The organism is Gilliamella sp. Gris3-2, from assembly GCF_001690345.1.
Classification (GTDB): domain Bacteria; phylum Pseudomonadota; class Gammaproteobacteria; order Enterobacterales; family Orbaceae; genus Gilliamella; species Gilliamella bombi.
Window position 1 is genome coordinate 1 of record NZ_LZHB01000058.1, and the last position, 43,767, is coordinate 43,767.

Annotated in this window: 37 protein-coding genes, 2 tRNA genes, 2 rRNA genes and 3 pseudogenes; 20 read left to right on the plus strand and 24 right to left on the minus strand. The window is 35.5% G+C overall.

All coding sequences use genetic code 11. The features are described 5' to 3' along the window. Window positions 1–159 precede the first annotated feature (159 nt). Window positions 160–453 (minus strand): annotated as a pseudogene (locus A9G32_RS12610) (transposase); the annotation flags it as partial. 87 nt (window positions 454–540) lie between these two features. After that, window positions 541–870, minus strand: a complete 330-nt coding sequence (locus A9G32_RS13645; protein WP_065590763.1) for a hypothetical protein — start codon at window positions 868–870, stop codon at window positions 541–543. Between the two features lie 324 nt (window positions 871–1,194). Here A9G32_RS13645 and A9G32_RS13650 point away from each other — a divergent pair, with 324 nt between their 5' ends. Continuing rightward, window positions 1,195–1,365, plus strand: a complete 171-nt coding sequence (locus tag A9G32_RS13650) for a DNA polymerase beta superfamily protein (protein WP_442902874.1) — start codon at window positions 1,195–1,197, stop codon at window positions 1,363–1,365. 65 nt (window positions 1,366–1,430) lie between these two features. On the opposite strand, the gene treC is transcribed toward A9G32_RS13650, so the two are convergent. The 3 genes from treC to treR all read right to left on the minus strand — a co-directional run bounded on the left by treC (window position 1,431) and on the right by treR (window position 5,756). Beyond that, window positions 1,431–3,104 carry an alpha,alpha-phosphotrehalase gene (gene treC, locus A9G32_RS07810; RefSeq protein WP_065590764.1) on the minus strand — a complete coding sequence of 558 codons (1,674 nt, stop codon included), beginning with the start codon at window positions 3,102–3,104 and terminating at the stop codon, window positions 1,431–1,433. Between the two features lie 83 nt (window positions 3,105–3,187). Continuing rightward, window positions 3,188–4,615, minus strand: coding sequence for a PTS trehalose transporter subunit IIBC (gene treB / locus A9G32_RS07815; protein WP_065590765.1), 1,428 nt, complete (start codon window positions 4,613–4,615; stop codon window positions 3,188–3,190). Window positions 4,616–4,793: 178 nt separating this feature from the next. Beyond that, the gene (gene treR / locus A9G32_RS07820) at window positions 4,794–5,756 is read right to left on the minus strand and encodes a trehalose operon repressor TreR (RefSeq protein ID WP_065590766.1); all 963 of its coding nucleotides are present in this window, start codon (window positions 5,754–5,756) and stop codon (window positions 4,794–4,796) included. 261 nt (window positions 5,757–6,017) lie between these two features. On the opposite strand from treR, the gene A9G32_RS07825 reads away from it, so the two are divergent. Next, window positions 6,018–6,545 (plus strand): hypothetical protein, encoded by a 528-nt coding sequence (locus A9G32_RS07825; protein ID WP_065590767.1) that lies wholly within the window; start codon window positions 6,018–6,020, stop codon window positions 6,543–6,545. On the opposite strand, the gene A9G32_RS07830 is transcribed toward A9G32_RS07825, so the two are convergent. After that, on the minus strand, window positions 6,542–6,907 hold the full coding sequence (locus tag A9G32_RS07830; protein ID WP_065590768.1) for a winged helix-turn-helix transcriptional regulator: 366 nt from the start codon (window positions 6,905–6,907) through the stop codon (window positions 6,542–6,544). The genes A9G32_RS07825 and A9G32_RS07830 overlap by 4 nt on opposite strands. 140 nt (window positions 6,908–7,047) lie before the next feature. Here A9G32_RS07830 and A9G32_RS07835 point away from each other — a divergent pair, with 140 nt between their 5' ends. Beyond that, a complete protein-coding gene (locus tag A9G32_RS07835; protein WP_065590769.1) occupies window positions 7,048–7,683 on the plus strand; it encodes an NAD(P)-dependent oxidoreductase in 636 nt (211 codons plus the stop codon). Window positions 7,684–8,020: 337 nt separating this feature from the next. Here A9G32_RS07835 and A9G32_RS07840 read toward each other — a convergent pair whose 3' ends face one another. The 13 genes and pseudogenes from A9G32_RS07840 to miaB form a co-directional block, all read right to left on the minus strand. After that, window positions 8,021–8,509: an NADAR family protein gene (locus A9G32_RS07840; protein WP_065590770.1), complete on the minus strand. Its 489-nt coding sequence runs from the start codon at window positions 8,507–8,509 to the stop codon at window positions 8,021–8,023. A 459-nt stretch (window positions 8,510–8,968) separates the two neighbouring features. Then, window positions 8,969–9,051 (minus strand): annotated as a pseudogene (locus A9G32_RS13655) (IS5/IS1182 family transposase); the annotation flags it as partial. A gap of 431 nt (window positions 9,052–9,482) precedes the next feature. Beyond that, the gene (locus A9G32_RS07850) at window positions 9,483–10,379 is read right to left on the minus strand and encodes a hypothetical protein (RefSeq protein WP_141672772.1); all 897 of its coding nucleotides are present in this window, start codon (window positions 10,377–10,379) and stop codon (window positions 9,483–9,485) included. Between the two features lie 480 nt (window positions 10,380–10,859). Next, window positions 10,860–11,417, minus strand: a complete 558-nt coding sequence (gene frr, locus A9G32_RS07860) for a ribosome recycling factor (protein WP_065560532.1) — start codon at window positions 11,415–11,417, stop codon at window positions 10,860–10,862. A gap of 29 nt (window positions 11,418–11,446) precedes the next feature. Further along, window positions 11,447–12,181 (minus strand): UMP kinase, encoded by a 735-nt coding sequence (gene pyrH / locus A9G32_RS07865; RefSeq protein ID WP_034911998.1) that lies wholly within the window; start codon window positions 12,179–12,181, stop codon window positions 11,447–11,449. Window positions 12,182–12,299: 118 nt separating this feature from the next. Beyond that, window positions 12,300–13,157 carry a translation elongation factor Ts gene (gene tsf, locus A9G32_RS07870; protein ID WP_065590774.1) on the minus strand — a complete coding sequence of 286 codons (858 nt, stop codon included), beginning with the start codon at window positions 13,155–13,157 and terminating at the stop codon, window positions 12,300–12,302. Between the two features lie 84 nt (window positions 13,158–13,241). Then, complete coding sequence (gene rpsB / locus A9G32_RS07875) at window positions 13,242–13,979, minus strand: 30S ribosomal protein S2 (RefSeq protein WP_034947534.1); 738 nt, start codon at window positions 13,977–13,979, stop codon at window positions 13,242–13,244. 468 nt (window positions 13,980–14,447) lie between these two features. Further along, window positions 14,448–15,629 (minus strand): serine hydrolase, encoded by a 1,182-nt coding sequence (locus tag A9G32_RS07880; RefSeq protein WP_065590775.1) that lies wholly within the window; start codon window positions 15,627–15,629, stop codon window positions 14,448–14,450. A 14-nt stretch (window positions 15,630–15,643) separates the two neighbouring features. Continuing rightward, window positions 15,644–16,750 carry a peptidoglycan glycosyltransferase MrdB gene (gene mrdB / locus A9G32_RS07885; RefSeq protein ID WP_065590776.1) on the minus strand — a complete coding sequence of 369 codons (1,107 nt, stop codon included), beginning with the start codon at window positions 16,748–16,750 and terminating at the stop codon, window positions 15,644–15,646. A 2-nt stretch (window positions 16,751–16,752) separates the two neighbouring features. After that, the gene (mrdA, locus tag A9G32_RS07890; RefSeq protein ID WP_065590777.1) at window positions 16,753–18,690 is read right to left on the minus strand and encodes a penicillin-binding protein 2; all 1,938 of its coding nucleotides are present in this window, start codon (window positions 18,688–18,690) and stop codon (window positions 16,753–16,755) included. Window positions 18,691–18,708: 18 nt separating this feature from the next. Further along, the gene (locus A9G32_RS07895; protein ID WP_065590778.1) at window positions 18,709–19,743 is read right to left on the minus strand and encodes a PhoH family protein; all 1,035 of its coding nucleotides are present in this window, start codon (window positions 19,741–19,743) and stop codon (window positions 18,709–18,711) included. Between the two features lie 25 nt (window positions 19,744–19,768). Then, window positions 19,769–20,248 carry a hypothetical protein gene (locus A9G32_RS07900; RefSeq protein WP_034911954.1) on the minus strand — a complete coding sequence of 160 codons (480 nt, stop codon included), beginning with the start codon at window positions 20,246–20,248 and terminating at the stop codon, window positions 19,769–19,771. Window positions 20,249–20,327: 79 nt separating this feature from the next. Continuing rightward, window positions 20,328–21,755: a tRNA (N6-isopentenyl adenosine(37)-C2)-methylthiotransferase MiaB gene (gene miaB, locus A9G32_RS07905; protein WP_065590779.1), complete on the minus strand. Its 1,428-nt coding sequence runs from the start codon at window positions 21,753–21,755 to the stop codon at window positions 20,328–20,330. 301 nt (window positions 21,756–22,056) lie between these two features. Between miaB and A9G32_RS07910 the strand changes: the two genes are divergently transcribed. Continuing rightward, entirely contained in the window at window positions 22,057–23,292 is a 1,236-nt protein-coding gene (locus A9G32_RS07910; RefSeq protein ID WP_065590780.1) for an N-acetylmuramoyl-L-alanine amidase, read from the plus strand. Window positions 23,293–23,335: 43 nt separating this feature from the next. Here the strand turns inward: A9G32_RS07910 and rsmG are convergent, their stop codons facing one another. Together rsmG and mnmG are read right to left on the minus strand one after the other, a co-directional pair. Continuing rightward, window positions 23,336–23,935 carry a 16S rRNA (guanine(527)-N(7))-methyltransferase RsmG gene (gene rsmG, locus A9G32_RS07915; protein ID WP_065590781.1) on the minus strand — a complete coding sequence of 200 codons (600 nt, stop codon included), beginning with the start codon at window positions 23,933–23,935 and terminating at the stop codon, window positions 23,336–23,338. Continuing rightward, a complete protein-coding gene (mnmG, locus tag A9G32_RS07920; RefSeq protein WP_065590782.1) occupies window positions 23,913–25,805 on the minus strand; it encodes a tRNA uridine-5-carboxymethylaminomethyl(34) synthesis enzyme MnmG in 1,893 nt (630 codons plus the stop codon). Before mnmG ends, rsmG begins: the two co-directional genes overlap by 23 nt. A 574-nt stretch (window positions 25,806–26,379) precedes the next feature. Between mnmG and hda the strand changes: the two genes are divergently transcribed. Both hda and A9G32_RS07930 read left to right on the plus strand, forming a co-directional pair. Continuing rightward, window positions 26,380–27,063 (plus strand): DnaA inactivator Hda, encoded by a 684-nt coding sequence (gene hda / locus A9G32_RS07925; RefSeq protein WP_080702332.1) that lies wholly within the window; start codon window positions 26,380–26,382, stop codon window positions 27,061–27,063. A 1-nt stretch (window position 27,064) separates the two neighbouring features. Further along, entirely contained in the window at window positions 27,065–27,844 is a 780-nt protein-coding gene (locus A9G32_RS07930) for a Cof-type HAD-IIB family hydrolase (RefSeq protein ID WP_065590783.1), read from the plus strand. Between the two features lie 23 nt (window positions 27,845–27,867). On the opposite strand, the gene A9G32_RS07935 is transcribed toward A9G32_RS07930, so the two are convergent. The 3 genes from A9G32_RS07935 to tusB all read right to left on the minus strand — a co-directional run bounded on the left by A9G32_RS07935 (window position 27,868) and on the right by tusB (window position 29,942). Beyond that, window positions 27,868–28,974, minus strand: coding sequence for an anhydro-N-acetylmuramic acid kinase (locus tag A9G32_RS07935; RefSeq protein WP_065590784.1), 1,107 nt, complete (start codon window positions 28,972–28,974; stop codon window positions 27,868–27,870). A 4-nt stretch (window positions 28,975–28,978) separates the two neighbouring features. Beyond that, entirely contained in the window at window positions 28,979–29,542 is a 564-nt protein-coding gene (locus tag A9G32_RS07940; protein WP_065590796.1) for a Sua5/YciO/YrdC/YwlC family protein, read from the minus strand. Between the two features lie 118 nt (window positions 29,543–29,660). Further along, window positions 29,661–29,942 (minus strand): sulfurtransferase complex subunit TusB, encoded by a 282-nt coding sequence (gene tusB / locus A9G32_RS07945; RefSeq protein ID WP_065590785.1) that lies wholly within the window; start codon window positions 29,940–29,942, stop codon window positions 29,661–29,663. Window positions 29,943–30,069: 127 nt separating this feature from the next. Here tusB and tsaE point away from each other — a divergent pair, with 127 nt between their 5' ends. From tsaE to A9G32_RS08015, 14 genes and pseudogenes are all read left to right on the plus strand, one after another. Next, window positions 30,070–30,543, plus strand: coding sequence for a tRNA (adenosine(37)-N6)-threonylcarbamoyltransferase complex ATPase subunit type 1 TsaE (tsaE, locus tag A9G32_RS07950; RefSeq protein WP_065590797.1), 474 nt, complete (start codon window positions 30,070–30,072; stop codon window positions 30,541–30,543). 65 nt (window positions 30,544–30,608) lie between these two features. Then, window positions 30,609–31,313, plus strand: a pseudogene (locus tag A9G32_RS07955) (N-acetylmuramoyl-L-alanine amidase); the annotation flags it as partial. A gap of 20 nt (window positions 31,314–31,333) precedes the next feature. Continuing rightward, entirely contained in the window at window positions 31,334–33,190 is a 1,857-nt protein-coding gene (mutL, locus tag A9G32_RS07960) for a DNA mismatch repair endonuclease MutL (RefSeq protein ID WP_065590787.1), read from the plus strand. Then, a complete protein-coding gene (gene miaA, locus A9G32_RS07965) occupies window positions 33,183–34,094 on the plus strand; it encodes a tRNA (adenosine(37)-N6)-dimethylallyltransferase MiaA (RefSeq protein WP_065590788.1) in 912 nt (303 codons plus the stop codon). The genes mutL and miaA overlap by 8 nt, the downstream gene beginning before the upstream one ends. Window positions 34,095–34,380: 286 nt before the next feature. Then, entirely contained in the window at window positions 34,381–34,626 is a 246-nt protein-coding gene (gene hfq, locus A9G32_RS07970) for an RNA chaperone Hfq (protein WP_065590789.1), read from the plus strand. Window positions 34,627–34,645: 19 nt separating this feature from the next. Continuing rightward, on the plus strand, window positions 34,646–35,941 hold the full coding sequence (gene hflX, locus A9G32_RS07975; RefSeq protein WP_065590790.1) for a ribosome rescue GTPase HflX: 1,296 nt from the start codon (window positions 34,646–34,648) through the stop codon (window positions 35,939–35,941). A gap of 23 nt (window positions 35,942–35,964) precedes the next feature. Next, window positions 35,965–37,194, plus strand: coding sequence for an FtsH protease activity modulator HflK (hflK, locus tag A9G32_RS07980; protein ID WP_065590791.1), 1,230 nt, complete (start codon window positions 35,965–35,967; stop codon window positions 37,192–37,194). A gap of 10 nt (window positions 37,195–37,204) precedes the next feature. Further along, window positions 37,205–38,164, plus strand: coding sequence for a protease modulator HflC (hflC, locus tag A9G32_RS07985; protein ID WP_065590792.1), 960 nt, complete (start codon window positions 37,205–37,207; stop codon window positions 38,162–38,164). A 19-nt stretch (window positions 38,165–38,183) separates the two neighbouring features. Next, on the plus strand, window positions 38,184–39,482 hold the full coding sequence (locus A9G32_RS07990) for an adenylosuccinate synthase (RefSeq protein WP_065590793.1): 1,299 nt from the start codon (window positions 38,184–38,186) through the stop codon (window positions 39,480–39,482). A gap of 78 nt (window positions 39,483–39,560) precedes the next feature. Next, on the plus strand, window positions 39,561–40,742 hold the full coding sequence (gene purT / locus A9G32_RS07995; RefSeq protein ID WP_065590794.1) for a formate-dependent phosphoribosylglycinamide formyltransferase: 1,182 nt from the start codon (window positions 39,561–39,563) through the stop codon (window positions 40,740–40,742). Between the two features lie 299 nt (window positions 40,743–41,041). Beyond that, window positions 41,042–42,579: ribosomal RNA gene (locus A9G32_RS08000) — 16S ribosomal RNA — on the plus strand. Between the two features lie 58 nt (window positions 42,580–42,637). After that, window positions 42,638–42,714 (plus strand) — tRNA-Ile (locus A9G32_RS08005). 56 nt (window positions 42,715–42,770) lie between these two features. Next, window positions 42,771–42,846 (plus strand) — tRNA-Ala (locus A9G32_RS08010). A 251-nt stretch (window positions 42,847–43,097) separates the two neighbouring features. Then, window positions 43,098–43,767 (plus strand): 23S ribosomal RNA (locus tag A9G32_RS08015); the annotation flags it as partial.

Here is a 43,767-nt window from a genome sequence, read left to right on the forward strand (position 1 = left end):
AATCATTTACTTTATTTATTAAATAATCATAAATAATAAAACAAGTGTAAAAATTCTTCGTATGTACAATTAATTTACCTTCATGGTCTCTAGTTATAATTGTTTTTTCCATTTTCTATTGTAAATACCCCAAACTTAGTACACAACTCACGTAGAAAATCATGCTGCTTGTTTTAGTGTTTTATACTCAATCGGTGTCATGTTATTTAATGCCTCATGTGGTCTTTCGGTATTATAAATCGTTAACCATTCTTCGGTTATTCTCCTTGCTTGTGCTAAGTTGTTAAAAAGATATAAATCGAGTACTTCAGTACGATAGGTACGATTAAATCGTTCAATATAGCCATTTTGATAAGGGCTACCGGGCTGGATATAATCAATGGTTATATCATGTGATTTGGCCCAGTTTATAAAGGTTTTTCCTGTAAATTCTGGCCCATTATCGACCCGTATTTTTAATTGTTGGCTTAAGCCTTTGTGCTTACTATTATCAACCTAAGTTACAGGATGATTCAGTGATTGTTTCGGTATTAAATTCTATCACTGACCGGCATTTACGCTGGGGCTTTCAAATGTTTTAATCTCATCAGAAAGCTGGGATATCAATGGAACCATAAGCGTGTTTATCGGGTGTATTGTGAGTTGAAACTTAATATTAGGACTAAACGTAAAAAACGCATTTTTATACGACCCAAGCGCAATTAGTTCAATATACAGAATATAACCGGCTTGATTCATACCAATGATCCAAAGATGTTCCTTTTCTTGGTCGATTTTGTTTTCACGCAATAACACACGCTGCATAATACTGTATACGTCGTCCGTACTTTCAATATAGCGTTTGTCATGTTTGGTTAGTTTAATATCCATCTTATCGCCTTGTAAAATCACACAAAAAATAATATAGCATATTCTGTTTATGCAGGGCAGTGGTTAATCAAATAATTCCATCCGTTCAGTTTTTAGGTTATATTTTTTGTAAAAAATATTCAGGAGTCTATACCGTTTCAATCATAACTCATTATGCTCAATCATTTTTTAATGGTAATAGGCAAAGGGCTTTAAAAGCGTTAAAAATTCAGATATAAAGTAAAATAAATAACCTAAAGGAATAGTTGCAATGCAAAACAGCATAAAACAAAAATTAGCAGAATTAGCACAGCAACATAATATCCGTATACTTTATGCCTGAGAATCAGGCAATCATGGGAGGGGCCATCACCGAATAGTGATTATGATGTGCGTTTTATTTATGTGCATTGGTTTTATAAATACTTAGTGATTAACAATCCTACCTCACATTTAACTTTTCCTATTGACGATGAGCTAGATTTGCATCGTTGGGATTTAAAAAAGACTTTTTAATTAAATCGATCAACTGGTTGGCATTAAAATGGACAACCTTTTTATAGATTGCCCATATCGCTTGCTTAATCCGCCTGTTGCAACCAATATGTGGCTTCATAAGGTCTTAATCTTATTTCAGAGCCTAGCCGATGGTTATCTTGATAATTGCTAAATAATCGTTGCCAATTCAAGAGTTGTAACGAATTAGGTAATGACCATGTCAGTGTTTTATCGGTCAGATTTGCTATCACTAGTAATTTTTGATTATGCCACCGCCTGATATAGCACCAATAATCAGCAATATCTGGCGTTAAATCTTGATAATCACCAAAAATAAAAATCGGGTACGTTTTGCGTAATTTAATTAAGGTTTGATAGCAATAAAATACCGAATCAGGATCATCGAGTGCCGCTTTGACATTAATTTGTGGATAATTATTAGCAACCTCAATCCAAGGCTTACCTTTAGTAAAGCCAGCATTGGCTGAATTATCCCATTGCATTGGCGTTCGGCTGTTGTCTCTGGATTTGTTAGCAAGGATAGCTAAAATTTCTGCTTTAGGCATACCATCTGCTATTTTTTCTTGATAAATGTTAAGACTTTCCACATCTTTATATTGTGAAATATCAGTAAAATGTGGATTGGTCATACCGATTTCTTCACCTTGATAAAGATAAGGTGTGCCTTGTAAACCATACAGTAGCATGGCTAACATTTTGGCAGATTGTTTGTGATATTGGTTTTCATTACCAAGGCGTGAGACGATACGAGGTTGATCATGATTACACCAAAAAATTGCATTCCAAGCCTTATCTTGCATGCCTGTTTGCCAATAGCCAAGGATTTTTTTAAGTTCAAGTAAATCAGGTTTAGCCAGCGTCCATTTATTACCGTTTGGATAATCGATTTTTAGATGATGAAAATTAAACGTCATGGTCAATTCTTTACCATCTAAGCTAGCATATTTTTGGCAGTTTTCTAATGTGGTGGATGACATTTCGCCAACCGTTTTAAGTTGGTTGGGTTGAAACACATCACGACTGATCTCTTGTAAAAATTCATGAATTTTTGGACCATCGGTATAAAATCGACGACCATCACCATTTTCATCATCCAGAAAATCTTGCTGTTTTGAAACTAAATTAATCACATCAAGCCTTAATGCATCGACGCCTTTATCTGCCCAAAATTGACATACTTTTTTAATTTCTTGACGAACAGTTGGGTTTTCCCAATTAAGATCGGCTTGCTGTTTCGCAAATAAGTGCAAATAGTACTGTTTTGATTGTTCATGCCATTGCCATGCTTTACCGCCAAATTTTGAACGCCAATTGTTAGGCTCTGAGCCATCGGCTTTAGCGTCTTTCCAAATATAAAATGAGCGATAAGGAGTTGACTTATCTAAGGCTGATTTAAACCATGGGTGCTGTGTTGAAGTATGATTAAACACCATATCCATCATAATGCGAATACCACGCTCGTGCGCTTGTTTAACCAATAGTTCGAAATCAGCCATTGAACCATAGCTCGGATCTATATCATAATAATCCGACACATCATAACCGTTATCAATTTGTGGGGATGGATAAATCGGCGTTAACCAAATAGCACTAACCCCTAAATTTTCAAGATAGTCTAATCGGCTAATAATACCTAATAAATCACCCGTCGAACCAGCGCCACTAGCTTGGAAACTTTTTGGATAGATCTGGTAAATAGTACCATTTTGCCACCAAGGGATATCGATTTTATTCATTGCTTGCTCTTTATTATTTATTATTTATTTTTCATAAATTAACCGCTCAATGATAAGAACGGTTAATGGTTATTAGCTCGTGTTTAACGAATATCTAACGTACCTTTTTTAAGTTTAATTTTATAAATGATCGAAGTTAAAACAATCGGAACCACAATTGCCACAATCATCGCCAAAGCATAAATCGACCAATATATCGGCTTTATCGATAAAATACCCGGCAAACCGCCAACCCCAATACCATTTGATAACACACCAAACAAACCACAAATTAACCCAGCTAAAGCTGAACCAACCATAGCGCACAGCATCGGGAATTTATAGCGCAAATTAATACCGTACATGGCCGGCTCGGTGACGCCTAAATAAGCCGATATAGCAGCAGGAACCGACACTTCACGTTCATTATGTTTTTTACTAACTAAAATAATACCCACAACAGCCGAAGCTTGCGCAATATTAGATAAAGCAATAATTGGCCAAATCGGCGTACCGCCCATACTTTCAGTCATTTGTAAATCAATCGCAAGGGTTGTATGGTGAATACCTGTAATTACCAATGGCGAATAAAAGAAACCAAAAATAGCAGCGCCAATAAAGGCATAATCCCCCGTCATTAAATATTTAACAATAAAAGCAATACCATTACCTAACATTCTTCCAATTGGACCCAATAAAAAATGAGCTAAAAAGACGGATAGTAACAAGGCTACAATCGGCACTATCACCAAATTTAGGTAATCTGGCACGATTTTGCGTAATCGTGTTTCGATCCAACCCAACGCTAAACCTGCAAAAATAGACGGAATGACCTGCGCTTGATAGCCGACTTTTTCGATACTAAACCAACCAAAATCCCAAACATCAGGGATTTTACTGCCAAGATCATACGCATTCATTAACTGAGGGGAAACTAACGTAATACCAAGTACAATACCAAGTACGGGTGAGCCACCCATTTTTTTCACGGTAGACCAACAAATGGCGACCGGTAAAAAGTGGAAAATCGCCTCGCAAGGTAGCCAAAGTATACTGTAAATTGGCGCTAGCCAATGATAGGTTTGTATCAGCGGTTTATCATCAATGGTTGGCATTTCGCCAATAATATTACGCACACCTAATAACAAACCACCAGCAATTAGCGCCGGTAACAATGGCACAAAAATTTCGGCTAAATTAGAAATTAGTCTTTCAAAAAAGGACATATTTTGTTTTGCAGCTATTTTAGTTTGCTCTTTGCTTGCTTCATCTAAATTTAATTGCTGGATCAATGCTTTGTAATAACTATCAACATTGGTACCAATGATAACTTGAAATTGTCCAGTATTATTAAAACAACCTTTCACAAAAGGCAGTTCTTCTATAGCTTGGACATCAGCTAGATTAGGATCAACTAAGGCAAACCTCAATCTTGTTAGACAATGGGTCACACTGGCAATATTTTTTTTCCCACCAATCAACTCGATTAATTGCATTATCGATTGGCTAGTTAATTGGGAATTTTTAGCCATAAAAGGTCTCCTTTAAATTAGAATTAGCCTTTTTATTTCACTAATAATTTGGCTATTTTGAATATAGATTAAGCATAGATTGAATTGATAAATTAATAAATGGGAACGTTCCCTTTTTTGTGATTAATATCACAAATTAGAGCAAAATAAGCACAAATTAAATAAAAATAACTACTGGTTAGCTTATTAAATGGCAAGGAATAGTGATACTTTTCAGCTCAAACTGATTTTGTAACATATTAAGTAACTCTTGAGCCGCACAACTACCTGCTTGATCAAAACCGAGTTCAACTGCACAAGTCTTAGGAAAAAGAAAACTCAGTAGCTCACTATTACCAATGCTAGCTACGGTAATATGTTCAAGCTGTTTTTCGTGTAAATACTTATTTAATCCTAATGCAATACCATCAGTTGCACAAACGATAGCCGATGGATTTTTAGTTAACACCGACTGGGCAAGATCATAACCTGAACGATAACTTAATTGACCTAAAACCGCATTGGGGCTAAGTTGATATTGCTGGCAAAAATCCAAATAGGCTTGATAACGCAATGCGCCAGTAGTTTGGTCTTGTTGCTCAATACCGATATAACCAATATTTTGATGTTGTTGCGATTGATATAAATGAGCAAGCAATAATCTAACTGCACCAATATCATCATAACAAATACAAGTATGATCTTGGAATTTTCTTGCGATTACTACACTACTATTTTGCCAGGTGGATAATAATGACTGCTCTAGTCCAGTAAATGCAAAGATAACTACGCCATCAGCTTGTTTACCTTTAAGCATGGATAAATATTCTTTGACTTTGGCTGTACTAAATTGGCTTTCCATAATGATAGGATCATAACCATGCCGATAAAAAATAGGCAACATACTTTGAACAGCTTGATTTTCAGAAAGAGAATCAAGGCGAGTTACAATAATCCCAATCACTTTATTCCCATAACCACGCATAGCTCTTGCCGATTTAGACGGCGTAAAGTGATACTGTTCAATGATTGCCAAAACTTTATTACGCGTAGCTTCTTTAACCATAGGATCATGATTAATCACTCGAGAAACGGTAGATTTACTTACCGAACAAAGCTTTGCAATATCTTTAATGGTTAAGTTGTTTGAAGATATACTCATAATAATTTAGCCAACAAAAATCAATAAAATCATACTAATCTATTTTATAAAAAATAGCGATTTGAGATTATTTATACCAGTTGGTAAATAAGTTTTGTTAACTAATAGCTATATTAAGATTTAATATAAAATTGACCATTTACCCATTGATATTAAAATAACTTTATTTAACTAAATTTTGATAAGCGCTATTCGATAAAATCATTTTTTGCAATAATATAAAATAATTGAAATGATGATTTTAAAAGGAAAAAAATAAAGGTGGCATACAAATTTTTATGCAGTTCACTGCTCATTTTGGGTTTCTCAGGATATGCATTAGCGACCGAAACAAATAATACAATTGAAGCACAATTTAAAGCGGCTTTATTATGCAAGGTTGCTCCAATTGATGGTCGTGATGCAAAAGTGGTTAAACAACTTAACCAACAAAACATTACCATAAAAAACTTAGAAGATGATGGGCTGATTAATTTAGAGTATAACTTTGCCAAACCGCTGGAAATAATGAATACGACTGTATCGCAAATTAAATACCAGGGCGATAGCGGTTCATATTTTTATGCTGTTGCCAAAGGTGATATAGATACATTTGCCAAAGCAATGGGGGCAATCCCAATCCCTGCCCATTTAAAAGAAGAAATGTCTTGGGGTGATATAGGACAATATTATCAATATACAGCCCCAATCACAGAAGAAAATCATTTTCCTAGTATCATTCTTATCGGTCGTGACAAAAATGCCAACTCAGATGAGTTTTATTTTGGCTGCGAAGAATTTGATAGTTAATTATGATTGATTGACGGATGAGGAAAAGATGACTCATCCGCTTTTAATTTGTAAGCCTTTCCCCACTCTAACATGGCATCATGCACCTGTTTTAGACTTTGTCCAACCTCGGTTAATGTATATTCAACTCTGGGGGGAACCTCGGCATACACTTTGCGGGTTAATAACCCATTTTTTTCCATAGCTCGCAGGTGCTGAGTTAAAACTTTTTGTGATATACCAGTCAGCGATTTTTTTAGTTCACCAAAGCGCTTGGTTCCCGTAAGCAGGTCTCTCACAATTAAGACTTTCCACTTATCACCCATTAACATTAATGTTATTTCAACAGGGCAAATAGGCAAATCATTATTTAATTTAATCATTTATGCTTAAAATTCAATAATAGTTTCAAAAAAGTTACTATAGCACTATTTAGTACCTACTTTACAGTAGAAACGTTAAAGACTAATCTAAAACCATTCTTATATCATGTTAATCCTTAAACGATTAAAAGGAGTAAAGTATGAAAATAGCAGTCATTGGTGCGAGTGGTAAAACAGGGCAACTTTTAGTCAAAGAGGCGATTTCACGAGGGCATGATGTTACCGCAATAGTGCGCAAAGCGAGTCAACCGCTCGATCCCAAAGCAAATGTGCTAATTAAAGATCTGTTCGAATTAACCTATACTGATTTAAAACCCTTTGATGTGATTATCGATGCATTTGGTACTTGGGCACTGGAATCACTGCCATTGCATCAAACCAGTTTAAAGCATTTAACGGATATATTAAGCGGTAAAACAAATCGCCTATTAGTGGTTGGGGGAGCAGGCAGTTTATATGTTAATCCACAGCATTCACTACGTTTGGTTGATTCACCTGATTTTCCTGAGGCATTTAAACCATTAGCCACCAATATGGCCAAAGCACTTGATGCGCTTAGAACGTGCGATGATGTGCAATGGACTTATTTAAGCCCAGCCATTGAGTTTAATGCTGATGGGGAAAGAACTGGGCATTATATCTTGGGCGGTGAAGAGGTGTTATTTAACAGCCAAGGAAAAAGCCAAATCAGTTATGCCGATTATGCCATTGCCATGATTGATGAAGCAGAAAAAGCCAAGCATATTAAGCAACGTTTTACTGTTGCAACTGAATAAGGTTGCTAAAGTTTTGTAACCAAGCTTGATTGGACAGAATAAGCACCGATTTTCCATAATAACGAATACAATATCCCGACATATTTTTCAACACGCTTCAAGACTTATTATTTTAGGAACGAGTTGGATTTGACTTGGGATATTTTTGAATTTTAGTGAAAAAATGAATTTAACGGCAACGTATTAACCAAAAGAGGGTGAGTAGCCAAAGTCAAAAATCTTGTCAAAAAGTTTCAGGTAACTATACGTTTAAGTATAAAAACTGTTTTTTAGGCAAAAAATAGACCTAAAAAAGCAAATATTCATCATCTTTTTTAATGAATAAATTTAGTTTAAATTACGTTTTTAGAGCCTCTCTCACTTGCATCAAAACTTCACCAAGTAAATTTTTGCCTCGCCATTTAGCCATATTAAATCTCATTTCGTCATCAATACTTAAACCAATTCCCCAAATCTTGTCATAAGGGCTTGCTTCTGCTAATACTTTATCTTTGGTTGATAATAGATATTTTTTAAGCTCATCATTTTGAGAAAATTTTGCATAATTACCCTCAAAAACAATCTCTTTTTTATGCTTATTCCATATATTTTCATCAAAATTACGCACAGTTTGCCCCAGCTTTTTTTGCATTTTAGATGACGGAATAGATAGAATAGCATTGGCACTCTCTATATCTTTAAATAACAACGCTTTAGAATACATCATCCATTGTTCTGCACTAGTAAATGCTATTTCATTAATAACAAAATGACAAGGATACCACTGAGATAGATAATGATCAGGACTAAAAAAGAAAATCATTTTCTTCTTTCCGACTTGTTTCATCTATTTAAATTGCTCCTTTTGTAGAATAAATAAACTTACAGCTAAGAAACCTCTGGATTGTTTACACTTCATAATTAAAATAACTCTTTAAAAATTCATAATGCGTTTTAACCATATTATAAAAGTTAATAAATCGCCTAAAATTTTATTCTCTATATGGTGAATCTGCAAATATTTGCTGATTCAGAATATATCCCTTTATAAATCCATACTAAATTTGTATATTTGCCCATTAAAGGTGATAATTAATCTTGTCACAAAATTTTATAATAAACCGACTCATTGTATTTTTCTAGTTTTTGGCATAGTCCATTTTTCTAAAGCTTGTTGTATTGCTAACTAAATATTTTTTTAACTGAATTATTAAGGCAGTTGACTTTTTGTGTTTATATATTAATCAACAATACATTGGTAGCCACATAAGTATAAATACCAGCAATAACATAATGTTATCCTTGCGAAACAAATCGGTAGACCACCACTATCAACAGCAAAGTGGATTTTAGCTGAGTTGCCCCATAGCTTTTTCCTATCTGATGTGAATGCTAAGTTGCTAAATCTGAGCTACGTTGTTGATGCGCTCGCACATTTGGTCGAGTTTTTTATGTGTTTGATTATCGGTTTTATGTTGAATTCTAATAATTGAGTCATCACATAAAATGATTGGTTATAAATCTTTAAAAAAAGTCCTTCTCTAAAAAAATGTATCGAATTGTCACTTAATGCTAATTTTTGTTTAATTTCCATTGCATGACTCCTCTTTATTTATTTATTTATTTGCTTGTCCTTGTGCCCCCGCCAGCCACGCTTTCAGCGTCGGTGGCGGGCGGTGCGATTGTGGCTTTGCCACAACTGCGCAACCCTAAGGGGTTTGCCCCAAACTTATACTGGGGCTTTATTCTTTTTTATATTGTTCTTTCAGACACCATAACCACCTTCCGCGCCATAAGGATTAAGAACTAAACGCTAAAAGCTAAGGTGCGGTGCAAAGGCCATAGCGGGAGACGCTGGCACTGCCGCGGAAGACGTCGCCGTAGTACGAGTTGACAAAGAACTGGGTGCTACCTGAGGCGTCGCTCGTCCAGTAGTCGAATTTGACTAAGCCCGCATCAGTGTAGTCGTCCGTGTCGCCCCACTCCGTGAAAAAGCCAGCGCCTATGTGACGCATGTAATAATCACCTGATGAACTAGGTGCTGCGCCTGAAATAGGAGGACTAGCTTTTCTGACCGCATTGGTTAAATCTCTTACCCGTGGCATTCGATAACCCAAACTATTACACCATGTGGTTTGATTAGAATGGTTATCTATCCTACCTCCCCGATTGACGAACCACTGTCTCAACACAAATCCATATTTTACTACCTCACCGCCATATATATCTCTACCCACTAACTCAAACGTCTGTGGTAACCTTGGCTTAGCTATTTGACTAGGATTCGGATTGAAGCGTTGATATATTGCCTCTGGACCTGTTAGCTTAACGCGGGCGACAACTTGTCCCCTATCTTCTTTAGGAATCCACAAATCATTAGCTACAACATTTGTCACTGTTGCAGTGATTCCCCCCAAAGTAACGGGTTCCCATGTTAATTCATTTATATCTACTCCACTTATGAGTAAATCAAAATATAAATTATGCGCACCCGTGGTCGGGAAATTTAGGTTGTATGATTCAGGATTGGTTGATTGAACTAAGAAGCCCTTCTTAGGATTCCATATGTCAGCTGGACCTGCATATGAGCCGTCACCCACAATTAGATTCGACCTTACATAATTGATAACAGCCGACCGTATTATTATTGCATCACTACGATTACCCGCTCGAGCTATTTTACCATTCAATGCCTGTAAATTCGATGAAGATGACAATAATAACAATGCTAATACTAGCAAAACTGTTTTAGGTGATTTGAGCGATAATTTCGAAGATATAAATAAGTTTTGTGTAAAAACTCGTCGAATAGGATTATTTGATAAATTTAAGACATAGGTTTGCCAGTGCCTTGTGCCTAAAATGATAATGCATTACGTTCCTCGTGTCAAGTAATACTTTGTTTTATTTGAATTTTTATAATTATTCGCTTATTTAATAAGCTTGTTTTCCTACAGCGATAAAAGTATAACCATTTATAAAATAGTTGGCTAGTTTTTTGTTAATTTATTGTAAATAATTGTTCGTGGTGGGGTAACGGCGGGTGTTGGGGATGGTGGGATTTTTTTGGTAAAAATTGGATTCAAAAAACATAAATAAAATCAATATATTTATTGACCGATTTTTAAAATCAAGGAAAAACACTCTGCTTTATAAAACAGAGCGTTTGGAAGAAAAGAGGAAAAAGAAGATAAAAATTAGAATTCCATTAGTTCTTTTTCTTTATCGGCAAGCACTGTATCTAATTTTTTAATTGCGGCGTCTGTCGCTTTTTGGATTAAATCTTGTGCTTTACGTTCATCATCTTCAGATATTTCTTTATCTTTTAGTAATGCTTTGATTTGGTCGTTGGCATCACGGCGAATATTACGGATCGATACTCGACCTTGTTCTGCTTCGTTACGGACAATTTTGGTTAAGTCTCGACGGCGTTCTTCGGTTAGTGGCGGTAATGGAACGCGAATAACGGTACCTGCTGATGCTGGGTTAAGTCCTAAATCTGATGTTAAGATTGCTTTTTCAATTAGTGGTGTAAGTGATTTGTCAAATACAGTAATCGCTAGCGTTCTTGCATCTTCAGCAACGATGTTAGCTAGTTGGCGTAATGGCGTTGGACTACCATAATATTCAACCATAATACCATCTAATAAGCTTGGTGATGCGCGACCCGTTCTTACTTTAGAAATATGATTTTGAAACGCATCAATACTTTTTTCCATGCGCGTTTGCGCTTCTTTTTGAATCTCGTTTAACATAATAAAAGCCTTATTTAAAATAAAGATAATTAACTGGTTACTGTTGCTTTGTTATTAATTAATGTCCCTTCTTGTTCACCTAATATAACACGACGCAACGCTCCAGGTTTATTCATATTAAAGACACAAATTGGTAAATTATGATCCCTTGCTAATGTGAATGCCGCTAAATCCATTACTTTAAGCTCATCTGTAAGCACTTTTTCATAGCTTAGTGTTTTATAAAGTGTTGCTGTTGGATCTTTAACAGGATCGGCAGAGTAAACACCATCTACTTTGGTCGCTTTTAAGACAACATCTGCACCAATTTCAATACCCCGTAAGCATGCTGCTGAATCGGTTGTGAAAAAAGGATTACCAGTTCCAGCAGAAAGGATAACGACTTTACCATGACGAAGCAAGCTAATTGCTTCAGTCCAACGATAGTCATCGCACACGCCATTTAATGGAATGGCTGACATTAGGCGAGCGTTTACTTCTATTCGGTGCAATGCATCTCGCATCGCAAGTCCATTCATGACAGTTGCAAGCATGCCCATGTGATCACCAACTACTCGGTTCATTCCCGCTTTAGCAAGCCCTGCGCCACGAAATAGATTACCACCCCCAATAACAACAGCAACTTCAACATTCATTTCAATAAGCTCTTTTATTTCTTGAGCCATACGATCAAGAACGGTTGCATCAATACCAAAACCTTCGTCACCTTGTAGTGCTTCACCACTGAGTTTAAGAAGAATACGTTTATAAAAAGGGGTTACCATATGATGTCTCACTGTTTCGTTATTTAATAAAATAAGGAGCTAGGGCTCCTATCTAGCAGTAATTTTAAAATATTTTGTAGATAAACAAAACCGCCTTAACGGCGGTTTTATAAAACAATTAAGATTGTTTTGATATTGCTGCAACTTCTGCTGCGAAGTCAACTTCGACTTTTTCAATACCTTCACCCACTTCAAAACGAATGAATGAAGTAACTGCTGCGCTCTTTTCTTTTAATAAGTCGCCAACAGTTTTTGAAGGTTCCATTACAAATGGTTGACCAGTTAGTGATACTTCACCAGTGAATTTACGCATACGGCCTTCAACCATTTTTTCAGCGATTTCACGTGGTTTACCTGATTGCATTGCGATATCAATTTGAATGTTACGTTCATGTTCAACTACATCAGCAGGTACGTCACTTGGATCAACGTACTCTGGTTTGCTTGCAGCAATGTGCATTGCGATGTGTTTAACTAATTCATCGTCAGCACCGTTTGCAGCAACTAATACACCAATACGAGCACCGTGTTGGTAACTACCTACTACGTCACCAGCAATTTCAGCAACACGACGAATACCGATATTTTCACCAATTTTAGCAACTAAAGCTGTGCGCTCTTCTTCAAATTTAGCTTGTAGTGCAGCAATATCGCTAATGCGTTCTGTTAATGCCGCCTCTGCAACTTTATCACTAAATGCTAAGAATCCTGCATCTTTAGCAACAAAGTCTGTTTCGCAGTTTACTTCTAATATTACGCCAAATTTTTTATCCGCAGAGATTTTAGAAATAATAACACCTTCAGCCGCAACACGACCTGCTTTTTTAGCTGCTTTTGCTTGACCTGATTTACGCATGTTGTCAATTGCAAGTTCGATATCACCGTTTGCTTCAACTAATGCTTTTTTACATTCCATCATACCTGCGCCAGTTCTTTCGCGCAGTTCTTTTACCATAGAAGCGGTAACTTCAGCCATTTTTTAATCCTCTATTTAACCATTGTGATGATTTTCATTAGAATGGGTCGATATTATTATCGACCCTGAAAATATTTGAGTTTATTACTCTGCTGCTGGCGCTTCTTCTACGAAGCTTTCTTCAGATACTGGAGATTGGTTTTGTTCACGACCAGAACGTACTGCTTCAGCAACTGCATTTGCATATAATTGAATTGCACGAATCGCATCATCATTACCTGGAACAACGTAATCAATACCATCAGGATCTGAGTTAGTATCAACAATAGCAATGACTGGAATACCTAAGTTGTTAGCTTCTTTGATAGCGATATGTTCGTGGTCTGCACCAATAACAAAGATCACGTCAGGTAAGCCACCCATATTTTTAATTCCACCCAAGCTATTTTCTAATTTAGCCATTTCACGAGCACGCATTAGTGCTTCTTTTTTGGTTAATTTATCGAATGTACCATCACTAGCTTGTGTTTCTAAATCTTTTAGACGTTTGATTGATTGACGTACTGTTTTCCAGTTAGTCAACATACCACCTAACCAACGGTGATTAACGTAGTATTGTCCACAGCTTTCAGCAGCTTGTTTAATTGCTTCGCTAGCTGCACGTTTTGTACCAACAAATAAAATTTTACCTTTACGAGCGGCAATCTTGTTTAATTCAGCTAATGCTTCGTTAAACAGTGGTACTGTTTTTTCAAGATTGATAATATGAACTTTATTGCGTGCACCAAAAATAAATGGTTTCATTTTTGGGTTCCAATAACGAGTTTGGTGTCCAAAGTGTACACCCGCTTGTAACATATCGCGCATTGATACTGTAGTCATGATTTCCTCATTTTGACGTTGGGGTTATGCCTCCACATATCCGCTCTATCCGACCTATACATAAAGTAAAAGGCACCCCGGAAAAGTGTAATGATATGTGTGTGTTATAACGTTAATTAATCATTAAATTTAATGCTTTTATCCATCATTACTTTTGCAAAAAAATAATGTGAAATGTAGCGCGCGTTTTATACCATAAATAGTATAAGATTGCTAGCTTTATTTGTAATATTAACTGTTGTTAGCGGAGTTAATTATTGTAATGATGTATAAGTTAGTTTTATTAAGTGTTTATTGTATATTTAATTAGCAACTATTTGTTAAATATAGCGTTTTAATAAAAAATTCAATAAAATCAATAGTCTACCTGACGGTTTTTTATGGCGGTTTTTTATATTAGAAGATGTTTATTTTTAAAAAGTAAGGTTGTTCTGTAAGCTGATACTTACAGAACTGTGATAATTGAAACTAGCTAAATAATTTATGGCATTGTAGGCAGATCCAATCCCATATTCCACCAAAAAATCCTGTTTCTTCAACATTTTGCAAAGCAACAAGTGGCTGTTTACTAATTACTTTACCATCTAATAGGAACTGCATTTTACCTACGGCTGTACCTTTGGTTATTGGAGCATAAATATAATCATCAATTTTATATTCAACTTGCACATCTGCCGCACGACCTTTTGGTACTGTGATATAAGCGCCATTAGTTGCACCTAATTGAATTTTATTTTTATCACCATACCAAATCGTTTCTGTTGCTAATGGCGTATCAGCTTTTACAGGATTTGCAGTTTCAAAAAAGCGGAATCCCCATACTAATAGTTTTTTACTTTCTTCTTCACGCCCTTTAAAGGTTCGTCCACCTAGTACCGCTGAAATTAAACGGGTATTGCCATCAACCGCTGAAGCAACTAAGTTATAGCCAGCAGCATTGGTATGTCCTGTTTTAATTCCATCAACGTTTAATGTGGTATCCCAAAGTAGTCCATTTCGATTAAGTTGTGGTTTTGATAGGGTATAGGTAAATTCTTTTTGTTTATAAATAGAATATTCTTCTGGTAAATCACGAATCAATGCTTGCCCTAAAAAAGCCATGTCTTTAGCTGTTGTGTATTGCCCTGGCGCATCAAGCCCATGAACGGTTTCAAAATGGGTATGGTTTAGTCCAATTTTTTTTGCATAATCATTCATTAGGTTAACAAATGCACCTTGGCTTCCTGCAACATGTTCAGCCATTGCAATACAAGCATCGTTACCAGATTGGATGATAATACCTTTATTAAGATCAGATACTGATACTGTTTTACCCACTTCTAAAAACATCAATGATGACCCTTTTAAAACAGGGTTGCCCGTTGCCCATGCATCTTTACTTACTACAACCATATCATCATTTTTTATGCGTCCTGAGCGTAGTGCTTGACCAACCACATAACTGGTCATCATTTTGGTTAGGCTAGCTGGGTCACGCTGTTGTTCAGCATTATATTGTGCCAAAATTTCGCCTGATTTTGCATCGATTAAAATATAAGATTCAGCATCTAGTTGTGGAATAGCTGGGATAGGAAAAGCCATTTCAGCCGATGCTGATGAACAAATTGCAAGCGCAAACAAAGCAAAAGATAATTTAAATTTCTTTTTCATTTATTTCAATTCCGTTAAATATTTTTAGACAACATATATCGATGTGTGTGAATAGACATCATAATGCCAAAACTTGCCATTAATACGACTAAAGATGAGCCACCATAACTTATTAGAGGTAATGGTACACCAACTACTGGTAAGATTCCACTGACCATACCAATATTAATAAATGCATAAATAAAAAATACTAAAATTAGTCCACCCGATAAAATTCGTCCAAATGTTGTTTGTGCTTGAGCTGCAATAATAAGTCCACGCACAATTAAGCATAAAAATAGAATTAACAAAATAATCGAACCAACAAAACCAAACTCTTCAGCTATAACTGAAAAGATAAAATCGGTGTGTCGCTCTGGTAAAAATTCAAGTTGCGATTGCGTACCTTCAAGCCAGCCTTTGCCCCATATACCACCCGATCCAATTGCTGTTTTAGATTGAATAATATGATAACCAGCCCCATTTGGATCAAGCTCAGGATTTATTAGCATCAATACGCGTTTTTGTTGATAATCATGCATTAAAAAAAACCACATAATTGGTAAAAATATAGCAATTAAAATTAATGCAATAAGAATATAGCGCCAATTAATGCCTGCTAAAAAAATAATAAAAATTCCTGACATAATAATCAATATTGCTGTGCCTAGATCTGGTTGCATAGCAACAAGTAATGTAGGCACTCCAATTATACCAAGTGTTTGTAATGTGGTTTTTAATGGCGGTGGGCATCCATCACGATGAATGAACTTTGCAACCATTAATGGTACGGCTATTTTGGCTATTTCAGAAGGTTGAAATCGCAAAATACCTAAATCTAACCAGCGCTGTGCGCCTTTACTGGTATATCCAAAAATATCTACTAATAATAGGATGATAATGCAAACAACATACAGATATGGTGACCATTTTTCATAGGTTCTGGGCGAAAATTGTGCCAGCGTAATCATTACAGTATAGCCAAGTAATATTTGTATTACTCGCTTTTGCATCATATCAATATTTTGCCCACTAGCACTCCAAAGTATATAAAGACTATAACCTAGTAATAAAGTAATAAATAAAAAAAATAAGGGATCAATATGTATTTTTTGCCAAAAAGATTTTTTACTATTATTCATTATTAATCTTCAGCTCCTGTATTTGGTGATGGGTCATCTAGCTCTGTTGAGTTATTTCCAAGAAGATAAAAATCTAATATTTTACGAGCTACTGCACCGCCGTTTGAGCTTCCGCCACCGCCATTTTCTAAAACAATGGCTAAGGCAATTTTTGGATTATCGTAAGGAGCATAAGCAATAAATAACGCGTGATCGCGTAAATGTTCAGGGATCTTATGAGCGTTATAAACTTCATCTTGTTTTAAGCCATAAACTTGTGCGGTACCTGATTTGCCAGCCGCTTGATATTTTGCATCTGCATAAATTTTACGTGCCGTTCCTCGTGATCCAAACATGACACGATGCATACCTTCTTTAGCTAAATCCCAATAAATTGATTTAACATTAACTAAACTATTATCTTCTATGTATTTTTCAGGATTAATTGTTGGTTGATGTTCATCTGAATTTAAAATATCGCTCTTTTTATATAATAAAAAATGCGGAGTATAAGTTTTACCATTATTAATTAACGTGGTTAATGCTTTTGCCATTTGGATAGGTGTTGCTGTCCAATAACCTTGACCGATACCAACTGGTATAGTATCGCCTTGCAACCAAGATTTTTTATGGCGTTTGATTTTCCATTCACGACTAGGCATAACTGCTCGTGTTTCTTCGTTTGGTGAAATATCTATACCTGTTCGTTCACCATAACCAAATTTAGTCATCCACAGATTTAGGCGGTCAATGCCCATATCATAAGCAACTTGATAAAAGTAGGTATCAACTGATTCTTCAATCGCCCTTAATACATCAACTCGACCGTGTCCCCATTTTAACCAATCACGATAACGCCGTTCAGTACCAGGTAATTGCCACCAACCAGGATCATTAACCACACTTTTTGGTGTGATCACTCCTTCACTTAAGGCCGCAATGGAAATAAAAGGCTTAACTGTTGAAGCTGGTGGATAAGCACCTAATAAAGCTCGATTAAAAAGTGGCTTACTAGGATCTTTGAGTAATTCGCTATATTTAGTACTTGATATACCACCAACAAAAGCGTTGGAATCATAACTTGGACTAGAAACCAAGGATAAAATTTCACCATTATTAGGGTCAATAGCTACCACTGCCGCTTTACGTCCAGCCAGTAATTGCTCTATATAAAGCTGTAATTTTAGGTTAATAGATAAATAGATATCCTCACCTGCTTGTGGTGGATGTTGATTTAGCTGGCGTACAATTCTACCTCGGCTGTTAACTTCAACCTTTTCATAACCAGGGGTTCCGTGTAATACGTCTTCGTAGTACTTTTCTATTCCCATTTTACCAATATTAAAAGTTGCCACATAATCACTTGCTTTATTTTCATCTTCTAATCGCTGTTTATCTTGGCTATTAATTTTAGAGATATAGCCAAGAATATGGGTCAGTGATGATCCATAAGGATAATAACGATGCTGTATACCTACAATAGAAACAAACGGAAAACGATGTTGATCTACAACAAAACGAGCTATTTGTTTTTCGGTTAAATTATCTTTTAGCGGTACTGGACGATGAGCTCTATAATTGCGCCGTTCTTTTTGAAATGTTTCAATATCTTCATCTGTCAAATCAACAATCTTTTTTAATTGCTCAAATTGTTCATTGAGGTTTTTAGTTTTATCGGGAATGATATTTAATTGATAAGTAATATTGTTAATCGCTAATGGCGTACCATTACGATCATAAATCATGCCGCGATTAGGTGGAATAGGGATAATTTCGATGCGATTATCATTAGATTTTGTCGTGTAATAACTATAATTCAAAATCTGTAAACTAGCTAAGTTTGCAATCAATACAATAATTAAAATAATAATGACAATAAAAGAAAACAGTGCTCGGCGTAAAAACAAGTTTGCTTCCGCTGAATGATCTCGAATTTTAGTTTTCTTATGTTTACTTGAGATAGAGATAATAGTACTCCTCTAAATACTTCTTTCTGTATGCTGCAACTTATGTTGCATAAGTTGCTGTTCTTCCCATTTTTCGTAAGCATTAACAATTCTAGCAACTACTGGGTGGCGCACGACATCTTCACTATTAAAAAAATTAAAACTAATTTCATCAACTTGGCTTAATACTTCTATTGCATGACGTAATCCAGATTTTTGATTTCGCGGTAAGTCAATTTGAGTAATATCACCTGTTATTACCGCTTTTGAATTAAAGCCAATTCGAGTTAAAAACATTTTCATTTGTTCAATCGTAGTATTTTGACTTTCATCAAGAATAATAAATGCATCATTTAATGTTCGTCCACGCATATAAGCGAGTGGCGCCACTTCAATCACGCTTTTTTCAATTAGTTTTTCGACTTTTTCAAAACCTAACATTTCAAATAAGGCATCATAAAGTGGACGTAAGTAAGGATCCACTTTTTGGCTTAAGTCACCTGGTAAAAAGCCAAGTTTTTCACCAGCTTCGACTGCTGGTCGAGTTAGTACAATACGACGAATTTGTTGTTTTTCGAGCGCATCAACGGCAGCTGCTACCGCTAAATAAGTTTTACCTGTTCCAGCAGGCCCTATACCAAAAGAAATGTCGTAATCCAAAACATGAGCTATGTATTGTGCTTGGTTCGCTGTTCGGGGTTTGATTATACCTCGCTTAGTTTTTATCATCACTAGCTTTCCGCCTTGATGATCAACATAACTAGGTAAGTGTTCACTCACTTTTTCAAGCGCACCTGTCTCTTTGATAGCTAAATGAATTTGTTCTGGTTCAATATCAATTATTTTGTCTTTGATTTTGGTTTGTTTATAAAGAGATTGCAAAATATCAATAGTCGCTCGAACACAAATATCATCACCAGTTATTGAAAATAAATTACCTCGATGATTAATTTCAATACCAAGCCGACGTTCTAACTGTTTTATATTGTCATTATAAGGACCACAAAGACTATTAAGCCGCTGATTATCAGCGGGCTCAAGTATGGTTTCTTGTGTTGTAATATTCAAAAATAAAACCTCTATTCAATTAATTTTAATTGCTCAGACGCTGTTCACATAAAGAACATTTTTCAACGCCTTTTATAAAATCCATTTTACATTGATGACAAGAAACTATATTTCCGTTAACAACATTATTTACTGCACTTGTTGATTGATTTTCATCAAATCCTTGTGATTTCAATTTATTAACCAACATTGAAATAGGTGTTCCACTTTTTAACTCTTGTTCAACATATGAAGCTATTTGTTCTTCAAATGTTGGCGGTACATAGTCGAGCACATTTTCGTTATAATCGTTATTGCATTGATTACATTTTATATAACGACCTAAGGTAGAGTAACTAAAAATAGGAATAAAAAATAATGTAAAATATTTTGCTACTTTTATTTGTGTGTATTTCTGTTGTTTTTCGTCAGTAGTAATATTTTGTTGTGAGCAACAATTAGGACAATTAAATTGTCCACCACGTTCGTTGACTTCTCTTCCACGAGTACCAAAAATAATAAACATTTTTTCTTTCCTATTTTCTTATTTAATAACTTTTTAATTTCTATTTAAAATAAATAACTAAATATTTTACGTTTTGTTTTTATGGTTGATAAATACCAACACCTAAATCATTTTCCTTTCGGGTTCGAGATATAACTGACATTGGTGATTCACTTACGCGTAGATCCATTTCATCTTCAGTTCTAACTACTTTGCCACGCAATGAATTTGGATAAACATCAGTAATTTCAACGTCAACAAATTTACCAATCATTTCAGGGCGACCTTCAAAGTTAACAATTCTATTATTTTCAGTTCGGCCTGTTAATTCCATAAGATCTTTTTTGGATGGACCTTCAACCAAAATACGTTGCACGGTATTTAACATACGACGGCTAAATTGCATAGCTTGTTGGTTAATTCGCTCTTGAAGAATGTATAGTCTTTGTTTTTTTTCTTCTTCCGAAACATTATCTTCCATTTCAGCAGCTGGCGTACCTGGACGTGCTGAATAGACAAAACTGTAACTTAAATCAAAATTAACATCGGCAATTAACTTCATGGTTTGTTCAAAGTCTTCTTGTGTTTCACCTGGGAAACCAACAATAAAATCGGAGCTAATTTGAATATCTGGTCGTACTTTGCGTAGTTTTCGAATAATTGATTTATATTCAAGTGCAGTATGCGTACGTTTCATTAAGTTTAATACACGATCTGATCCACTTTGTACTGGTAAATGTAAAAAATTTACTAGTTCTGGTGTGTCACGATAAACATCAATAATATCATCTGTAAATTCGATTGGATGGCTAGTTGTAAAACGAATACGATCTATACCATCAATGGCTGCAACTAAGCGTAGTAATTCAGCAAAGGAACAGATATCACCATCGAATGTCGGTCCACGATATGCATTTACATTTTGACCTAATAGATTGACTTCACGTACACCTTGCTCAGCAAGCTGAGCTATTTCATAAATAACATCATCACAAGGTCGACTAACTTCTTCACCTCGAGTGTAAGGAACTACGCAATAAGTACAATATTTATTACATCCTTCCATAATTGAAACAAATGCGGTTGGGCCTTCACTACGAGGCTCTGGTAGGCGATCAAATTTTTCTATTTCTGGAAAACTTACATCAACCACATGATTACCTTTACCACTTCTAACTTGCTCAATCATTTCTGGTAATCGGTGAAAGGTCTGAGGTCCAAAAATAATATCCACAAATGGTGCTCGTTTGCGAATGTGGGCGCCTTCTTGTGAAGCAACACATCCCCCTACACCAATAATGATATTTGGGTTATTTTTTTTAAGGTTCTTCCAACGTCCTAATTGATGAAAGACTTTTTCTTGGGCTTTTTCTCGAATAGAGCAGGTATTGAGTAATAAAATATCTGCTTCTTCGGCATTTTCAGTTAAAGTTAAACCGTGGGTAGATTCAAGGAGATCTGCCATTTTTGTTGAGTCATACTCGTTCATTTGACAGCCCCAAGTTTTGATATGTAGTTTTTTGCTCATCAATAACTCAGCTATAATTTAATTGTTAAAATGAAAACGGGTTTAAATCCGCGATTTTAGCGTGCTATATTGTAATCTTTTGTTATTATAGGGTCTATAACAAAATAAAAATGACAACTTAAAGCAAGGTTGTTTTTATTATTTAATTTGATAATCTTTTTTATTATAAAAATTGATTGATAATTTAGAACAGACTATTTACAAAAATAACAGTCGATTATGATAATCATTCTTTTTAATATCCCTTTAGTTTATGCTATTATCTGCAGCTAATTTTGATAATAAATAAAGTTTTTAAGGTATGAAAAAAACATTTAGCCCAACAAAGCGCCTATTAATAAAAGGTATTATTGCTACATGTTTGTTATCCGTCACTCGTGTAGGCTTTGCCGCAGCAATGGCGCAAGTTATTGCTGTGCGTGTTTGGCCTTCATCAACTTATACAAGAATTACTTTAGAATCAAATATTAGCTTAAAATATAAGCACTTTTTATTAAGTAATCCTAATAGGATCGCTATTGATATTAACAATGTTAATCTAAATCCAATTTTAAAAAATATCTCATCAAAAGTATTAAAACACGACCCTTATATTAAATCTATACGCGTTGTTCAACGAGATCCAAAGACAGTAAGAATTTTGATCGAATTAAAACAAGGTGTTCAACCGAATACTTTTACCTTATCGCCGATAGCAAAATTCAAACATCGTTTAGTTATGGATCTTTATCCATCTAAACCAGCTTCAAGCACTGATGATGACCCTTTACTTGCACTTTTAGAAGAATATAAAAAAGGTGATCTCAATAAAAAGCAATCTGGTATAAAAACACCAACCAATAAGAGTAAAAATGCTCCCGTTATTGTTGTGATTGATCCTGGACACGGTGGAGAAGATCCTGGCGCTATTGGTTACAATAAAACACGTGAAAAAGATATTGTTTTGCAAATTGCACGTCGTACTTATAATTTACTTAAGAAAGAACCGAATATAAAAGTCTACATGACCCGTAATGAAGATGTTTTTATCCCATTAAAAGTACGAGTTGCTAAAGCTCGTTCACTCCATGCAGATCTATTTATTTCTATTCATGCAGATGCTTTTGCTAATCGTTCTGTCGGTGGTTCATCGGTTTTTGCATTATCAACAGGTGGAGCAAGTAGTTCTGCAGCCAGTTATTTGGCCCAAACTCAAAATGAAGCAGATCAAATAGGCGGTGTTAGCCGTAGTGGTGATAAATATTTAGATAATACCATTTTAGATTTGGTTCAAAAAACAACATTAAATAATGGGGTATTACTTGGTAATGCTATTTTGAATCGAATGAAAAGAGTCAATAAGTTACATAAACCATCACTTGAAAAAGCAGGTTTTGCGGTGTTAAAAGCACCCGATATTCCATCTGTTTTAGTCGAAACAGCCTTTATTAGTAATATTACTGAAGAAAAAAAATTAAAGACTGTTTCATTCCAAAATCAAGTGTCTAAATCAATTGTTGATGGTATTAAAGATTATCTGAAAAAACGCAAAAATTAAATTTGTAAAAAGTTTCAGAGCAGCTTGTATTTAATTACAAAAACTATTGTATAATAATCAAACACCTTTCAGCATCTAATTCTGGTATAGTCAATTTTATATTTTGTTTAAGTGTAAAACCATCAGCAATAGGATCTATATCGCTTCCTTTTAAAGCATAAAAAAATCCTTGTTCATTAGGAAGATGTTTACACCAACTAAGCATGTCTTGCAATGAAGCAAATGCTCGGCTAATAACTCCATCAAACTTTTTATCGTTATACACTTCTATTCGGCTTTGTATTGGGTTTATATTAGTTAGCTTTAATTCAAACTGAACTTGTTTTAAAAATCGAATACGCTTACCTAAACTATCCACTAAATCAAATTGTTTATCTGGGTTAATTATTGCTAGTGGAACACCTGGTAAACCAGGACCAGTTCCAACATCAATAAAAGTTTTGCCAGTTAAATAGGGCGATACAACTAAACTATCCATGATATGTTTGATTAACATTTCATTAGGATCTCGTACAGCTGTTAAGTTGTAAGTCTTATTCCATTTGTTGAGCATTTCAACATAATGGATCAATTGATCTATTTGTGATTCTGAGATAAAAAGATCGGTTTGATCTATTAGACTAATGAGTTTCTTTTTTAACATAATTTTTCTTTTTTAAATAAACTAGTAACATTGAAATCGCAGCAGGAGTAATTCCTGATATACGCGAAGCTTGTCCTATTGAAATAGGTTTATGTTGTTTTAATTTAGCCACAACTTCGTTCGATAAACCCGATATTTCAGCATAATCAATATGCTCAGGAATAAGCGTTTCTTCATTGCGTTTTTGACGTTCAATTTCTTCTATTTGCAGTTTTATATATCCATCATATTTAACTTGAATTTCAACCTGTTCCGCAGCCTGTGCATCAGACAATCCTGGAGCAAATAATGAAAGCGATTTCAATGTGTTATAACTCATTTCAGGTCGCTTAAGTAGCTCTTCTCCATTGGCTTCTTTAGTCAAATTAGCACTTAATACGGCATTTACTTCGTCAATGCTTTCAATATGAGGATGTACCCATATATCACGTAATCTTGCTCTTTCTTGTTCAATAGCTTCAAATTTTTCGTTAAAACGTTGCCAGCGATAATCATCAACCATGCCCAGCTTGCGACCAATCTCAGTTAAGCGAATATCAGCATTGTCTTCACGTAACATTAAACGATATTCTGCACGCGAGGTAAACATGCGATAAGGTTCGTTAGTGCCAAGAGTACAAAGATCATCAACTAATACCCCTAAATAGGCTTGATCACGGCTTGGATACCATTGATCTTGATCATATACAAAACGTGCTGCATTTAAACCGGCAAGCATTCCTTGAGCTGCGGCTTCTTCATAGCCAGTTGTTCCATTGATCTGTCCTGCTAAAAAGAGACCTTTAATAACTTTACTTTCAAGTGTTGGTTTAAGATCCCTTGGATCAAAATAATCATATTCGATCGCATAACCTGGTCTGACAATATTAGCATTTTCTAATCCTTTCATACTGCGTACAAATGCTAATTGTGTATCGAATGGTAAACTTGTTGAGATCCCATTTGGATATATTTCGTTGCTATCTAATCCTTCAGGCTCTAAATAGATCTGATGAGAATTACGATCCGCAAAACGCATAATTTTGTCTTCAATAGATGGGCAGTATCTTGGACCAACTCCTTCTATAACACCTGTATACATGGGACTACGATCTAAGCTATTTCGAATGATCTCGTGTGTTGTTTCGTTAGTACTTGTTATATAGCAAGGAATTTGTTTAGGATGTTCGCTTGCATTACCTAAAAATGAGAATACAGGAACAGGATCATCACCATATTGTGTGTCTAATTTTGAAAAATCAATTGTTCTAGCATCAATTCGTGGTGGGGTACCAGTTTTTAATCGTCCCATTCTAAATGGATATTGATGAAGTGATTTTGATAAACCGATCGAGGCTGGATCTCCTGTTCGTCCACCACTATAATTATTAAGTCCTATATGGATTTTCCCATCTAAAAAGGTACCTGTTGTTAACACAACAGCTTTAGCTTTAAAGGATACTCCCATTTGGGTTTTTACACCTATGATCTGATCGTTTTCTATGATCACATCTTCAACAGATTGTTGAAATAGCATTAAGTTTTCTTGGTTTTCAAGTGTTTTTCGTATCACTTTGCAATATAGTGATCTATCTGCTTGTGCTCTTGTAGCCCTTACTGCTGGTCCTTTACTACTATTTAAGATCCTAAATTGGATCCCTGCATGATCAATAGCCCTTGCCATTAAACCACCCATTGCATCAATTTCTTTTACCAAGTGGCCTTTACCTATACCACCAATAGCAGGATTACAAGACATTTGTCCTAATGTATTGATATTATGGGTTAAAAGTAGTGTTTTTCGCCCCATTCTTGCTGATGCCATTGCTGCTTCTGTTCCTGCATGACCGCCACCAACAATGATGACATCAAAAAGATCTGGATAAAACATAAAAAGCCTCGTATTTGTTTTGTGTATAGATGATCGCTAATTTAGATCGGGAGATTTGATTTATTCAGGGTAGGAGATTTTACTCATCTTTTTGGTTACGTCAAATGATCTATTAGGATCGCGTTCTAAATAAAATAAGATCTTTTAGATGATCTTTTTATTTTTATTATTATTAGATCGGATCTTTTTTGTTGATAACTCTTTTTTGTGATTATTTTATAGGATCTTATCGATCTGTTCATTCTGTTAATTGATCGGATCTTTTTTTGTTTAAACTTGTGTATAACTATTCTTTTTATCCACAACTGTTTTCTATTTTTAAGTTGTTAGTGCGATCATAACAGCTTGTTATCCTAATTTTTAACAGAGTTATCCACAAAAATTAAGTTTGATTGCTTAAATTTTAACTTTTTGTTGTTTTTATTTTAAACAACACTTTTTGATCGTTTTATTGTTTTTTTGTTTTATTTTTTTATTAACTGTTATCTGTTTGTCTTTTTGTATAAAAGTGATTGATTTTTATAAAAGCAAATTTATACTTAATATGATTTTATTTGTATTGTGAGGTTACTTTATTACTCTTTCACAGTTACCTTTGCCTTTTCCATTATCTAATAATGAAACTTTTGATAGTTTTTATGTAGGTAATAATCGGTTATTGTTTGATTCATTGCAAACCTTGTTAGGTAAAGAGGGATTTAATGTCTTTTATATATGGGCGGCTAGCGTTGCAGGCCGAACTCACCTTTTACATGCGTCAAGCCAAAATAAATTAGCTAGTTATATTCCATTAAAACAACATTACCATTTGGTACCTGAAATTTTACAGGGATTAGAAAATTATGATTTAGTCTGTTTAGATGATATTGATGCAATAGCAGGTCATAGGGATTGGGAAGAGGCTATTTTCGATTTATTTAATCGTTTGACAGAAAAAAATGTGAGTAAATTATTGATAACTGCAAATGCTCCACCTAAACAAATTTCTTTTATATTGCCTGATTTAGTTTCTAGATTATCTTGGGGGCAGGTTTATCAATTAAAAGAACTTAGCGATGATGACAAGCTTAAAGCTTTGCAATTGAGAGCGCAATTAAGTGGATTTGAACTATCAACAGATGTTGGGTTATTTTTATTAAAACGTGTTAATCGCGATATGCGTACATTATTTTCTTTATTAGAAAAGTTTGAAGTAGCAACGTTAGCACAACAACGAAAGCTAACTATTCCTTTTATTAAAAATATTTTGGATTTGTAATATGAGTCATAAACCTGAAGCTATTGTTTTTTTTGATTTAGATGGGACATTGTTTAATAGTCAAATTGATGTATTGTCCAGTTCCCTTAATGCTATAAAAAAATTAAAACATAATAATATTATTCCAGTGATAGCAACTGGTCGAACACCTTGTGAAGTTGCTGATTTAATGCAAAAGACTCAAATTGACTCAATTATTGGTATGAATGGGCAAGTAGTTTTATACAAAGGCGAAAAGGTTTTTACTAATAATATTGATAAAGATGTGATAATGAGAATACATCAGTATTCTAAGCAAAAAACGAATATTCCTTTATCTTTTTATAATGATGAAATGATGTGTATATCTGAGTATAGTCAACCAGCCGAGAAGTTTTATCATTATCTTAGGCAACCAGTTCCTCCTGTTGATGATCAGGTTTATTTAAAATCACCTATTCAGATGCTTTTATTACTTTGTGAATCTGGAGAAGATCTTTATCGAGATGTTTTTCCTGAACTAACCTTTATTCGTAATACCCCTTATTGTGTTGATGTTTTTAATCATGGTGGCTCTAAAGGTTATGGTATTACTCAGTTATTAAAAAATAAAGGGTTCACTGATGTGTCTACTTATGCATTTGGTGATGGTATGAATGATTTTGAAATGTTCCTAACCGTTGATCATCCTATTGCTATGGGTAATGCAGTTGATGAATTAAAAGCAAAAGCCGAGTTTGTTACAGATACTAATAATAATGATGGTATTGCTAAAGCGTTACAAAAATTTGGGTTGATTTGATCGATATTTATATATTTTTTAGTTTATTGATAAATAACCCCCAAATACACAGCTTGGCTTGCGCCAGTTACTTCGGGAATATTTGATGGAATATTGTTGATTCGGCAATAAGCAAGCCAAGCAAAGGCTATTGCCTCCATATCGTCTCCATTTATACCTTTTGTATCGGTTGTTAATACTGACCATGATGGTAATAATGCTGATAATCTTTGCATAATAAGTGGATTTTTAGCACCTCCGCCACAGACTAAAAGTTCGCAAGGTAATTTTTTTAATATAGATAATTTTTTGATTTCATTTGCAATTGATAAAGAGGTTAATTCAACGAGTGTTGCTTGAATATCTTCTGCTTTAAAATCCGTCCCTATTAATTTTTTATGTAACCATGGTAAATTAAATAACTCTCTACCTGTACTTTTAGGTGCTGGTATTTTGAAATAATCTTCATCAAATAATTTATTCAATAAGTCTTGATTAACTTTTCCTGTTTTTGCCCACAGTCCATTTTTATCATAGCTTTTACCTAGGTTTTGATTTATCCAGCAATCAAGCAGTACGTTTCCTGGACCTGTATCGTAACCAATAACAGTATGGTTAGGAATTAATACTGAAATGTTACTAATTCCTCCTATATTCAATACTACACGATTAATTTTTGGATCTTGTAGCACCGCTTTATGAAAAGCGGGGACTAGTGGTGCTCCTTGCCCTCCATAAGCCATATCTTTTCGACGAAAATCAGCTATGGTGGTTATGCCTGTTTTTGCTGCGATAATATTGGCATCGCCAATTTGTTGGGTAAATGGGTTTTTACCGTTTGGTGCATGGTAAATAGTTTGCCCGTGGCAACCAATTGCTTTTATTTGTTGTTTATCAATTTTATTGTCTTTTAAAAATTGATTGATACTATCAGCAAATAATTCACCAAGTTGATGATCTAATTCACCCAAATTTTGTAATGTGGTTTGCTTTGTTTCACATAATGTTAATAATTGCTGCTTTAAGTTGGTGGGCATTGGGTAGCAACTACTAGCTATTGATGTGACATTTTTTGCGGTAATATTAATTATAGCAATATCAATTCCATCCATGCTGGTTCCCGACATTACACCAATATATAAATTTTGCATATATCTATCCTTGTCGAATAATGTTACCTGTTTGAATATTTCTGATTTGAGATGGCTGTAATCTATTACCTGTTTGTCCTTGTAATATTGGAAAATTTTCACCAAATTGGCTAGCGACATCACTTGCTGTTTTACAAGGTGGATAATTCGATAAATTAGCACTGGTTGAAACTATTGGTTTGCCATAAAGATCGCATAGTTTACAAACTAAGGGGTGATTGGTGACTCGTACTGCTATGGTGTCGAATTTACCAGTCAAAAAATAAGGTGTTTTTGTATTTTTAGGAAAAACCCAAGTAACAGGGCCTGGCCAGCTAGTAAGTGCTAACTGTTTTTGTTCATTAGTAATAGCTAATTCATCTATATAAGGGATCAGTTGTTGGTAATGGCTGGCAATTAAAATTAAGCCTTTATCTACTGAACGCTGTTTTAGTTGTAACAGTTTTAATACGGCTGATTCACAATCAGGATCACACCCTAGACCGAAAACAGCCTCGGTAGGGTAAGCAATCACTTCACCATTTTTTAAATAATTATTGATTTCCGATAGCGTTAATAAATTAGCCATAAATTTGAATACGAGCTGAGTACAATTGAGATTTATATTAAACTTAGGTTTTAGGTTTTGCAAATTTGCATGATTCATGCTTTTTAAAACTGGGTAGTTTTAGCATTATGCCCTATGGTCATTCCCAGTTCATTTGTGGAAAATGGTTAGTTGTAAGTTCAACAACTTGTTGCATATTGATAATTTTAAGCCTTGAATCAATAATTTTGCTTATTCCTCGGGCTTCTATATCGCTGTTGATGACGTAACAGTGTTTAGTTTTTTTTATAATATTATTTAATAATGGATTATTTTGTATAGCCAGAATAACGCCATTTTGCCAGAACAATACAACATCTTGAGCTGATATTAATTGTGGATTTATGGCTGATTGGTTTGCTGTTGATATAGTATGTAGCATTATTTTCACTTTTTATACTGAAACGTATAGTTACCTGAAACTTTTTTACAAAATCAAGCTCATTTTGGTTAGTACATCTTTGATGTTATTAGTATATAATAAGAACTATTTATTGAGCAAAGAATTCATCATGAAACCAGTTATTTTAAGCAATGAGCAACAAACGATTTTGTTTGGTAGTAAACTTGCCAAACTATGTTTAAACTATTTGTCCAAGCATGATGATACAATTATTATCTATTTAATAGGTGATCTAGGTGCAGGTAAAACAACTTTTAGTCGTGGTTTTTTGCAACAATTAGGTCATGTAGGTAACGTAAAAAGTCCAACTTATACATTAGTTGAACCCTATCAATTTGATGATTTTTCAGTTTACCATTTTGATTTATATCGGCTTTGCGATCCAGAAGAATTAGAGTATATGGGGATTCGTGAATATTTTTCTTCGCGATCAATTTGTTTGATTGAGTGGCCACAGCAAGCAAATGGGATCTTGCCAAGCGCGGATCTTGAAATTCATTTGACTTATTTGGCGCTTGAACGTACTGCTTGCGTTCAGGCAATAAGCGAAAAAGGCAGCGAGATTATTAATCTATCATAATTGAAATAAACAATATAAAGACAATGAAAAAACTATTCACTTTTTTTATCTTATTACTGCTTTGTAGTTCTGCCTATGCAGCTAAAGTTGTGATTGCCGTTGATGCAGGGCATGGTGGTAAAGATTCCGGCGCAATAGGGAAAAATAAGTTATATGAAAAAACAGTTACGCTTTCTATTGCTAAAAAACTTACCAATTTATTAAATAAAGATCCTAATTTTAAAGGGGTGTTAACCCGTAGCAGTGATAATTTTATTTCTGTTTCACAACGCTCTGAAATCGCTAGAAAAAATAAAGCTAATTTGTTAGTTTCAGTTCACGCCGATGCTGCACCAAATCGGAATGCAACTGGTGCTTCGATCTGGGTATTGTCAACTAAGCGAGCGGACACAGAACTTGGTCGTTGGCTTGAACAAGATGAAAAACAGTCACAATTACTTGGTGGGGCAGGTGATGCGCTTAGCGATGATCATGATCCTCATTTAAGTCAAGCCGTATTAGATCTCCAATTTTCTTATTCTCAACGAGTGGGATATGAGTTAGCAAAACAAGTATTAAAAGAAATGAAAGGGATAACAAAGCTACATAAATCTGCTCCAGAACATGCAAGCTTAGGGGTATTACGTTCACCAGATATTCCATCGATTTTAGTTGAAGTTGGTTTTATCTCTAACGAAGGTGAAGAACGCTTACTAAGTAGTAATGCTTATCAAGATAAGATTGCTAAAGCTATCTATCAAGGTATAAAAAATTACGTTAAACAAAATCCAAAATTTGGAGAACAGCATTAATGGCAATTCATATTCTTTCTCCTCAATTAGCAAATCAAATTGCTGCTGGTGAGGTGGTAGAACGTCCAGCATCAGTCATTAAAGAGTTGGTTGAAAATAGCCTTGATGCGGGAAGTACTCAAATTGATATTGATCTTGAGCAAGGCGGCTGTAGATTAATTCGTATTAGAGATAATGGTTGCGGTATTGCTAAAGATGAATTAGCACTGGCGCTTGCTCGTCATGCGACAAGTAAAATCAGCAAGTTAGATGATTTAGATTCTATTATTAGTCTTGGATTTCGTGGTGAGGCGCTGGCGAGTATAAGTTCAGTTGCAAGATTGACATTAACTTCACGCACAGCAGAACAAACTGAAGCTTGGCAAGTTTATGCTGAAGGGCGAGATATGGAACCGGTGATTAAACCTGCTGCACATCCTGTTGGCTCGACTGTTGAAGTACTTGATTTGTTTTACAATACGCCTGCAAGACGCCGTTTTTTAAAAACAGAAAAAACTGAATTTATGCATATTGAGGAATTCGTTCGGCGTATTGCGCTAGCACGTCCTGATGTTACTTTTAATTTGCAGCATAATAGTAAACTTGTTAAGCAGTACCGTTCATCTACCCTTGAAAAAAGGGTAGAATTGGTATGTGGGCGAGTATTTATGCAAAAAGCAGTCAAATTAGATTGGCAACATGATGATTTGTTCATTCAAGGTTGGGTAACAAGTAGTGAAGTTAGTAATTTGCAATATTTTTATGTTAATGGTCGAGTTATCAAAGATAAATTACTTAATCATGCATTGCGACAAGCCTATATAAGACGTGCGAATGAACAACAAAGTTATGTGGTGTTTTTACAAATAGATCCAAAACAAGTTGATGTTAATGTTCACCCTGCTAAACATGAAGTCCGTTTTCATGAGGCAAGATTGGTTCATGATTTCGTTTATCAAGCTATAGTTATGGCTCTTGAATCGGATTTATCTGTAACAGATGAAAAAGTAACAATAACACCTAATCGGCAAGCAGCTGGAGAAAATATCTTTAATCAACAGACGATTTCTAAGCCTTATCAAGCTAGTAACCAATTACCTAAAAAACCTAGTAATTATGCTAAAGAAAATGCGTTGTATGGTCAGTTAGTTAGCGTTGAATCTTCTTCTCAAAATATTGTACAACTTGAGCCAGAAAAGCCATTTTTATCGGTAGAAGAAAATGAAATAACTGAACCACAAAAAGCGGTTATTGAATCATTATTTCCTAAACGAAATTTACCATTGCAATCATTACAACAGCAGCTTGATAATTCATTATTAGTGACATTTGGACGGGTGTTAACTATTATTCAACCTGATATTGCATTGCTTGAAAAAAATGAAGATAATCAACAAAAATTAATGTTGATGAAGTTGCCTATTGCTCAACAAAAATTCGTTGCGATTAAATTATTGTCACAAGATTCTGAAAAATTGCTTATCCCATTAACAATTTTAATTAATAATAAGGAGCAGAAAGTCCTTTCTTCTTATCAGCCGCAACTAAATTTTTTAGGTTTTGATTTTTATATTGATAAAGCGAAGCTGTATTTGCAAAATGTTCCTAAAATGTTGCGTACTATCAATTGGCAACAATTATTGCCCGCTTTAATTGCTTTTATTTCTGATTCAAAAAATGAAGTTTTAGATCCAACGCAAATAGCGGCTTGGTTAGCTAATCAGTATTATGATAGTGTTACGATGAACTGGAGTGTAGTAAAAGCCATTCAGTTACTAGCTCAATTAGAACAAGTGGATATTAATCTGTTACAACAAGATTCATTTTTATACCCAATTGACATGCAATCTTTAACTCAATCGATTTATCATGAATAAACCAAAAATTATTTCGTTAATGGGGCCAACAGCATCTGGTAAAACGGCATTTGCTATGGCGCTTTATGATCGTTATCCTATTGATATTATTAGCGTCGATTCAGCTCTAATTTATCGTGGTATGGACATTGGTACTGCAAAACCGACTAAAGAAGAGCAACAAAAGTATCCACATAAATTGATTGATATTTGTGATCCTGCAAAAAGTTATTCGGCAGCTAATTTTAGACATGATGCCATTGTGGAAATTGAAAAAACCCTAAAAAAAGGGCGAATTCCATTATTAGTTGGTGGGACAATGCTCTATTTTAAGGCTTTAATTGAAGGGCTTTCACCGCTTCCTGCTGCTGATAGCGTAATTCGTAAGCAAATAGAGGAAAAAGCTAATAAATTAGGTTGGCAAGCGATTCACGAAGAGCTAAAAAAGGTCGATCCAATTTCAGCTGAACGAATTCATCCTAACGATCCTCAGCGGCTTAATCGTGCTTTAGAGGTTTATTTAATTTCAGGCAAAAGTCTAACTGAACTTACACAAGAAAGTGGCGAAACATTACCATACGATATTATGCAATTTGCTATTATGCCGCAAGATCGTTCGCAATTACATGAACGTATTGAACAACGCTTTTTACAGATGTTGGATCAAGGATTTGAAAATGAAGTCAGAGCACTTATGCAGCGATCGGATTTACATTTAAATTTACCTTCTATGCGTTGTGTTGGATATCGTCAAATGTGGGAGTATTTAAATGGTAATACAAGTTATGATGAAATGGTTTTTAAAGGAATTTGCGCTACTCGTCAATTAGCTAAACGACAAATAACATGGCTTCGTGGTTGGAAACAACCTATTACGTGGTTAAACAATGATAATATGGATTCAATATTCCGAAACATATTTTAAGTGATAATTTTTATAGTGGTTTAATAATATACAATTGTAAATTTTTTCGTAGGTAAAGTTATGTATATTAGTGTCAGTATTTAGTATTTTTTTTACCTTTTTAGTTTAAATTTTTTAAAATTTTAGTTATTTGTGCATTAATTATAGTTGATTGGTTTAAGAGAAGCTTTTTTTATGTTATTTTGGTAGATACTAAAGATGTATCTGAAATAGTATGTAAAATACATTAATTATTTATAAATGTATTTATTTTATCTTAATATAATTATTTTTAAAGGATAAACTCATGTCAAAAGGGCAGTCATTACAAGATCCTTATTTAAATTTGCTTCGTAGAGAGCATATTCCTGTCTCAATCTATTTAGTTAATGGTATTAAGTTACAAGGACAAATTGAATCATTTGATCAATTTGTGATTTTGTTAAAAAATACTGTAAGCCAAATGGTATATAAACATGCTATCTCGACAGTCGTACCATCTAGACCTATTTCTGGATTGGTATCTCAATCCGAAGAGGAAAGCGAAAGCTGAATTTCAGTGGAGAATCTGATTGTTTGAGAGATATAAAGGCGGTGAATCTGCCTTATTAGTCCATGTATTCTTCCCTCAAGAGAGCAATATCGAGGATCTTAAAGAGTTTGAAATTTTGGTTTCTTCGGCTCAAATAGATATTCTCGATATTGTAACAACCTCAAGAAAAGTACCTCAAACCAAATATTTTGTAGGTGAAGGTAAAGCTCAAGAAATAGCAGAAAAAGTTAAACAGCTTAATGCTTCTGTTATTTTTGTAAATCATTCTTTAACTCCCTCCCAAGAACGTAATCTAGAGCAATTATGCAAATGTCGTGTTGTTGATAGAACAGGATTGATTCTTGATATTTTTGCTCAAAGAGCCAGAACACATGAAGGTAAATTACAGGTTGAATTAGCACAGTTACAACATCTTTCGACTCGTTTAGTTCGAGGTTGGACGCATTTAGAACGTCAAAAAGGTGGGATAGGTTTACGTGGTCCAGGTGAAACTCAATTAGAAACTGATAGAAGGTTGATTCGTCAACGGATTCAATTAATTTTATCAAGACTTGCTAAAGTTGAAAAACAGCGAAATCAAAATCGTCAATCACGAAATAAAGCAGATCTATCAACAGTCTCTTTTGTTGGCTACACGAATGCAGGTAAATCAACATTATTTAATGCATTAACAAATGCTGATGTATATGCTGCTAATCAGTTATTTGCTACACTCGATCCAACACTTCGTCGAGTTATTGTTGATGATGTCGGTGAAGTTGTTTTAGCTGACACAGTTGGTTTTATTCGTCATTTGCCGCATGATTTAATTGCGGCTTTTAAAGCAACGTTATTAGAAACTCAACAAGCAGCATTGTTATTACATGTTGTTGATGCAGCAGATCCTAATTTATTAGATAATATGCATGCTGTTGATGAAGTTTTGCATGAAATTGATGCGCACGAAATTCCAACATTACTGGTTATGAATAAAATCGATTTGATAGAAGGCAAACAACCAAGTATTGATAGAGATGAAAACGGTATACCAATTCGTGTTTGGATTTCAGCGCAAAATAGTTTAGGATTAGATCAATTATTTATTGCTTTAAAAGAAAGGCTAGCTAAGCAAATACAAGTTTGCCAATTAAACTTACCTGCTTATTTAGCAAGATTAAGAAGTCGTTTATATCAGTTAAATGCGGTAGAAAATGAATTTATTAATGAGGATGGTAGTTTTCATCTAGATGTGAGAATTCCCTCTATAGAATGGAATCGCCTCTGTAAACAAGAACCAGATCTGTTATACTTGATCAATAAGCAAAATAACAACTAATTATCAAATGGAGCATATACAATATGGCGTGGAATCAGCCCGGCAATAACGGACAAGATAACGACCCATGGGGGAATAATAAAAAAAAGCCAACTAATCATTCATCTGATGGTTTATTTGATAAAGTTAAAAAATTATTAAAAAAAAATAATTTCGGTAATAATAATGGTTCCTCTGGAATTAAATTGCCGATGAGTACAACTAAAATTATCATATCTATAATTGCTTTACTTGTTCTAGTTTGGGCAGGAAGTGGATTTTATACCATTAACCAAAATCAACGTGGTGTAATTACTCGCTTCGGTCAAGTTCAATCTGAAATCATTCAACCAGGACTAAATTGGAAGCCAACTTTAATCGATAAAGTGTATATTGTTGATACACAGGGTATTCGAAATTTTAACGAAAAGGGACTTATTGTTACAGCTGGTGAAAATTTGGTTTTTGTTGATATAAATGTGCAATATAGTGTCAGCGATCCTTTAAAATATTTATTTAATGTCACTAATGTAGAAGATAGTTTACGCCAAGCTGCCGATAGCGCCCTTAGAACGGTAGTGGCAAGTTCAAATATTGATGCGATAATTTCTGATGAACGTTCAGCTCTAGAACGTAGTACTAAAGATGAGTTAGTCAATATCATTAGTCCCTATGATATGGGTATTAATATTGTTAATTTGAATTTTCAAGTTGCTCGTCTACCAGATGAAGTGAAAGGTAATGACAATAAAACGCTTCATTCTCAAGACGATAGTGAGCGAGAAATCAAACAAGCTGAAGCTGATAAGGTGAAAAAAATTCAGCAAGCAGAAGAACGTTCAGCAGGAATTTTAGCTGATGCTAATGCTTATAAGGTTAGAGTAGAACTTGAAGCTGCTGGTGATGTGGCTAGTTTTGAAAAAATCTTACCACAATATAAAGTAGCACCAGAAATTACTAAAGAACATTTATATATTGAAACTATGGAAAGAGTATTAACCAAAACCAATAAGATTATAGTGAATGATAAAAGTGGAAATTTAATGGTGTTACCGTTAGAAGTACTATTAAAAAATAAGAGTGAAAAAAATTCTCAAACAATGACGTTATCAAACCAAAATAGTGAATATAATTCCAATATGCTGAGCTCGTCTGAAACAATAAAAGAACAGCCTAAATCAAAGCCGGAATTATCAAAAGAAAATAACAATAACACTAATAACACCATTAAAGTTGGCGAGACTACGCGGACTCCACGGTTTATGGGAAGATAAGGAGAAAAGCATGCGCAAATTATTGGTTCCTATAGTATTAATTTTGATTGGTGTGTTTTTTTCTAGCGCTTATGTTATTGAAGAAGGTACTTGTGGAATAATTTTACGGTTTAATAAAATTATAGGATTATCTGAACCTGGATTACATTTTAAATTTCCAGGAATGGATAATGTAAAAATTGTTGATGCTAAAATCAAAACAACAAATAGTCCTAATAATGTCGGTCAAGAACAAAAATTTAGAACACGTGAAAATAAAGATTTAGTTGTTGATTATTTTGTACAATGGAAGATTGTTGATTTTAATCGATATTATGAAACTATTGCTAGTGGTAATAGTATCGAGAACTTGTTGCTTGCTCGATCAAATGGTTGTTTAAGAACAGAAATTGAAAAATTAAATATCATTGATGTTGTTAATGATACGAATAATAACTCTCATAATTCTATAGTAACCCGTGTAAAAGATATTTTAAATAGCACGGTTAAAGAATTGGATAAAAGTAATTCGATTAAAAATCAAGCTAATAAAGATGAAAAAGCTTTAGAGGTTAATCAAGCGAGTATGAGACCTTTCGGTATTGAAGTTATTGATGTTCGCTTAAAGAAAGTTAATTTTCCTCAAGAAATGTCTAATTCTATTTATGAGAAAATGAAAGCAGAACGAAATAATGTGTTCCAAAATCAACATTTTCAAGGTGTTAAAAGAGCTGATGAAATACGAGCAGAGGCTACACTAGAAGTAACCAAAATATTATCTGAAGCTGAACGTCAATCTCGCTCTATTCGTGGTGAAGGTGATGCGAATGCAATCAAACTTTATGCTGATGCCTTTGGTAAAGATATAGAGTTTTTTAGCTTTATACGAAGGCTAAAAACTTATGAACGAAGCTTTACAGATAATGATATTGTAGTTATTAGCCCTGATAGTGAATTTTTTAAATATATGAAATTAAAATCTGATAATTAACAAAATGAGTAAATAGTCTATGAGTAATAATGTTGTTGTGTTAGGTACACAATGGGGTGATGAAGGAAAAGGTAAAGTTGTTGATTTACTTACGGAAAAAGCAAAGTATGTTGTTCGCTATCAAGGAGGGCATAATGCAGGTCATACATTAGTTATTAATGGTGAAAAAACAGTATTACACTTAATTCCATCAGGAATTTTACGTAATGATGTTATTAGCATTATTGCTAATGGTGTAGTGCTTTGTCCTGATGCTTTGATGAAAGAAATGAAAGAGTTAGAAAATAGTGGTATTCCTGTTAGGGAAAGACTCCTTATCTCTGAATCATGTCCTCTAATTTTGCCTTACCATATTGCATTAGATCAAGCTCGAGAAAAAGCTCGTGGCAATAAAGCTATTGGAACAACAGGGCGTGGTATTGGTCCTGCTTATGAGGATAAAGTTGCTCGCCGTGGACTTCGAGTTGGTGATTTACGTGATCGTCAAGCTTTTGCTGAAAAACTAAAAGATGTGATGGAATATCATAATTTCCAATTAGTCAATTATTACAAAACCGAAGCAGTAGATTATCAAAAAGTTTTAGATGCTACATTAGCTATAGCTGATATTTTAGTTGCTATGATTGCCGATATTCCTGCGCTTTTAGAAGATGCACGAAGAAAAGGTGAAAGAATTATGTTCGAAGGTGCACAAGGTACATTACTTGATATCGATCATGGTACTTATCCTTTTGTAACTTCTTCTAATACTACTGCTGGTGGTGTGGCAACGGGATCTGGTTTTGGTCCGCGTTATGTTGGCTATGTGTTAGGTATTGTTAAAGCTTACTCTACGCGTGTTGGTGCAGGCCCATTCCCTACAGAGCTATTTGATGAAGTTGGTGAGTATCTTTGTAAACAAGGTAATGAATTTGGTGCAACAACAGGTCGTCGCCGTCGTACTGGATGGCTTGATGCAGTTGCTGTGCGTAAAGCGGTACAACTTAATTCTGTTTCAGGATTTTGTTTAACTAAGCTTGATGTGTTAGATGGGCTGAAAGAAGTAAAAATTTGTGTCGGTTACCAATTACCAAATGGTGATGTTATCAAAAATGCTCCAGCTGCCGTTGAAGAGTGGAGCTTAGTTAAACCTGTTTATGAAACTATGCCAGGTTGGAGCGAATCAACTTTTGGTATTAAAAGCTATGATGCACTGCCACAAGCAGCAAAAGCTTATATCAAAAGAATTGAAGAGTTAACCGAAACACCAATTGATATTATTTCAACAGGTCCGGATCGCAATGAAACCATGATTTTACGTGATCCTTATCAAGCTTAATATTGATTAAAAAATCGGGATAATTTTCCCGATTTTTTATTTCTTGAGATATAACGATTAACTGTGTATGAGGGAATTATGGCTAAATTAGGTACTCCTTTATCACCTACTGCAACAAAAGTATTACTTTGTGGTGCAGGAGAGTTAGCTAAAGAAGTGGCGATTGAATTACAACGTTTTGGCTGTGAAGTTATTGCAGTTGATCGATACGCTAATGCGCCAGCAATGCAAGTAGCTCATCGCTATCATACTGTTAATATGCTTGATGGGGATGCTCTAAGAAAAGTCATTGAAGTGGAAAGTCCCGATTATATTGTTCCAGAAATTGAAGCTATTTCCACATCTACATTAGTTGAGTTGGAAAAAGAAGGATTTACTGTTATTCCAACAGCAAAAGCAACGCAATTAACAATGAATCGTGAGGGGATTCGTCGTCTTGCTGCAGAAGAATTAAAACTACCCACTTCACCTTACCGTTTCGCTGAAAACGAATTTGAATATGAACAAATGGTAAAAGAGATCGGTTTTCCATGTTTGATTAAGCCAGTTATGAGCTCTTCGGGTAAAGGTCAATCTTTATTGCGTAGTGAAGTAGATATTAAATCTTCATGGATATATGCTCAAGAGGGAGGGCGCTCTGGTGGAGGTAAAGTAATCATAGAAGGTTTTATTGATTTTGATTACGAGATTACTTTGCTGACTGTTCGGCATATTAACGGAGTTTCATTCTGCGAACCAATTGGCCATCGTCAAGAAAAAGGTGATTATCGAGAATCTTGGCAACCTCAGCAGATGCCTGAAAAAGCATTGAAAAAAGCGAAAAATATTGCAACTAAAATAACAGAAGCATTAGGTGGGCGAGGAGTATTTGGTGTTGAATTATTTGTTAAAGGGGAGCAAGTATGGTTTAGTGAAGTATCACCTCGCCCTCATGATACGGGTATGGTGACGTTAATTTCACAAAACTTATCTGAGTTTGCATTACATGCTAGAGCAATATTAGGATTGCCAATTCCAATTATAGAACAATATGGTGCTTGTGCATCATCAGTCTTATTAATAGAAGGTAATTCAAAACAAATAACTTTCGCTAATATTGATAAAGCATTAAGCGAACCGCAAACTGATTTACGTTTATTTGGTAAACCAGAAGTAAAAGGAACAAGAAGAATGGGTGTTGCGTTAGCTAAAGCATCGACAGTTAAAGAGGCTACTAATAAAGCTATTAATGTGACAAAACAGCTAAAAATAACCCTATAATGCCTAAATTTGTGTAAAAAGCAGTCGTTCAACACAAAAAAATAAAAATTTCTAAAATAGGGGTTGACGTTCACAAGTGAAGTGAGTAATATACGCAACCCTTGAGACAGCGAAGTAAAACAACGAAATGTTGGGTTAGTTGAAAAGCTGTTAGCTCTTTAAAAAGAAGAAACAGACAATCTGTGTGGGCACTTATGAGACAAAAGATTAAAGTCTACGGACTAAAAAATTAAGTCTTGATAAGTGACACTGAAGATTCATTTGAATATGTCAGAGACAGTTATTGAGCATCAAACTTTAAATTGAAGAGTTTGATCATGGCTCAGATTGAACGCTGGCGGCAGGCTTAACACATGCAAGTCGAACGGTAACATGAGTGCTTGCACTTGATGACGAGTGGCGGACGGGTGAGTAAGGTATGGGGATCTGCCGAATGGAGGGGGACAACAGTTGGAAACGACTGCTAATACCGCATAAAGTTGAGAAACCAAAGCATGGGACCTACGGGCCATGCGCCATTTGATGAACCCATATGGGATTAGCTAGTTGGTGAGGTAATGGCTCACCAAGGCGACGATCTCTAGCTGGTCTGAGAGGATGACCAGCCACACTGGAACTGAGACACGGTCCAGACTCCTACGGGAGGCAGCAGTGGGGAATATTGCACAATGGGGGGAACCCTGATGCAGCCATGCCGCGTGTATGAAGAAGGCCTTCGGGTTGTAAAGTACTTTCGGTGATGAGGAAGGTAATGAATCTAATAGGTTTATTAATTGACGTTAATCACAGAAGAAGCACCGGCTAACTCCGTGCCAGCAGCCGCGGTAATACGGAGGGTGCGAGCGTTAATCGGAATGACTGGGCGTAAAGGGCATGTAGGCGGATAATTAAGTTAGGTGTGAAAGCCCTGGGCTCAACCTAGGAATTGCACTTAAAACTGGTTAACTAGAGTATTGTAGAGGAAGGTAGAATTCCACGTGTAGCGGTGAAATGCGTAGAGATGTGGAGGAATACCGGTGGCGAAGGCGGCCTTCTGGACAGATACTGACGCTGAGATGCGAAAGCGTGGGGAGCAAACAGGATTAGATACCCTGGTAGTCCACGCTGTAAACGATGTCGATTTGGAGTTTGTTGCCTAGAGTGATGGGCTCCGAAGCTAACGCGATAAATCGACCGCCTGGGGAGTACGGCCGCAAGGTTAAAACTCAAATGAATTGACGGGGGCCCGCACAAGCGGTGGAGCATGTGGTTTAATTCGATGCAACGCGAAGAACCTTACCTGGTCTTGACATCCACAGAATCTTGTAGAGATACGAGAGTGCCTTCGGGAACTGTGAGACAGGTGCTGCATGGCTGTCGTCAGCTCGTGTTGTGAAATGTTGGGTTAAGTCCCGCAACGAGCGCAACCCTTATCCTTTGTTGCCATCGATTAGGTCGGGAACTCAAAGGAGACTGCCGTTGATAAAGCGGAGGAAGGTGGGGACGACGTCAAGTCATCATGGCCCTTACGACCAGGGCTACACACGTGCTACAATGGCGTATACAAAGGGAGGCGACCTCGCGAGAGTAAGCGGACCTCACAAAGTACGTCTAAGTCCGGATTGGAGTCTGCAACTCGACTCCATGAAGTCGGAATCGCTAGTAATCGTGAATCAGAATGTCACGGTGAATACGTTCCCGGGCCTTGTACACACCGCCCGTCACACCATGGGAGTGGGTTGCACCAGAAGTAGATAGCTTAACCTTCGGGAGGGCGTTTACCACGGTGTGGTTCATGACTGGGGTGAAGTCGTAACAAGGTAACCGTAGGGGAACCTGCGGTTGGATCACCTCCTTACGAAGAGCTCGTGAGTGTTCACACAGATTGTTTGTTTAGAAGAAAGAGTCACTTTATTGGGTCTGTAGCTCAGGTGGTTAGAGCGCACCCCTGATAAGGGTGAGGTCGGTGGTTCAAGTCCACTCAGACCCACCAATTCAATCTTGGTTTTGCTGGTTTTGGCTTTAGCGGGTTGAAGAAGTGAAAACAATGGGGCTATAGCTCAGCTGGGAGAGCGCCTGCCTTGCACGCAGGAGGCCAGCGGTTCGATCCCGCTTAGCTCCACCATTAAAGAAGTCTCTTTTAAAATAAATTATTTTTGTATTTACTTGATTTAGTGTTTAAGTGAATAGAAAGATAAAGCTCTTTAACAATTAGGAACAAGCTGAAAGAAACGAGTTCTCGTTTTTACGAAAGGCTTTTGATTATAGGTTGAGTTAAAGTTTATTGAACTTTAATTGAACAATCTATAAATAAAAAGAGAATAAGTAAGAAAGAGAAGAAAGCGTAATTTAAACCAAGACAACTGTGAGTTGTAAGGTTAAGAAATTAAGCGTACACGGTGGATGCCTAGGCAATCAGAGGCGAAGAAGGACGTGTTAATCTGCGAAAAGCGACGGTAAGCTGATAAAAAGCGTAATAGCCGTCGATGTCCGAATGGGGAAACCCAGTGTAGGAAACTACACTATCATCTAATGAATTCATAGTTAGATGAGGCGAACCGGGAGAACTGAAACATCTAAGTACCCCGAGGAAAAGAAATCAACCGAGATTCCCTGAGTAGCGGCGAGCGAAAGGGGAGGAGCCCAAGCGGGTAGCATAAAGTATTAGTGGAAGCGTCTGGAAAGTCGCACGATAGAGGGTGAAAGTCCCGTACACGAAGGTACGTTATGTGGAAGCTTATAGAGTAGGGCGGGACACGTGATATCCTGTCTGAAGAAGGGGGGACCATCCTCCAAGGCTAAATACTCCTGATTGACCGATAGTGAACCAGTACCGTGAGGGAAAGGCGAAAAGAACCCCGGGAGGGGAGTGAAATAGACCCTGAAACCGTGTACGTACAATCAGTGGGAGCTGTTACCGTTGGGTAATAGTGACTGCGTACCTTTTGTATAATGGGTCAGCGACTTATATTCTGTAGCGAGGTTAACCGAATAGGGGAGCCGAAGGGAAACCGAGTATTAACTGTGCGTTAAGTTGCAGGGTATA

Bases quoted from the DNA above. Each gene is read 5' to 3' on its own strand.
- A9G32_RS13645 (WP_065590763.1), bottom strand. From the start codon at position 870: ATGGATATTAAACTAACCAAACATGACAAACGCTATATTGAAAGTACG.
- treC (WP_065590764.1), bottom strand. From the start codon at position 3,104: ATGAATAAAATCGATATCCCTTGGTGGCAAAATGGTACTATTTACCAG.
- treB (WP_065590765.1), bottom strand. From the start codon at position 4,615: ATGGCTAAAAATTCCCAATTAACTAGCCAATCGATAATGCAATTAATC.
- treR (WP_065590766.1), bottom strand. From the start codon at position 5,756: ATGAGTATATCTTCAAACAACTTAACCATTAAAGATATTGCAAAGCTT.
- A9G32_RS07830 (WP_065590768.1), bottom strand. From the start codon at position 6,907: ATGATTAAATTAAATAATGATTTGCCTATTTGCCCTGTTGAAATAACA.
- A9G32_RS07835 (WP_065590769.1), top strand. From the start codon at position 7,048: ATGAAAATAGCAGTCATTGGTGCGAGTGGTAAAACAGGGCAACTTTTA.
- A9G32_RS07840 (WP_065590770.1), bottom strand. From the start codon at position 8,509: ATGAAACAAGTCGGAAAGAAGAAAATGATTTTCTTTTTTAGTCCTGAT.
- frr (WP_065560532.1), bottom strand. From the start codon at position 11,417: ATGTTAAACGAGATTCAAAAAGAAGCGCAAACGCGCATGGAAAAAAGT.
- pyrH (WP_034911998.1), bottom strand. From the start codon at position 12,181: ATGGTAACCCCTTTTTATAAACGTATTCTTCTTAAACTCAGTGGTGAA.
- tsf (WP_065590774.1), bottom strand. From the start codon at position 13,157: ATGGCTGAAGTTACCGCTTCTATGGTAAAAGAACTGCGCGAAAGAACT.
- rpsB (WP_034947534.1), bottom strand. From the start codon at position 13,979: ATGACTACAGTATCAATGCGCGATATGTTACAAGCGGGTGTACACTTT.
- A9G32_RS07880 (WP_065590775.1), bottom strand. From the start codon at position 15,629: ATGAAAAAGAAATTTAAATTATCTTTTGCTTTGTTTGCGCTTGCAATT.
- mrdB (WP_065590776.1), bottom strand. From the start codon at position 16,750: ATGAATAATAGTAAAAAATCTTTTTGGCAAAAAATACATATTGATCCC.
- A9G32_RS07900 (WP_034911954.1), bottom strand. From the start codon at position 20,248: ATGTTTATTATTTTTGGTACTCGTGGAAGAGAAGTCAACGAACGTGGT.
- miaB (WP_065590779.1), bottom strand. From the start codon at position 21,755: ATGAGCAAAAAACTACATATCAAAACTTGGGGCTGTCAAATGAACGAG.
- A9G32_RS07910 (WP_065590780.1), top strand. From the start codon at position 22,057: ATGAAAAAAACATTTAGCCCAACAAAGCGCCTATTAATAAAAGGTATT.
- rsmG (WP_065590781.1), bottom strand. From the start codon at position 23,935: ATGTTAAAAAAGAAACTCATTAGTCTAATAGATCAAACCGATCTTTTT.
- mnmG (WP_065590782.1), bottom strand. From the start codon at position 25,805: ATGTTTTATCCAGATCTTTTTGATGTCATCATTGTTGGTGGCGGTCAT.
- A9G32_RS07930 (WP_065590783.1), top strand. From the start codon at position 27,065: ATGAGTCATAAACCTGAAGCTATTGTTTTTTTTGATTTAGATGGGACA.
- A9G32_RS07935 (WP_065590784.1), bottom strand. From the start codon at position 28,974: ATGCAAAATTTATATATTGGTGTAATGTCGGGAACCAGCATGGATGGA.
- A9G32_RS07940 (WP_065590796.1), bottom strand. From the start codon at position 29,542: ATGGCTAATTTATTAACGCTATCGGAAATCAATAATTATTTAAAAAAT.
- tusB (WP_065590785.1), bottom strand. From the start codon at position 29,942: ATGCTACATACTATATCAACAGCAAACCAATCAGCCATAAATCCACAA.
- mutL (WP_065590787.1), top strand. From the start codon at position 31,334: ATGGCAATTCATATTCTTTCTCCTCAATTAGCAAATCAAATTGCTGCT.
- miaA (WP_065590788.1), top strand. From the start codon at position 33,183: ATGAATAAACCAAAAATTATTTCGTTAATGGGGCCAACAGCATCTGGT.
- hfq (WP_065590789.1), top strand. From the start codon at position 34,381: ATGTCAAAAGGGCAGTCATTACAAGATCCTTATTTAAATTTGCTTCGT.
- hflK (WP_065590791.1), top strand. From the start codon at position 35,965: ATGGCGTGGAATCAGCCCGGCAATAACGGACAAGATAACGACCCATGG.
- hflC (WP_065590792.1), top strand. From the start codon at position 37,205: ATGCGCAAATTATTGGTTCCTATAGTATTAATTTTGATTGGTGTGTTT.
- A9G32_RS07990 (WP_065590793.1), top strand. From the start codon at position 38,184: ATGAGTAATAATGTTGTTGTGTTAGGTACACAATGGGGTGATGAAGGA.
- purT (WP_065590794.1), top strand. From the start codon at position 39,561: ATGGCTAAATTAGGTACTCCTTTATCACCTACTGCAACAAAAGTATTA.